Below are 52,813 nucleotides of genomic sequence, written 5' to 3' on the forward strand. Positions count from 1 at the left end.
CCCATGGTGTTGGTGGTGATGAACTGGCGCGGATCGGCATGCGGGCGGATCGCGTCGATCTGGTTGCGCGAGTAGTCGGTCCAGGTGTCGCTGACGAAGCGCTTCCACTCCAGCAGCAGCGCCGGATTCTCCTCGTCCTCGCGCACCGGGATCTGCGCGAAGTCGTTGTAGGTCTGGCTCCAGTACGCCGTGGCCCAGCGCTGGTTGAGCGCCTCGATGCTGCCGTACTTGCGCTGCAACCAGGCGTGGAACTGCGCCTTGGCCTCGGGATCGAACGAGGACTGCGCGTACTCGTTGTCCAGTTGCCAGCCGACCACGTGCGGGTTGTGCCCGTAGCGCTGCGCCATCTGTTCGGCGATGGCATGCGCGAAGTGCCGGTAGCGGGTACTGGCGAAGGAGAACTGCTGGCGGTTGCCATGCTCGTCGCGCACCCCGTCCTGGCTGACCCGCAAGGTGTCCGGATAGGCCTGGGTCAACCAGGCCGGCGGCGCCGCGGTCGGCGTGCCCAGCACCACCACCATGCCATGGCGCGCGGCGGCGGCGATGGCGCGGTCCATCCAGGCGAAGTCGTACTGCCCCTCGCGCGGCTCCATCCGGCTCCAGGCGAATTCGCCGATCCGCACCACGCGCACGTGCGCCGCCTGCATCAGCGCCAGATCGTGCTCCCACTGCGCCTCCGGCCATTGCTCCGGATACCAGGCCACGCCGAGCAACAGCGGCGCAGCGTCGCGATAACGGGTGGCCTGCGCCTGCGCCAACGGCGGCACGCAGAGCACGATCGACAACAGCACGGCGAACAGCGCAACGCCGCAGCGTTGCGGAAAGCGGAACAGTGGCATGCGCAACATCCTTCGCAACAGGAAACGCCGGCACACCCCCTGCGTGCTACCGGCGTGTGCATTGTGCGCAGCTTTGTCCTGCGCGCACTTGTGCATCTTGCGGCGTTTGCGCGCGCAACTGCGCACAATCCGCACCCCGCACCTCACCGCATAACGCAGGATGCGCCAACGCTGCAGCGCGTCATCCTGCAAGGCCCATGCATCCATGTGGACTGAGGACAGCGTTGCGCTCGCGTTGCGCCACCGGTCTCACTTGGACGCTTTGGACGATCGCGACATTGAAATGGTCACCTGTGCTGGATAGCGTCACGCCTCCCCCACCCCTGGAGCCACCATGAAGACCCCTCGCTTGCTCGGCACCTTGCTCGCCGCGGCCGCCACGCTGTTCTCGGCCGGCGGCGCCTCAGCGCAGACCGTCACCGTCAATCCGTCCGAAGTCCACCAGACCATCCAGGGCTTCGGCGGCATGAACGGCGCCGGCTGGATCGCCGACCTCACCCCGGCCCAGGTCGATCTGGCGTTCGGCAGCGACACGGGGCAGATCGGCCTGTCGATCATGCGCATGCGCATCGATCCGTCCAGCTCCGGCTGGAGCCAGCAGGTGCCCTCGGCGGTTCGGGCACGCGCGCACGGCGCGGTGCTGCTGGCCACGCCGTGGTCGGCACCGGCCTACATGAAGTCGAACAACAGCCTCAACAACGGCGGCAAGCTGTTGTCGCAGTACTACGATGCCTACGCCAAGCACCTGCTGGACTTCACCGCCTACATGGACAGCAAGGGCGCGCCGATCTACGCCCTGTCGCTGCAGAACGAGCCGGACTGGCATCCGGACTACGAGTCGGGCGACTGGAACGGCACCGACTTCCTCAACTTCATCAGCGCCCAGGGCGCGAAGTTCGGCAAGTTCAAGCTGCTCGCGGCCGAGTCGCTGGGCTTCAACCCGGCATTGACCGACCCGGTGCTCAACAGCAGCGCCGCCCAGTACCTGTCGATCATCGGCGGGCACCTGTATGGCGTGCAGCCCAAGGACTACCCACTGGCGCGCAGCAAGGGCAAGCAGCTGTGGATGACCGAGCACTACACCGACAACACCGATGGCAATGCCTGGCCGTCCGCGCTCGGCGTGGGCAGCGAACTGCACAACAGCATGCTCGCCAACTACAGCGGCTACATCTGGTGGTACATCCGCCGCAGCTACGGGCTGATCGCCGAGAACGGCACGGTGAGCAAGCGCGGCTACGTGATGTCGCAATACGCGCGCTTCGTGCGCCCGGGTTCGGTGCGCATCGGCGCCACTGCCGCGCCGTACAGCGATGTCGCCGTCAGCGCCTACAAGACCCCGAACGGCAAGCTGGCCCTGGTCGTGGTCAATACCGGCACCCAGCATCGGCAGATCACCGTGCGCGTTCCCGCCGGCAGCGCCACCGCGTTCACCAAGTACAGCACCTCGTCCAGCCTCAACGTCGGCTACGGCGGCAAGTACAGCGTCGCCTCGGGCCAGACCGTGGTCTACGTCGATCCGCAGAGCGTGGCCACGCTGGTCGGCGAGTGACCTGCGTGATGGCGTAAGTAGGCCAGATCGACCCGCGGCAGCCGAGTGGTGCCGCGGGTCTGTTTTTTTACAGGCGTACTTCTCGCGTCGGTGCGGTGCCGCGCCTTGCACGGCGGCACCGCGGTACGCCGCCGATACCGGGACTCGCGGTCAGCCCAGCTTGGCCAGGAATGCCAGCAAGGCCTGATTGAACTCCTCGGCATGGCTGGTGTTGCAGCCGTGCGGCGCATCCTTCAGCAACACGACGTCGCTGCCGGCGATCGCACGGTGGGTGCGCTGGCCGGAGCCTTCGTACGGCACGGTGGCATCGGAGTCGCCGTGCAGCACCAGGGTCGGCACGTCGACCTTCTTGAGATCCTCGCGGAAATCCGTGGTACCGAACGCCTGCATGCACCCAAGCGCCGCGGTCTGGTCGCTCTGCAGGCACAGCGCGATCGCTTCCTGGCGCTGCGCCTCGCTCACCTTCAGCGTGCCGTGGGCACTGAAGAAGCCGCGGGTGAAGTCGTCGAAGAAGGTCTCGCGCGAGGCCTTCAGGCCCTGCTCCATCTCCTGCGCCTGCTCCTTGCTCAGCGGCCCTTCCGGGTTGTCCTCGGTCTTGAGCATGTACGGCGGTACCGCGGAAGCGAACACCACGCCGGCCAGCTTGTCGGTGCCATGCCGTGCCACGTAGCGCGCCACTTCGCCACCGCCCATCGAGAACCCGACCAGCACCGCGTCGCGCAGTTGCTTGTCCTCGAGGATGCCGGCCAGATCGTCGGCCAGGGTGTCGTACTCGTACCCGTCGGCCGGCTTCTCGGAACGGCCGAAGCCGCGGCGGTCGTAGGCGATGACCCGGTAGCCGGCCTGCTGCAGCGGCCCGACCTGGTCCTTCCACGCCTCGGCCGACAGCGGCCACCCATGGATCAGGATCACCGGACGACCGGCACCGCCGGTATCTTCGACATGCAGACGGACGCGCGCGTTGGTTGCAGCCATGGGCAAGACCTCGTAGTGGGGAGTCGCGGCAGCTTCTCCCGCCCCATGTCCTGCCCGCGTGAGCGCCGTGTGTCGGGTCGTTTAACGCGATGCGAAAGCGCTCAACCGATCCGCGGCATGGCGCGCGTCAACTGCGCCAGCGCGTCCCGCGCCATGCTGTGGAAGGCTGCGGACATGTGCGCGTCCTCGATAACGCGCTCCCAGAACTGCGCCGCCATGCCCGCCGCTGCGCGCCAGTCGTCGCGCCGGGTCTGGCAACGGCAGCGCCCAGGCACTCGGCACCCACCAAGCTCAGCCAGCCATTGCGCGGCGCCGGCGGCGCGGACAGCCACCAGTCAATGCGCCAGACCACATCCGCACCGGAAGACGACATGGAGCCCCGCGAACACATAACGTCGGGCCTCGCGCGCGCCTGCGATCGAATAGATGCGTGAATAGATAATCGACTGGCGCAGGGCAAGGCCTTGCCTGTGTTTCTGGGCGTTCTTGCATCTATGCGTCAATCCAGAGCGCCAACCGTGAATAGATTGATGAATAGATACTTGCGCCGATCGGTCGCTTCGATGTCTCGAAGCAACCGACGCGAGCGCCGGCTGGCGCTCGCTCGATCAATCGATCCGCGCGGTAACGCGAGCGCGCCGGGCATCACGTCCAGTTGTCGTTGCCGAAGTCGCCGTCGTCCTGGAAGTCCTGGCCCATGTCCTGCTGCGGCGTGTCGTCGTAATAGTTGTTGTTGGTGATGTTCTCGACCACCGTCTCCTGCGGAGCGCCGCCCCCGAACAGGCCACCGCCGTGGTGGCCGCCCAGCAGACTCTCCACGCCCTCGAACAGGAACATGCCGCCGGCCACGCCGGCCGCGGTGGTGGCCGCGCTGCTGAGGAAGCTGGGGCCACGCGCGGCGGCCGGCGTCGGCTCCGCGGCCGCGGCACCGCCACCGAACCAGCGCTCGCGCCAACCGGGCGCGCCGGCACCCGCGACGCCTGCGGCGGCGGGCGCCGGCGGCAACGGTGGCGGCGCCGCATTGAAACCCTGGCCCAGGAAGCTGGCGGGCGGCGGCGGTGGCGTGGCGGCCTGCTGCAATTGCGCGATCTGCGCCTTGGCGGCCTCCAGCGCATGCTCCAGCAGCAAGGTGCGCTGCACCAGCAGATACACGGCATCGGGTTGATCGGCCAGGCGCGCATGGATCAGCGCGTCGGCCTGCGGATCTTTGGCCACCCCGCCGGCGCTGCGCAGGCGCGCCAGGAAGTCTTCGAGAAGCTGCTGTTCTTGCGGAGTCATACCCGTACCTGGATGCGATGACCGGCCCAGTGCCGGCACGGCACGGTATGGGCATCGCCCGGCGCAGGCCAAGGGTGCATCCGAGCTCCGGTGTATCGTCATTCATCAATCACGCGTGCAAGGACAACCAGACCGGCGGCCGCCATGGCGAACTCCGACATTCTTCCGACAACGCGCGCCAGGTACGCCCCGATCCAAGCGCAGACGCCCTGATTATTCCGCGTCGCTGTCCGAACGGGAGGAGGACGTCGCATGCGGCAGCCGCGCCGCCCACATGTTGTCGATCAGGTTCGGATACGGACGGCCGTTCTCATCGGCCCGCTGTCGCGCGGCCGCCTTCTGCGAAGGCGACAGCGGCTGGCTGCGCTGACCGCGCGGATTCGGCTTCTTCCACGGAGGTGTCTTGGACGAGGGCATGGGTGTCACGGCGAATGGAGAGGTGCCATCGTGATCCGGCCACGCGTACGTGGATGGTGAAGGTGCCCAGCGGTCGGTCGCGCCGGCACACGGCCTTTCAACGTCTTGCCGAGGGAGATGAGGACGCTCCAATCCGCGGCATTAAATCGAACTTGCCTGACCGAAACACTGAACTCGCCAGGCACCGCTTGATCGGCGATCCTCGCCTCCAGGACGCTGACGATTGCATCGCGCCGACTCGGGCCTACACTGCCTCGACGCCAATGTTGCCAGCCCACTGACTGGCGACGCCGCGATCGGCCTCGCCGAACGCTGGTTGGAATTGTTAGCAACCAAGCATTCATATGAGCAAGCAACACACAGAAATCAGCAAGTTCCTCAGTTTTGTGCTTCGCCACGAACCGCAAGCCGCTGGCATCACCCTCGACAGCGAAGGCTGGGCGGAGGTCGATGCGTTGATCGTGGGTGCGGCCAAAGCTGGCAAAGTATTTGATGCGGCACTCGTTCGCGCCGTAGTGGATGGCAGCGACAAGAAACGCTTCGCACTCTCGGACGATGGCCTGCGCATCCGGGCTGTCCAAGGCCATTCGACCGAGAGCGTCGCCATCCAGTACGAAGCCAAGGTGCCGCCGGAGTTCCTCTACCACGGCACCGCCACACGGTTTCTGGACGCGATCCTGGCCGAGGGCTTGCGCGCCGGCCAACGGCATCATGTGCACCTGTCGCAGGACATCGCCACCGCGACCACCGTCGGGCAACGTCATGGCACGCCGGTTGTCCTGAAAGTCGAAGCCCTGCGGATGCACCAGCAGGGCTTTGCCTTCTTTCAGGCGGACAATGGCGTCTGGCTCACCCAGGCAGTCCCGAGCAGCTTTCTCTCGGAAATCTAGTTCCTGTGGCTATCCCGCTTGGGCGCCCATACCGCGAGTGCGACTGGACAGGAACACCCAGGGATTCATAATCCTTTGCTCCGATTTGGCAGGCGTTACGAGACGATCCCTGCACTACTCCGCATCCACCCCCGCCAACGCGAACACCCAGCGCGGCACCACGGGTTCGCCGGCATAGAAGTCCTTGGGCTTGTCCTCGGCCATGGCCCAGCGGTGCAGCCAACTGATCCCGCCGGGGCCGGTGTAGCCCTCGGCGTGGGTGTAGGCCGGATCGCGCAGTGCCTCATCCAGGCCAATGAAGGCATAGCCGCGGCGGCGGGTGGCCGCGACCAGCTCGGGGAAGGCAGCGGCGTTGAGCGCGTTGGCGTGCATCAGCCACACCTGCGGGATGCGGCGGCCGAACAGGGCATGCGATTCGCGCTCGAAAAAATCCAGCTTGTTGAGCATGTACGGCACGTAGCCCTTGCGCAGCCGCAGCAGCATGGCATCGCGCGCCGGGCCGGGCGGCTCGTCCAGCACATGCGCGTAGGCAAACGCCCACACCCACTCGCCGCTGTCCACGGTCACCGGCGCAATGCGGTAGCCGTGCGCGGCCAGGAAGGCGTTGACTGCATCGCGGTCCGCGACGCTGCGACCGGTCGCCAGATACGGATGACGGAACCACTGCAGCGACTGGCCGCGTTCGGCCAGCAACGGCCGCAAGGTGCGCTCGCCACGCACGATCGCGTCCTCGTACGCCGGCACACCGACCTGGTGCAGGTTGACGTGACCGTAGGTGTGATTGCCCAGCGCATAGCCGGCATCCAGCCAGTCGCGCAGCATCGCCACGCGTTGCGGCTGCACCTGTCCATCCTGCTCCAGCTTGTCCTCGTTGACGAAGCCGACGATGGGCACCTGCGCCTGCCGCAGCGAGGCCATCAACTGCGCATGCAGCGCCGGCAGCTGCGCTGGCGGCGTCTGCTCGATGCGCTGCCACGGCAGGTCGTCGATGGTGACCGCAATGCGGCGGGTATCGTCCTGGGCCTGGGCGAATGCGGCCACGCACAGCAGGGCCGGCAACAGCAGGCAGCGAAGCAGTCTCATCGGATGCTCCCGAAGTGGAAGCGCCAGTCTATCCGGATGGTCGCCGCCGCCAACATGGCACCATGTGCCGGATGCGAACCCCGCAGTAGCACGACATTAGGAGACGAAGGGATGAGGAAGGCGCTGTGGCTGGTCTGGACGTCCCTGCTGCTGGTAGGGTGCACGAACGTGGCACAAGCACCCGCGGCGGTAGCGGCAGCGAAAGAAGCCGCCACACGGCCAGCGGTGCCTGCCCCACGCACGGTGGTGACGCAGCTCGGCGGACAGCGCGGCAGCGGTGCGCCTTACGAACTGGTCGGGACCGAAGTGTGGGATGTTCCCGATCCCGTGTCCGGTCGCACGTATCAGGTGTTCGTGGCGCTGCCTGCCGGCTATGCGGACCATCCCGAGCGGCGCTACCCGGTGCTGTACGCGACGGATGCCGACTATGCGTTTCCGGTGGCGCGGCAGATCGCGCGGCGCTTGAACGGCGAAGGGCCGGCCATCGACGACTTCATCCTGGTGGGCTTGTCGTATGCGCTCGGCGATGCGCCGATGCCGAGCCGGCGACGCGACTACACGCCCACTACCGAGGCCGGCGATGTTGCGGCCGCCGGTGCCACTCACGGGGGTTCCAGCACCTACATTGCGTACTTGCGCGAACAAGTGCTCCCCTTCGTCGGCCAGCGCTATCGCACCGACGAAGCGCGGCGCCTGTTCCTTGGCCACTCCTACGGCGGCCTGCTCGGCACGCAGATCCTGCTGAGCACGCCGGAGCTGTTTTCCGGCTACATCGTGGGCAGCCCGTCGTACTGGTTCGGCGAGCATGCCATGCGCGCCGAGGAAGCGCGCTTCGCCTCCAGCCACCGCGACCTCCCGGCGCAGGTCTACCTGTACGTCGGCGAGTACGAACAACGCCGCTACGGCAAGCACTACGACATGGTGACCGACGCGCAGCAGATGGTGCAGACCTTGCGCGGGCGGCACTATCCGTCACTGCGCCTGCAATTGGACGTGCTGGCCGATGAGGATCACCTGAGCGTGGCGCCGCGTGGGCTCACCCATGGCTTGAAGTTTCTGCTGGGTGTTCCGCCGCAGTGAGATGTGGCACTCACGCCGCTGGCCGGACGGATGCCGTATCTCCATGGATGGCGTTGTCGCGGCTGAAGCCGCTCCTACAGGTGCGCCGGCCGCTGTTACAGGTTTCCCGAAGGCACGCCTCCATCTAGCGACGCGTGGTCGTAGAGGTTTACTGAAGGCGCCGTGCAACGGCCGCTCAGTACTTCAGCGCGTCCGCCGTCGGCGCCAGTGGCGCGAAGCGCGCACCGCTGAAATCGTGCAGCAACTGGAAGGCCTGCTCACCCCGCTGCGCCACTTCGTGGAAGTCGCTCTTGCGCAGGCGATAAAGCCCGCCCTCGCGCGCAAACACCAGGTCGCCGCCATCCCAGTCGGCCCAGTCGCTGCCCGGCAGATCGACCAGCACGTTGTCATCACGATCCAGCACCCGGTGATCCAGGCCGTACCACGCATGATTACCCTGGCCGACCGCATGCAGCAACGACTGCAGGCGGCGACCATTGGCGCCGAGCTTCTCGCGTACGCGCGGACGGCTGAATCGGAACAGCGCATCGCCGCGCAGCCCGCCACGTTCGCCCTCACCAGCATCGCGTAGCTGCCAGCCATCGCGCTCGCGCAACATGCCGTCGATCGGCTCGTCCTCGCCGCCGCCCGAATGCGTGCCGAACGGGCGCACCTGCAGATCGTGCGGCGCCTGGAAGCCGGTCGGCATCGGAAAAGGATCCCGCCCGTCGCGTGGCCGGTGGTTCAACAACAAGGTCCGCTCGTCCTCGAACATCCCGCCGCCACCCCAGCTGTCGCCCTTCGGCCACAGCGCCAGTGCGGTGAAGAACGGCGGCCGCGACAGCGCGGTCCAGGTGCCGAAAGGGCCGCGTTGCGTGGAGGCGAAGTACACCAGCAGCCGCCCCGACGGCGACAGATCGCAGCGCCGCTCGTAGATGCGGCCCTTGAACCACTGCCCGTGCACGAAGCTGTCCTCGCGCAGATCCCAGTGGATCAGCTGCACCTGCTTGCTCGGCCCGCGGCGGAAGATCACGCCGGTGCGCGCGGCGCGCGCCAGCAGAGCGAACAGGCTGGTCGCCGGCGGGCGCTACGACACGGGGGACGGAGTGGATTCCATCTGCGGATCTCCTCGCAGGACTCAGCCGTCACAGTGGCAGACCCGCGGCATCGCGACAACCGCCACCGGCGCGCCGCATTCGCGACGCGCATGCCACCACCGATATCCGCAAACGGCGGACCACCCGGGCCCGCCTCTACCGCGTCGCGCTACTTGGCGATCACCGACGTTCCCGACGGCACCATGTAGCAGGCCTGCGCCTTGGCGCAGGCCTCAGCGTTGATTTCGGCGATCTGGCTGGCCAGGTACTGCTCCGGAGTCAGGCCCATGCGGTTGCGGTAGGCGTTGTCCGCATCGGCCTTGGCCACCTGCTCCTGTTCACGCTGACGCTCGGCGGTGGTGGCTTCCACCAGGGTCTTGACCCGCTGCTGCTGCGCCGCGGTCAGGTTCATCTGCTGCAACACATCAGGATTGGGACGGGCGCGGCCGAGGGTGATGTTCTGGATCTGGATCGGCAGGCCCTGCTCCTTGACCAGGGCACGCACGTTCTCGGTGACCGAATCGTCGATCTTCCGCGCCGTGTCCGGGTCGCTCATCATCCGCGTCATGTCGTAGCGTTTGACCTGGTCGCGCACGATCGCCGCGTACTGGCTGGCGACGTTGTTCTTGAACCAGTCCTGGCCGAAGCCGGACAGCAGCCGCGCCGGCGCGGTGATCCGGTATTGGATCTGCGTGGAGAAGTCCAACAGGATGTTGTCGCTGGACGAGAAGTCGTCGAAGGCCACCTGCACCGTCTGCGGCGTGGTGTCCACGTACACCGCCGACGTCGTCATCCAGGTGTAGGTGCGGCCGGGATCGCGCACATCGTCCAGGCGGATGCCGCCCTTGCCGAACAGCAGCGGCTTGTCCACCAGCACCGCCTGCTGCCCCGGATCGGGTGAGACCACGGTACAGCCGCACAGCAAGGCCGCCACGGCGGCGGCCAGCATGGAATGTTTCATCGATGTCCCCCTGAAGGACGGCGCCGCGCGCCGTCGTGTGCGGGGGATGCTAGCGCATCGTGGGAGCGAGGCATCTACTTGGGCATGGGCGGATAGACCGCCTATGGACCTACATGAGATCCGAATAGTCGCCGATCTGGTTGCAAACCTCTCTCGGCGGATCATCCAACTTCACTATGCGGCGCTTGCGGGCCTCCGCTTCTCCCTTGGGAGACACGATGCGGTACAGCAAGTAAAAGCCATCCATGGATTTCCATAGGCCGAAGCTGGAGAGGCCCGAGAACTGGTAGGCCTTGCCGTCCGACCGGCGAGCGGTGAAGGCGCACTCCGCGTAGCTCCCCCATCCGCAGCTAGCGTTCAGCGTTTGAAGTCCGGCGCTTCCGTCCAGATCGAAATGATAGGTACGGCCTGCATCACTTTCTACGACCATCGGGGTCATCTGTTTTACACCCACCGACGCTCCATCAGTCCAATCGCTGGCTTGGCTGCAAAGTAGGTCACCCTGATCTACTTCGACGGCGCGGGCAGCAGAAACATTCATCCCCCCACCCAGGAATGCCGCGATCAGCCACCATCGCACTTCTGTCATTCTTCCCGCCTTAGTCGATCTGTCATCTGTGAAATTGCCCTTCCAACTAGCCAACGCCTGACCTGCCACGGGTCATCGTCAGGCGCGCTCCTATTTCGCCTTCCTCGTGAAGGCGACCAACAGTTCCGATCCAGCTTCTTCCAAGGCACTGACATTACCTTCGAAGCGGACGGACACCCGGTATCGGCCGGGCGCCGTATCCCGTATAAAAGCCATGTCCAATTCGCGGTAGGTGACATTCGGAGCAACCAACCCCGCGGCTTCCATCGTTGTGACGTCCGCATCTGCCGCGAAGATACGTGGCACATGCCCATCGCGATCCAAGGCCACGACTCGATATTCGGTACGCCCTATTTCTTCGCTCCGCTGCAATACCACCGGCTGCTCGCCCGCCTCTGTCAATCGATAGAGGTGCAACTGAGCGGTCACGCCGGCATCGCGTAGGCGATCGACCTTAGCCGCTGCCGCCTCCCCATCTGCAGCAGCGACCCGCAATCCGATGAAAATCGGCGGTTCAGGGTCATCCTCCTGGGGAGGAACAGCGAAATCGAGCGTGATGGCGTCAGACAGGAGTTGCGGACTGAGCTTCCTGACCAGCGGCACGGTCGTCCTCGCTGCAGGTGGCTCCTTGCCATGTGGCGCTCGGCTAGCTGCCACTGATTGAGCCGATTCGGGCTGGCATCCTGTCAGTTGCAGCGTCGCGGCGATGAAGACCATGCAAAGCGCTTGCTTTGATTTCGCCATGAAATCACCTCAATGTTTATTCCATAGAAGCGCCGAATTTCATTCTCACGCCAGCGCGTAGGGACGCTGCTTGCTTCGGCCGCAAGGAATTGTCAGGGCTGGTCGAGCCCATCTTCTTGATCCATGCACTCTTGATCGAAAGGCACATCCTTCCCTGCGACACTAGGATGAAGCGCAACGTCGCGCCGATAACCGGAACCGTACTTCTGATAGCGAACAAGCAGTCCATTTTGTAGCCGGAACCGATCTTCTGGTCCTGAGAACGCGGGGCATGCGGCGTAGCCTTTTCCTCCATCTTTGCTGCAATAGCGGATATACAACATGCCCCCGCGTACTTCCCCCTGCAACTGCCCATCATGGCCGTGCGCGTTGGTTCCCTCGCTCCAATCTCCGGTGACGCGATCGCCATCCTGCTGCAGATGCAGGCCCACGTAATGGCCCAAGTCGCATCTCTTGGCGTAACCCCACTCGCCGGAGAATGTGGTGGACTTGCTTGCGTAAGCGGAGCCCGCACACGAGGTCATCAACCCAATCGCCATAACTCGCGCGACCAGCGACAAGCGCCGCCCGCGTCGGTGCTGCTTCATCATCGGTCACCCCTTGTACATGGCCTGCGGCTGGTAGGCAGGGAAGATAGCAATCGGTCTCCCGGCGCTCCACAGACCTCCCACCAGATAGCCACCCGCAGGCCAGCCCGCGCAGGGACACACCGACTTGACGCGTAGCCGCATCGCGCGTTAAAGAGCAGCAGGGAAGACAGGATCGGCGAAAGGATATGGCGAAAACACGTCCTCTGAAGATGACCTGGCTGGTCTGCGCTGCGGTCGCCACGCTGTCCACAGCCGCCTGTTCGGCACAACCACCGGCCGATGCCCCGAAGCCGGCAGCACGCAAGGAGCAGCCTGCCGCGGCAGCACCGCAAGCTGCGCCCGACAGTACTCCTCAGCCCGGCGAATACATCACCGACAAGGGATGGGGCCGCCTGCTGATCAAGCAGCAGAATGGAGCATTGACCTTCTCCCTGGAAAGCACCACGGGGGAAGACGTGTGCGAGCTGAATGGCGCGATAGAAGGACACACCGGCGTCGCCAAGGGGAACAAGGGCCAACCCAACTGCCAGGTGAAGTTCGCCAATACGCCGCAGGGCATTGATGTAGCGGCCGCCACGCCCGCCGAATGCAAGACCTTCTGCGGCTACAACGGGGATTTCGAGGCGCCCTACCTGCGGGTCAAGGATGGCTGCGGCCGGGACGAGTTGGACCGCACACGGACGACCTTCAAGCGTCTCTATGACGCGAAAGACTACAAGGCGGCGCTCGCCACCTTGGCGCCAGTCGTGCCGAATTGTCTGCCTACGCTGGAATGGGAAGACGAAGGCGCCATTCGTAACGATCTGGCCATCACCCAGTACAAGAATGGCCTGTATGCGCAGTGCCTGGCCACACTCGACAAGTATGCCGAGGACGCCGCCAAGGACGACGACGCGGCCGTGGAAGGATGGACACCAATGCTGGCAGACCGCTACCTGGCGATCGTGCACGCAGCGAGAACCAACATCGGCTTGTGCCGCAAAGGCGCAACGAAGAAGTAGTCCCCAACGCGAGGGAGTGTCATGGCAGAAGGGAATGAGGGCACCACGCCGCCGCCGGCGACCACACTGACGGATTCGGAGCTGCGGGCACTGGCCTACTTTGGCGTGGGCATTGGATCGGAAGGAGGCGATAGCGGGAAGAACGTCTCCTATCAACTCTCCTTCGCCGGCAATGTTCGCAATGGGGTGATGACCCCAGTGGGAAACAGTGGCTATTCCATCGGCACCTTGCAGACGGATTTGGGCCAGCATCCCGAGGTGGCCGCGTCTCTGGTGGAGGCGTATCAGACCTGGGCGGGCAGAGCCCATCCGGACTGGGTACTCACCGAAGCGCAGCAAACCCAAACAGCCAGCGACCTCGGCCGCAACGGGCGCACGATCACGGCCCAGCACGGTCGAGCCCTGGACGCGACCGTCAAATCGCACCTGGATACCTTCCTCGCCTCGGATGCAGGCCTCACCTACGTCCATGAGCGTGACACTGCCCAGGTCAATTTGTTGATGCAGCCCGGTAGCGGGGTCAACCAGCTCCGGGAGACAGCTCTCTATCAAGGCGCCACACTGGACGAGCAGGCCAAACTGGCCACCATCGTGCTGAAGCTGGAGAACCAAGGCGGGGAGCGCTATTACCCAAGGATCATCGACGGCATCAGTAAGGGAACGATTACGAGCGCTGAAGACGCACAAACCGTCGTCAACGGATTTCTGCCCAATCGTGGTGGGCGAAGCCGAACCGAGCCCGATTACATCGAGACCGGCGCTGCGCACGCCCTTGAAGCGACAGATGTCTTCAACGCCTTGCGCAATGCGGACGCGCGCAGCCCGCTATATCAACCATGGCAAAACGTATTGGCCAATCCACTGGTCAATCCCACGCAGACAGGGCAGGACGCAGCAAGGCCGAATCTCAGCGCGGAATACACGACGGTCAAGAATCTGTTCCTGCAGAAGAGCAATGCCCCTGCGCTGATCGAAGCGTTGGACCAGGGAGGAGCCTACGGCTACAACGTCCCTGATCGTCAGGGGCGTCCCCGGCCGCAGTCCACCAGCCTGTATGCCTCGGGCGACGACTTCGTCGTGATGGATGGGAACGGAGTGGGGAAGGCCTACATCGGCGGCGCTTGGAGCGACGTGAATCGTGCCGACCTCACTCGCGTCAATAACCACGACGGCACCGTCGATCTGAACATCAGCCGCGGCGGCACCACCGATCGGCTGCTCCACCTGGATCCGAATGCACCGGTCTTGCGTCCGCCGCAACCAGCAACGGGCCCGGTCGATCAGGCACCACCCACACCTGCGCAGCAGGCGCCGCTCCCGGGGACGGGAGAGCGCGGTGGTCAACGACAAGGGGCCATTGAATCCAGCCCAGCGCCACTATTGCCGACTGACCTGCGCGATCCCGCGCATCCCGGAAACGCGGCATTTCAGCGCACACTCGGCGAGGTCCACCGCATGGAAGATGGGCAAAGCATTCCGCATGGACCGCACAGCGAGAAGGTAGCCGCTGCACTGCTGGTAGAAGCGGAACGAAACAAGCAAGGCATCACCAACGTCGAGATGCGAGCCGATGGCCAAGTGCAGGGTGTCGCGCGCTACAACGCCTTCGAATCCGAGAAACGTGTGAATGTGGATCCGCAAAGTGCTCAGTCGGGAAGCATGGAAACCTATGCCGCGCAGTGGTCACAAGCGCGCTCGTCCCATTACGCCAGCAACGCACCAGCGGCCGAGCGAACGCCCGAGCAAAGCCAGGCATTGGCGCTGCTACCGCCCGAGGATCGGCAGATGTTTGACAAGATCCGAGGCGCGACACCCGCCCATCTTTCGGACGACGTGGTGGCAAAGGCGCTTTATGCAGCGAAGCAGGATGGCATAGCGGACGCTTCCAAGATTGATAGTGTGCACATGTTGGGAGACCGTCTTGTGGTGAACGGGACGACGCCCGGCTTCCGTGGCGTGGTGGAAGTTTCACAACCATCGCCGCCACTGCAGGAAACCGCGCAGCAAACATTGGCACTCAACCAACAACAGGCGATCGCGCAGCAACAGGATGAGACTCAACGGCAGCAGCGGGCGCAGGACACAGCTACCAGAACGGTGTGAGCGACATACGTTGAGCGCGGTCGCATCGTCGGTAAAGCTCAAATTGCACTGGCGTCCTCTTTAGGCGGCACAGCCGCGGGACCGCCTGGAAACTTGTTCTTCGTGTCCGCGCTCGAACCGGTTCGCATAGTGACGACCACTCGGTTCTGCATCGCCGAACGGCTGGATGACACCGCTGACCAACGCACAAACATTTGAATACGTCGCAGGAGCTACAAGCGACCACAGCATGGCGACTCCACTGCCGCCTCAGCGAAGGGCTTTCAGGCAGAACTGCTGCATCGCGTTGCCTTCTTGCGATGCTTTGGTCACCGCACCGTTGCGCAAGAACGGCATCAAGTCTCTCGTCACCGAAAGACCCGCGGCATTGGATGCCGCGACACTTTCCGAGACACCTTTGACGTGAGTAGCGAGGGCAATCGCAGGTAGATCCTTGCTCCTCACCCATCCCAGTGCCTGCAGTTGCGCGCATGCGCCCATCGTGTAAGCCAGGCGTTCTTCCTCTTGCATCTCGGACGTCGTGCCGCTGAGGCCACGCAGCAGGTGAAATGTTTCGTGTGCCGTTGTGGAGACGACGTTCGCGGCGGCCAAGTCCCCTTCCTTGTCTAGTGCGAATGCATAGCGCGTGCTAGCCCTGGCCGCTGTTGCAAGCGATGAGGTGCGGGCAATGAGTTGTTGACCGGGACTGATCAGATCCACAATCAGCTTCAACTCCACGTCAGGCAAGCCGGACGCGGCGATGGCGTACTGAAGTGCCGTCAGTACTGCGGCACAGGTTGGCGCAGCATAGGCTTCTGCATTCTCCTGTCTTCGCAAGGCGACGTGCAGCTTTCCGCTGCGACACTCGTCAATGACAGTGAACTTCTCGGCCGCGCGTGAGCTACCAGCTAACACGCTCACTGTTCTGACCACGAACACCGGTCCGAACTTCGACACCGCGGTCGCGTGCGCGCCCTCTTTGGCGAGCAAGTAGGCAGGTGGCACCTGAATGGAGGTGCAGGCTGTCAGCAAGGAAAGCGCCATCGCTAGAGCAGTGGCGCGCGTTGGATATAGTTTCATTCGCTGAAACATCGACCAGCTACTCCTAACTTGGAAGCATTGCAGACGCCATGTCGGATCAATGCAGCCGCCCGCCGCTTGCGGGTTGTGCGGTCGACTCCAGCGCATAGACCGCCCGATCTTCGCGTACGCGATTGGACGGTGGGTCGCGCAGCGGCTGGCGTGCGATGTGTAGCAGCAGTTCATGCACTTCGCTCGCTGCAGCGCAGAGCGTATCGCCCACTTCCGGCAATGGCTCGCCGGCACGCCCGGACGCATCGCCGGCCGCCACCATCCGGGCATTGGCCGAGACGATCTCGGCAAGCTCAGTGAGTCTGTCGATCTGCTGCTGCGTGACCCGGAATGGGCCGCTGCCGGCTTCCGTCGCTGCCTGGACAGTGGCATCGGGCCAGGCGCCGCGCGTTGTGTGCTTCCGCTGGGTGGGATAGGACAGCGCACCCAGTACCAAGTCCACTTGCTCGGCCAACAGCTCCAGGCAGAGTGCCAGTTCGCTCATGCGCACCTTGGGTTCGGCGGCGTGCTCCTCGGCCGGCGTGCGTGGCTGTGCCAGCCGGACCAGGAAGCGCACGTGATCGCGCAGCTTCGCCAGGCGGAACTGGCTGTCCTCCGGTAGGAAATAGCCGGGCATGTCGTCGTCGTCCAAACGGTCGTGCGCCATCGTTGCCTCCTCGTTCCATGAAGGGGTCCGGCCGCCACGCATGGCGGACGGGAAGTCGGGAGGTTCGAAACCGCTAACAGACGGCGGGCGTATTTCCCCGAAGGGTGTTGTATTAGCCGCCCTCCCGACGCAGGCATCGCGTCGGCTTGCGCCCGAGCTTCGGGCACAAAAAACCCACCGGTTTGTCGGAGGTGGGTACCGCTGTTAGAGGAGTTTCGACGCTCCTTGAAGAGGAGAGTGCTACTGCACGCCATGGCGTGTCAATAGCGATTTGTAGACCTTGTATTGGGCAATCGGATTGCTCTGGCGCGATATCAGTGGCTGCGGAATACTTGCTGTAGACAGCCTCAGCTGGACGCTCGAAGGTAGAGACATGGCGAACGCAATGGAAGAAGTGCCCGCAGCGCCTACCAAGCATTCCGAAGATCGTGTGGCAGCCCACGCACTCAGCTTTCCTTGGCTCGCAGAGGTGATGAGCCACTACTCGCAAGTGACCGAGCAGAACCGCGCTGGCCCAGTGGAGCGGTGGAGTTTCATCACTGGCTTGTTGGGCGCGGGGTTTGGCATGTTGTTCGGCACTTTGCTGGATGGCAAGGCCGGGTTCGTCTGTGCAGCAGCGGGAGTCACCATCGAGCTCATTGGCTTTGCAATCGCCGCCATTTTGCAGATCAAACGTGAGCTGCCTGGCATTAGACATCCACATGCCAAGCATGCAGAGCAGATGGAGCAGGAGCTTTTTCAGTACCAAGACATCGTCAAGGCACTACGCGCGTTTCCGCTTGAGCAGCGCCGTCAACGCGAGACCTTCATGCGTGACCGTCGGACGAACATGCATGAGCGCCTGGGCTTGTTCACCGGCGGAATGGAGAAGCTCGGGATCATGCCGGTGCTGCTCGCCCTCTATCTGCAGTTCAAGGACTGGCGCTGGGGTGACTGGAGCGTGCTGAGCAAGATCACGATCATGCAGAGCGTTCTCGCGTTCCTGCTGCTGTTCGCTTACGCGCTTTCCTGGCATCTGATCCGATTGCGCGTTCGCGTGCAGACATACGAGCAACTACTTGCTGAAGCGAACCGGCAAGACACTGCCGCTAGCGGTTGAGCACGCGTCACCGCGTAAAGAACCACTCCATGAATTCCTCGGCGACGTCGGGCGTGAGCTCAAGGACGGCCTCCGCGACCGCGTGCTGCCCCTTGGCAGCGGCGACGGCGGCTAGAGCGCAGGCAAGAAAGTCCGGGTCCCAAGCGCGAGAGGACGCAGCCGCGACCAAGGAGGGAAGTTGAGCCAGGGCATGCAGGTAAGCGGCCCGAAGATCCTCGGGGATCTCGGTCTGGCTTTTCGCGCGGCAAATCTCCACCCAGGCAGGGAACTGGAAGTACCCGTGATCCACCTTGTCGGGTGCGCGTACCAACGCATCGACGACATGCGGCACGGCCGCGAAGGAAGCCGAATAGACGTCGCCTTGATGCGTAAGGGCGCTCCACAAGGTGAACCACGGCTCCGATCCATCCGCGGATGAAGGCACTGTCTGTAGCTGCCCCAACAACGCGGGGATGTCGCCGGCTGCGCCATAGGCGTGCTGAAGCTCGGACCAGCGCGAACTTTCGAGACCAAGCACAGTGCTTTCTCCGGTACGCAATTGACTAAGCCGTGAAGGCCAATAGCAGTGGAGGAAAGTGCACTCTGATCCTTGCCCCCAAAGTTGTTAACCAATCATCCGCTGCGGAAAGGAAACAAGATTTCTTTTAATTTTAAAGACAGCCCTTCAAGGTTTCTAGTTTCACACTCCCATATCACCTTTACCGACCACCCTTTCGCCGTTAATTCAGCCTCTTTCCTTATGTCTCTCTCGATGTTTCGGTCGAACTTTTTTACCCAAAATTCAACATTACTGCTTGGCGTTGTAGTTAAGCGACAATCCAAATGACGATGCCAAAAACATCCATGCACAAAAATGACAAGACGACGAGAAGGAAAAACAAGGTCTGGTCGCCCAGGGAGCGTATCTACGTACAACCTGTATCGCGCGCCCAGGGCGTGAGCTATTTTTCTTACAAGCAGCTCTGGCTTGGTATCACGTCGACGCACCGAAGCCATTATCTTACTTCTTTGATATGGAGTTAACCGATCCATAAAAGCGGAACCCCTATATCAAAGTTAGAAAAATTATTTTCGCCATACCAGCCTATAAAAACCACAGCACGGCAACTACGGTAGGCTACTCTCTAGGGACCAGTAACAAAGCCCTCTTCCATTGTTAGCTAGCAAGCTTTGGCAAAGACGCCTTTTCGTTCGCCTCTATCCGCTCCAGGAACTTTTCGATGCGGCCCTTAGCCTCACCACGGGATTTAAAATAGGCTTCGTATGCTGCTCTTGCACTTACTATCAATGTTTCGTAGGTGACGACCCGCGCTCCGATTTCAGCGAGCGAATCGAGCTCTCTTTCATCCAAATGCGACCTATCAGAACAGACAAAATAGATAGCTACACTAGCTGGAGCACCGCCCCCGTCCATCCAGGCACCATGCTGCTTACAGTATTCCTCAACTGCTCTACGGTAGCGATTGCACTGATCCATAATTTTCAACCATGGAACGCGTACACCCGGTCGTTTTAATTCCACCACAACGTGACGACCAGACTGTGCGCGATAAGCAATGTCCAAACGCGCGCCATCATCAGTATCTGGGCAACTATCCCGTAGATACTGCGACAGCCGCAACTCCATTTGCTGAGTACCTTGGATGCGATCCCATGTCGGGTCAAGAAGCCAAAGATGATCCAGCAAATATCTCTGAACCACACCCTCAAGCTCTTCGCCCTGGACCTTGTCCTCGAACGCCTGGATTATCTCTAATCGCTGTCGACTGATGTCGTAAAAATGACTTTCTTCAACAGCGTCTAGTGTTGCAAATATGGCTTGAAATTCCGGCGACAAGACATCATCGATCCCATCAAGCTGATCAAGCGCCTGCTTAACTCGCAATTTCTCAAAAGCGACCATTGTGCTTTTGTACATCATTGAGCGCGCATTACGATTGCGCTTTGCATCGTTATAAAACTCGACCTTATCAATCGACCTAATTAACTTTTTCGCAAGCTTACGATCTTTTTCTCGCTCAAGAGTGGCAATCCATTCCTCGATAATTTGACCGGGCCCCTCAGGATCAGTATCGCCGATCTCTCCACGCCACAGATCCCATTGATCTCGAATTTCCGCCAACATTCGTGTTAAATGCGCCCGAATTTCCACGAAATATGGATCATATTGGATGACAGACTCACGAGCCGAAGTCGCGCGATCAATGTCATCAGAGTCAAGGAAATCCGCATGAACCTCCCCAACAATGTAACTGTTGAAATAACGGGTATCACCTATGTCCGCCAACAGGTCTTCTTGCCAAAGGCGCCCGTTGGCAAAAAGGGATATTTGATTAATACTTTCGCCATCTACGCCCAACTTACTTGGCGTATCAACGGTACCGATGAAACCTCGCAATTGAAGTGCATGTCCATCAACCTGCAGTAAGGCGGATATTTTTTTAGCAGCAACTTTGCCATTAAGCGACTCTGGCTTTGCAAGCATAGCCCCTTGCTTAATAGCCTCTTCTAAAGAGGGATCATCAAAATACCAAATGAATTGAAGATTCTTGTGAATTCCCGCATCAGCTCTTGTAATCTTATTGCCATTCACTTCAACTTCAAAGCCATGTTGCGGCCCGATAATCCCGAACCGACGAGCGAGTCGCGGCACGAGATATCCAACACTGCGCTCTACTGAACGGTTCAACCCCTCAAGCGTGATCCGCGTTCCATGTCCGTTGGGCATACACGGTGCGTCATCGAACAGCTTAGGCAGATAGTCGGCGTTTGCCTTAGCCTTGGCCTCTAGTTCAGAAACGTCTATTTCGAAGCCAATTGGATCCAAGCCGGACATCTGAGTGACAACAGATACCTTAGTTGAAATGGAGAACATCGCAAGCTTTCCGATTCCCTTGCGCCCCATTACTCTTCGCTTCCCGTTATCGGATGTAGCCGAACCTGTAAATTCGCGACGGCTATAACCTACACTAAGAAACCGCTTTTGCAACGCCTCCCTATCCATGCCATGGCCGTTGTCCTCTACAACCAGGGTATCTGCCTGAGCGTCAATAGTAACTGTCACCTTCTCCGCTTCAGCATCCCAACTATTTGCAACCAGCTCAGTCAACACGGAGGGCGCTGAAGCATATAGCTTCATGCCTAGGTGGTGTAGAACATTAAGATGAAGTTGAAAGCGGAGAGGCTCCTCCGATGGTGCAGGAGAAACTTCTATTACCTCCGAATTATCCATCTGAGTTCCCTCTCAATTTTCGATGTGATTTAAGAAATGTTTTCCAACTGCTTCGCCGAGAGGAGGAGGCACAGCATTTCCTATATGCTTCCCAATGCTAATAAATTCAACCGGCGCTCCCGGGCGCACAAACTGATAATTCTCCGGAAACCCTTGCAACATGGCAGCTTCACGCAGAGTAATAGCACGATCTTGCTCAGGGTGACCAAACCTACCGGTACCGAAGTTGTAAGCCTGCGTGGTGATTGTTGGAGATGGCTTATCCCAGCACATGCGGGCATAAACACTTTGAAAACTGGACCCACTTTCTCGTTTATGACAAGGCGCTCGAAGGCTTTCTGGCCAGTCCCGCCACGTACCGCCAGGCTTAGACGCACGAATACGCCTTAGATTGATCTCCGTCAAGGCACGAGCCCTGTGCAACGGATCTACTGAGCACTGTTCTCCTGACGAAATTTTAGGAAGCGCGCCAATCACATCCTTTACCGTCGGAAGAGGAGCATCTTTAGGAATAGCATCTGGGAGCGGCGTGAGATTTCCAAGTCTAGAGGCAATTACAACAAGCCTCCGCCGATGCTGTGCTAGCCCAAATCGGGGCGCATAGCACGAACGATATTGCACACTGTATTTAGCCTGCCTTAGGCCGTCAACAAAACGCTTAAATACATCTGTCGATTGAAGCGGCGCGACGTTCTCCATAGTCACCAGCTCTGGCTTCACTGAACGCACTATACGAAGAAACTCATCTAGCAAGCCCCATTTTTCGTCATTTGAGGTGTCTACACCCCGCATATGCCGCGAGAATGGCTGACAAGGTGCGCAACCCGCTAGCAATCGAATTGAGCCAGCAGGATAATGGGCGGCGATATCCTTTCCCTTTAATGCGCGTATATCAGCCGCAATGAACTTAGCTCCTACATTTGATTCATAAGTCGACTGACAGGTGGCATCTAAGTCATAGCCCGCCACCACCTGAATTCCTGATTTTTTCAGCCCATAAGAAAGGCCGCCGACTCCACAAAAAAGATCAACGGCATAAATATGCGATTTAGACATAGACGTACTCTCTAGATTACCCCTGCTTCAATGACGAGCCCCGGCAAAATTTTGACCATAGCGCTCATCGCAGACAAAGCTAAAAACAGCAGGCAATCTATAAGGCCAAGTGACTGACATCCAACTGGGAAGTGATAATGCACCCCACGTCTGCGCGCCCCGCCTTGAGGCGGAGCAATACCATTTCGCACAGCCTCATCCAATATCGGCGATGCGGAACCTCAGCAAAAATCAGCATATTAAATCCTCCGTGATATAGCTTCATCTTACACTTTCAAATCAACTACAAAAAGCGAGGGCGGCATAGAGCCGCCCTCTACATAATTCACACCCCAACCGGATTAGCCTTCTCCGGATCAATCTTGTACTGCTTGATCGCCCGAGCCACATCCTTGCCGGTCATCTTCCCATCCTTCGCCAACGCCGCAATGGCGGCATGCGCGATGTAGTACCGATCCACCTCGAAGAACCGACGCAGGTTGGCACGCGTATCCGAGCGGCCGAAGCCGTCGGTGCCCAGCACGGTGTAGTGCATCGGCACGAAGGCGCGGATCTGGTCGGCGAAGGCGCGCACGTAGTCGGTGGCGGCGATGGCCGGGCCCTGGCGGCCTTCCAGCAGCTGGGTGACGAACGGCTTGCGCTGTTCGCCCTCCGGGTGCAGGCGGTTCCAGCGCTCGGCGTCGAAGCCGTCGCGGCGCAGTTCGTTGAAGCTGGGGCAGGACCAGATGTCGGCGGTGACGCCGAAGTCCTTGTCCAGCAGCTCGGCGGCGGCGATGGCTTCGCGCAGGATGGTGCCCGAGCCCAGCAGCTGCACGCGCAGTTCGCCCTTCTTGGGCTTGCCGGCGTCCTTGAGCAGGTACATGCCCTTGATGATGCCGTCTTCCGCGCCCGCCGGCATTTCCGGGTGGGCGTAGTTCTCGTTCATCAGGGTGATGTAGTAGTACTCGTCCACCTGCTCCTGCATCATCCGCTGGATGCCGTACTGCATGACCACGGTGACTTCGTAGCCGAAGGTGGGGTCGTAGCTGCGCACGTTGGGGATGGAGCCGGCGATGACCTGGCTGAAGCCGTCTTCGTGCTGCAGGCCTTCACCATTGAGCGTGGTGCGGCCGGCGGTGCCGCCAAGCAGGAAGCCGCGGGTGCGCATGTCCGCCGCCTGCCAGGCGATGTCGCCGACGCGCTGGAAGCCGAACATGGAGTAATAGATGTAGAACGGCAGCATCGGCACGTTGCTGACCGAGTAGCTGGTGCCGGCGGCCATCCACGAGGAGATCGCGCCCGGCTCGCTGATGCCCTGCTGCAGCACCTGGCCGGACTGGTCTTCGCGGTAGAACATCAACTGGTCGGCGTCCACCGGCTTGTACTTCTGGCCGAACGGGGCGTAGATGCCGATCTGCCGGAACATGCCTTCCATGCCGAAGGTGCGGGCTTCGTCGGCCACGATCGGCACGATGCGCGGGCCCAGTTCCTTGTCGCGCAGGGCGATGTTGAGGCTCTGCACGAAGGCCATGGTGGTGGAGTAGGTGCGCTCGCCGCTGTCCTTGAGCAGGCGCTCGAACTTGTCCAGGCCCGGGGCCGGGATGGACAGGTCGGCCTTGCGGCGGCGCTGCGGCAGGTAGCCGCCCATCGCGGCACGGCGCTCCTGCAGGTACTGCACTTCCGGCGAGTCCGGGCCGGGGTGGTAGAACGGCACCTGCTCGGCGTCGGCCAGCTGCTTGTCGCTGAGCGGGATGTTGAAGCGGTCGCGGAACGCGCGCACGGCGTCGTCGTCCAGCTTCTTGGTCTGGTGGGTGGGGTTCAGCGCCTCGCCGGCCGAGCCCATGCCGTAGCCCTTGACGGTCTTGGCCAGGATCACGGTGGGCATGCCGGTGGTGTTCACCGCCTGGTGGTAGGCGGCGTAGACTTTGTGCGGATCGTGGCCGCCACGGTTCAGGCGCCAGATGTCGTCGTCGGACAGGCCGGCGACCATGGCCGCGGTCTCCGGGTACTTGCCGAAGAAGTTGGCGCGGGTATAGGCGCCGCCGAAGGCCTTGCAGTTCTGGTACTCGCCGTCGACGGTTTCCATCATCAGCTTCTTGAGGACGCCGTTGGTGTCCTTGGCCAGCAGGGCGTCCCAGTAGCCGCCCCACAGCAGCTTGATGACGTTCCAGCCGCCGCCACGGAACACGCCTTCCAGCTCCTGGATGATCTTGCCGTTGCCGCGCACCGGGCCGTCCAGGCGCTGCAGGTTGCAGTTGACCACGAAGATGAGGTTGTCCAGGCCTTCGCGGCCGGCCAGGGCGATGGCGCCCAGGGTCTCGGGCTCGTCGCTCTCGCCGTCGCCGATGAAGCACCACACCTTGCGGTCGGACTTCTCGATCAGGCCGCGGTGCTCCAGGTACTTCATGAACTGCGCCTGGTAGATGGCGCTGAGCGGGCCCAGGCCCATCGACACGGTGGGGGTCTGCCAGAAGTCCGGCATCAGCCACGGGTGCGGATAGGAGGAGATGCCCTGCCCGTCCACTTCCATGCGGAAGTTGTTGAGCTGGTCTTCGCTGATGCGGCCTTCCAGGAAGGCGCGGGCGTAGATGCCGGGGGAGCTGTGGCCCTGGATGTACAGCAGGTCGCCGGGGTGCTTGTCCGAGGGCGCGCGCCAGAAGTGGTTGAAGCCCACGTCGTACAGGGTGGCGCTGGAGGCGAAGGAGGCGATGTGGCCGCCCAGGTCGCCCGGCTTGCGGTTGGCGCGGACCACGGTGGCCATGGCGTTCCAGCGGATGATCGAGCGGATCTTCCACTCGATGGCCGCGTCGCCCGGGCTCTTGGCCTCGTTGGCGGGGGCGATGGTGTTGACGTACTCGGTGGTCGGCGAGAACGGCAGGTAGGCGCCGGAACGACGGGTCAGTTCGACCATGTCCTCCAGCAGCTGATGCGCGCGCTCGGGGCCTGCGACATCGATGACGGCCTTGAGCGATTCGATCCACTCCTGGGTCTCAGTGGGGTTCGGATCGTTCTGCAGCACCTCGTTCAACCAGTTCATAACGCTCCCGTAGGTCGCACGCACGCGCGCGATGGCATGTGTTTTCTCGAAGCCTGCAAGTGTAGCGCAACCGCCTCGCAGGACCTCGTACGCCAGCGTATGGAACGGACTGTCACATTGGCCCGGGACACCCCGCGGGACAGCCGCCGCGGCCGCTGTGCCGGGCGGCCGCGGCTGCGCTTATGATCGGGCTCCAGGCCCCCGTGGAGCGCCACCATCGCCCTTGCCTCGTCAGCGCAGGACGCCTCCGCGGTCGCCTGGCGGCACAGCCTGCGCACACGGCTGCTGCTGTGGGGCAGCCTGCTGCAGGTGGCGCTGCTGCTGGGCCTGGCCCTGCTGTTCTACCTGGGCGCGCGCGAGGTGATGGTGCGCAATGCGCGCGAGGAGGTGGCCGGGCTGACCCAGCAGACCGCGCGCAGCCTGGACGCCACCCTGGGCTCGGTGCAGGTGAGCGGGCGCACCCTGGCCGCCACCGCGGCGGGACTGGGCCGGCAGCCGTTCAACCTGCGCACCCTGCTGCAGGCCACGCTGCAGGGCGACCCGGACATCGCCGGCGCCTTGCTGGTGATCGAGCCCGGCGCGCTGAAGGACGACGGCCGCGGCTTCGCCTGGCACCTGCGGCGCACCGCCGGCGGCGTGCAGGAGCAATCGGCGGAGGCGATGGGCTTCGACCTGCACAGCATGCCGTGGTACCGGCGCACGCTGGCCGCGCCGGCGCCGTGGTGGTCCGAGCCGTACAGCGACGCCAGCAGCGGCGGCACCTACCTGACCACCTACAACCTGCCGCTGCGCCTGCCCGGCGACGGCCCGCAGGCGCCGGCGATCGGCATGGTGAGCGTGGACGTGCCGCTGCAGCGCCTGCAGGCCATCGTCGCCGAGCTGCCGGCCAACAGCGGGCTGCAGCCGATGCTGCTGTCGCCGGACGGGCTGTTCGTGCTGCATCCGGACCCGGCGCTGCGCTTCCGCCGCACCCTGGAGGCGCACGTGGCGCGGGCGCGGCCGGACCTGTCGCCGCTGGCGCAGGCGGCCGATACCCACAGGCCGGTGCGCTTCGAGCACACCGCGCCGGACGGCACCCGCTATCTCACGCAGAGCGCGGCGGTGGGCGACACCGGCTGGACCTTCGCGCTGAGCGTGTCGGAGGACTACATCCTGGCCGGGCTGGACCGCATCGTGCTGTGGGGCGCGCTGGCCGGTGCCGCCGCGCTGGCGGTTTGGTTGTGGCTGCTGCATCGCTACACCGTGCGGCTGGTGCGGCCGATCGAGGACCTGACCGACTCGGCGCTGCACTTCAGCCAGGGCGCGTTCGACTACCCGCTGCGGCACGTCGAGCGCGCGGACGAGGTGGGGGTGATGGCGCGTGCCTTCGATAGCGCACGCGGTTCTATCAAGCGCCAACTGGACGAGATCGCCACGCTGGCACAGGCGCGGCAGCGCATGCAGAGCGAATTGTCGATCGCGCGCGACATCCAGCAGGCGATGCTGCCGGGCGGGCGCACCTTCGACAGCGCCCACAAGCACCTGGAGACCTATGCGCTGCTGGAACCGGCGGAGATGGTCGGCGGCGATTTCTACCAGTTCTTCGAGACCGAGCCGGGGCTGCTGTGGTTCGTGGTCGGCGATGTGTCCGACAAGGGCGTGCCGGCGGCGCTGTTCATGGCGCGGGCGATGACGGTGCTGGAGATCGCCGCGCGCCGGCACACGCGCCCGGACGCGATCCTGATCGCGGCCTCGCAGCGGCTGGTGGAAGGCAACGAGCCGTGCATGTTCGCCACCGTGCTGTGCGGGCTGATCGACGTGCACAGCGGCGACTACTGGCTGTCCAGCGCCGGCCACGAGCCGCCGTTGCTGCTCGGCGCCGATGGCCACGCGGCACTGCTGCCGCTGGAATCGGGTCCACCGCTGGGGCTGGAGCCGCAGTCGCGCTATCCGGTGGTGCATGGGCGCCTGGCCGCCGGCGCCACCTTGCTGAGCTACACCGACGGCATCACCGAGGCGATGGATGCGCAGGAACAGGCCTACGGCGAGGCGCGGCTGCTGGCGGCGCTGCAGCCCGGCGCCGATGCGCAGGCGCAATGCGCCGCCGTGCTGGCCGACGTGCAGGCGTTCACCGCGCCGGCACCGCAGTCCGACGACATTACCCTGCTGGCGATCCGGCTGCGCCAGGATCCGGCACGGGAGGCGACACGATGATGCTGCGATGGCAGATGGAACCGGCACTGGACGCACTGGCGCAACTGAGCGACAGCGTGGAGACGGCGCTGCTGCGCCACGGCGTGAGCGGCGAGCAGGTCAGCCGCACCCGGCTGATCGTCGAGGAGCTGGCCTGCAACACCCTGGAGCACGGCCGCCTGCGCCGCGCCCCGCTGCCGGTGGACGTGATCGTGCACCTGCAGCCCGACGCGCTGGTGCTGGAGTTCCACGACAGCGGCCCGGCCTTCGACCCGCGCAGCGCGCCGGTGCCGGACCTGGACGCGGACATCGCCGAACGCCCGATCGGCGGCCTCGGCCTGCACCTGGTGCAGCAACTGGCCGATCGCCTGGAATACCGCCACGACGGCGGCCGCAACGTCGTGCGCATTGTCCTGCTGCAACCCGCCGATCCCTCCCTTCAGGAGTCGCCCGCATGACCACGTTGAGCCTGCAGATCGACCCGGCGCAGGACAAGCGCCAACGCCTCACCCTCAGCGGGCGGCTGGACACGCACACCTACCAGGCGCTGGACGAGGCACTGGCACCGCTGCTGGCCACGCCGATCACCACCCTGGTGCTGGACCTGTCGCACCTGGACTACATCAGCAGCGCCGGCATCCGCTCGATCTTCAAGGCGCGCAAGGTGCTGGCCGCGCGCGACGGGCGGGTGCTGGTGGTCAACCCGCAGCCGCAGATTCGCAAGGTGTTCGACGTGGTCAAGGCGGTGCCGTTGAACGAGATCTTTACCTCGGTGCAGGAGTTGGACAACTACCTGGACGAGATGCAGCGGCGGGTGCTGGAGCAGGAGCGCGGTAGGTGAGGTCAGGCGGCGTCTGTGCGGTACGCCCGCAACCTCTGCCTTGTTGCTCCTACGTGGATGCGCTGGGCATCGTTGTGGGAGGGACTTCAGTCCCGACGGCGGAGGGTGTCAGTCCGCGTACGGCTTCACGTGTCGTGCCCGCATGACAGGGACTCGCCACAAGCGCCACCGCTGGCCGGCAACCTGGCGCCCCCCCTGCATAGACCACACGCGCAGCGAACGCACGCGCACGCTGCCGTCTTGACTGAACCAATCCCCCAGCGCGCCAACGCCCGCCCTCCCAGGCGCTTGCCGGCCACCCCACTTCGATATATCGTTTTCGCACCTGATTCGACATATCGAAATGCCACGACCCCACGCCCCCGGCCCGCACTCCGCGCACCGCCTGTTCGAGGAAGACCGGGCCGGACGCGGCCGTGGCGCACGCGGTCCGCGCCCGCTGGGCCACGGCGACCTGCGGCTGTTGTTGCTGGCGATGATCGAGACCCAGCCGCGCCACGGTTACGAGCTGATCCGCGCGGTCGCCGAACTGTTCCATGGCCTGTACACGCCCAGCGCCGGCACGGTTTACCCGACCCTGGCGCAGTTGGAAGCGCAGGGCCTGGTGCAGGCCGATGCCGACGCCACCCGCAAGCGCTATGCGATCACCGCGGCCGGCCAAGCCTTCGTGCGGGCCGAACGCGCGCAGGTGGACGCGGCGCTGCAGCGCACCCAGCACAGCGCGCGCGCGCTGGTGCGCGCCAACGTGCCGGCGCCGGTGCGCGAGGCGATGCGCCGCATCAAGCATGGCCTGTTGGCGCGGCACGGGCGCTGGGACCCGGACGAGATCGAGCGCGTCGCCGCGTTGTTGCATGCCGCTGCCAACGGCATGGATGGCACGCCCCCCTGATTCCCCTTCCAGCCAGCACGCGGACGCCTGCGATTTCGGCAACCGCGTCGCCAGCCAACCCTCTCCCCACTTTTCGAGGATTCCCATGGCGACTCACGAACACCGCCTGCTGCGCCACCCGCTGCGCCTGCGTCATCTGCAGGTGCTGCGCACGCAACCGCTGACCCCGCACATGCGCCGCATCGTCGTCGGCGGCCCCGAGTTGGATGGCTTCGTCAGCGCTGGGCCGGACGACCACGTCAAGCTGTTCTTCCCCAATCCCGAAGGCGCGTTCGTGCTGCCGACGATGACCGAGCACGGCCCGGTGTATCCGGCCGACGTGCCGCCCTCGCCCGCCCGCGACTACACCCCGCGCCACTACGATGCCGACGCGCAGGAACTGACCCTGGACTTCGTGCTGCATGGCGACGGTCCGGCCTGCCGCTGGGCGGCGCAGGCCGACCCCGGCGATGCGCTGGTGGTCGGCGGGCCGCGCGGCTCGTTCGTGGCAGCCGACGATTTCGACGCCTACGTGCTGATCGGCGACGAGACCGCACTGCCGGCGATCGGCCGTTGGCTGGAGACCCTGCCGGCCGACGCGGAGGTGGACGCACTGATCGAGATCCCCGGCTACGCCGACCGGCAGACGCTGGACTGCGACGCCGAGCTGCGCGTCACCTGGCTGGAGCGCAATGGCGTGGATCCACGCGGCAGCCAGTTGCTGGAAGGCGCGCTGCGCGACTTCGACCCGCCCGATGGCGATGCGTTCTACTGGATCGCCTGCGAATCGGCCCGCGCGCGGATGATGCGCAAGTTCGTCGAAGGCCACCTGGGCGTACCCAAGGAGTGGATTCGCGCGACCGGGTATTGGAAGGCGGGCGGGGACCAGGACGAGTAGCACGCCGGCATGCCGCCAGCCGGCGAAGTGCAATTGCAGGTGGGGCGGGCAGCACTCATCCGCACTGTAGACACGCCAAGAAATTGCGAAATAAATCACAATATTTCAGAGACCTGCATTTTACAAAGCCGCCTACCCATCGACGGATCTCGAGAGGCGGCTTGCGCATGGACAAGGCATTTCACGCGATCGATCCCCGCGGCATCACGCTGAACCCGGACGGATCGATCAACTTCGCCAACCATCGATTGCGCGCCGCGGCGATCGCTTCAGCGACGGCAGGGGCGATTCGCCCCATGAGCGAAAATGCCGGAACGTGTACCAACTCCGGCACCTGCTCCTCCACGAATTACACCTGCAACAACACAGGTGACTGTTCCAAAGCGTCCAATGTGGGCTCTTGTCGAGCCGGCGGCCAGCCCTCGCCAAACGGTTGAGGCACGCCGATGCTGAGCGAAGCCGCCATCGCCGAGGCGCTTTCTCCGCGCATCCTGTCTCTCATCCTTTTGCCGACCGAAAAATGTAATTTCCGCTGCACCTATTGCCATGAAGACTTTGCGATAGGACGCATGCACCCGAGCGTGGTCAGCGGCATCAAGGCATTGATCGCCAATCGCGCGCCCCACCTGGATCGACTGAATATCTCCTGGTTCGGCGGGGAACCCCTCCTGGCGCGCGATGTCGTCCTGGAGATCGGCCAACACGCCAATGCGGTCTGCGCGCAACACGACGTCGCCTTCAGCGCCGGCTTTACCACCAACGGCTATCTGCTGGAGCCCGCCCTGCTCCAACGCTTTACGGAACTCCAGCACCGCGAGTTCCAGATCACGCTGGACGGCGACGCAGAATGGCACGACAGAACACGCATCACCACCAGCAAAGGCGCGACGTTCGAGAAAATCTGGTCCAATCTCATCGCCTATCGCTCACTCGCGGCGCGCTTTTCCATCTCGCTGCGGCTGCATCTGCACCAGGACAACATTGAATCGGTGCGGCGCCTCTACGCAAGCCTGCGTCGCCAGTTGCTCGACGATCCACGGTTCTCGGTGTACTTCCACAAAGTCTCGAACTTGAGCGCCGGCAGCACGATAGGGGAAAAGGTGCTGCCGCGAGACCGCTACCTGGACGCCATCGCCTATATCACCGCCTCCACCGATCTTCCGCCCAAGGACGCACGCCCGATTTCGGAAGAGCACCTGGATGGCTATATCTGCTATGCGGCAAAACCGAACTCGCTGATGATTCGCGCCAACGGGAAAATCGGCAAATGCACGGTCGCGCTCAACGATGATCGCAACGATCTCGGGCGCCTCCACGCTGACGGCACCATCGACATCGAAAACGAAAAGCTGCGTCGTTGGATGAGCGGATTCTCCGATCTCTCCGAGCAAACGCTTGGTTGCCCGCTTTCCACCTTGGCAAGCACCTGAGATGAATCCCGATGCCCATCCGCATAGACCCAGACAAGATATCGCTAGGCAAGAATGCCGAAGTGCTGTTCGACGGCTCGGAAGCGTCCACCGCTGCTGCAGTGGAAGCATTGGCAACGCGGCGCTTCGGCACACGCGCCACCAACGAAGTCTGCAATGGCACCAACCCCGCGTGCACGAATACGAAAGACTGCTCGTTAGGGAGCAACACCAACTGCACCAACAAAGGTTCCTGCATCACCCCCAACCCAGGCCCAGGCCAGGGCTGACGTGCAACCACCAGGTGGATCGCCATGACAACGCATACGAACGATAGCCGCCGCAACTTCCTCTTCGGTACCGCTGCGACTGCAATTGCCGCGATGATTCCTGCCGCCGCGGCATCTGCCGCGGCAACCGGTGCCAGCGCTCCACAGACCGCGCCCCCCGTCGGCCGCGCCCTCCCCGAGACGCAGACCTTCGCGGTGCAAGTCCTGGGCGACCTGCGCCAGCCATCGACCGACCTGCAACTGATCCCGGGTCAGCTCTCCGAACCACTGGCGCTCAAGGGCAACGGCACCTACCGGGTGAAGATCAGCCCCACCGACATCACCACGCGTTTCGGGCCGATCTACCGGCTGACCCTGGCCGATGCGCAGGGCACGCCCCTGGAGGAAATGAACATCGGCAGCGACACCACCGCCACCTTCAGCCGTTATGGCGTGCAGGTCTACGCGCTGTCGATCGAACAGGCGATGTAGGCGCATGTCAGATACGTGCTTTGCCGGGGCTCAGCGCGACCTGCCGTTGTGCTGTCGTAGGGGCGGCTTCAGCCGCGACAGGCACGTCGGCCCCACGCGTCGCGGCTGAAGCCGCTCCTACCGTGCGCGTTTCGTCGCGATTGAAGCTCGCGACACACCGCGCGACCCCGAAAACACAAACGCCCGCCGAATGGCGGGCGTTTGCATTGCAGCGGGCGGTAGCGCGCGAAGCGCCACCGCCGCACGCGCAGGCCGGCTTACTTGGCCGCGTTCAAGGTCGCTTCGGTGGTGATGCGGATCTTGACCTCGTCGCTGACGTTGGGCACGTAGGCGCCCAGGCCGAAGTCGCTGCGCTTGATCGTGGTGGTGGCGTCGAAGCCCAGCGCCGGCACCTTCTTCATCGGGTGCGGACCGGCACCGTTGAGGGTCACCGCCAGCACCACCGGCTTGGTCGTGCCCTTGATGGTGAGGTCGCCGGCGACGGTCAGCTTGTTGGCGCCGGCCGAGGTCACCTTGGTGCTCTTGAAGGTGGCGGTCGGGAACTTGGCGGCGTCGAAGAAGTCGGCGCTCTTCAGGTGCTCGTCGAACTTGGCGGTGAAGCTGTTGAGGCCGGACAGCGGCAGGGTCACGTTGACGCTGGACTTGCTCACGTCCTGGGCGTTGTAGACCAGGGTGCCGTCGACGTCGCCGAAGTGCGCGGACGGGTTGGAGAAGCCGAAGTGGCTCCACTGCACCAGCACGTCGGTGTGGGCCGGGTCGAGGGTGTAGGTGCCGGACACGCCCTTGGCGGGGGCAGCGGCGGCGGCCGGCGCGGCGAAGGCGCTGGTGGCGGGCTGGGCGACGACGACGGCCAGGGCCATGGCGAGCGGGAGCAGCAGTTTGCGGGTCTTGGTCATGGTGGAACTCCTTGGAGGGGTGATGGGACGAAACTGCGGCAGGCGCGGGCCTGCGGTGGGACAGGGAAGCGAAACGCGCGCGCTCACTCGATGCGCGCGGCCTCGTCGAAACTCAGCCGCGGCAGGCGCGGGAACAGGCCGCTGGGGTCGCCGTAGCCGAGGTTGACCAGGAAGTTGGATTTGATCGCAGTGCCTGCGAAGAACGCGGCATCGACCTTGGCGTTGTCGAAGCCGGACATGGGACCGGCATCCAGGCCCAGCGCACGCGCGGCCAGGATCAGGTAGGCGCCCTGCAGCGAGCCGTTGCGGAACGCGCCTTCGCTGCGGCCTTCGCGCGGGCCGTCGAACCAGCTCTTGGCATCGGTGTGCGGGAACAGGTACGGCAGCTTCTCGTGGAAGTCTTCGTCGTGGGCGACGATCACCGTGACCGGTGCGGCCAGGGTCTTGGCCAGGTTGCCCTCGGACAGCGCCGGCTTGAGCTTTTCCTTGGCCTCGGGCGAGGTCACGAAGACGAAGCGCGCCGGGCTGCCGTTGGCCGCGGTCGGGCCCCACTTCACCAGGTCGTACAGCGCGTGCAGGGTGTCTTCGCCGACCGGCTTGTCCAGGAACGCGTTCTGGGTGCGGGCGGTGCGGAACAATTGGTCGAGGGCGGCGTCGTGCAAGGCGTCGGACATGCGGGGAAGTTCCTTGATCGAGGGAAGCGCCAGGATGCCGGTGGGGCCGTCCCGATGCGAGGCGGCCAGTGTAGAGTGGCACGATTGCCGCAACACCCGGCCGCGATGCAACGGATTACTACCAAACGTGAAACGATCGGACGCGACCTGGGCGATTAGCGATGGCCGCGCCGGCAATGCCCGCCAGGCCGAGGCGCTGGCCGCCGCGTTGGCGCTTCCGACAACAACACCGATCCAGCCGCAGTTGCTGCAGCCGCACATGCCCTGGCGCTGGCTGGCGCCGCGCTGGCTGCCCGGCGCGCAGCATGCCTACGGCGCCGCCTTCGCCGATTCGCTGCGGCAGCCGCCACGACTCGCCGTGGGCTGCGGCCGCCAGGCGGCACTGGCGACGCGGTTGCTGCGCGCGCGCGGCAGCCAGGTGGTGCAGATCCTGGACCCGCGGCTGGATCCGCGGCACTGGGACATGGTGGTGGTGCCGGAACACGACCGCCTGCGCGGCGCCAACGTGCTGACCCTGCTCGGCAGCCTGCATCCGATCGACGATGCCTGGCTGGCCGCCGGGCGCGCGGCGTTTCCTGCACTGGGCGCGCTGCCGTCGCCGCGCGTCGGTCTGTTGGTGGGCGGCCCATCCGGACTCGCGCCGTGGAGTGAAGCACAGGCACACACGGCCTTCGCCGACATCGCCGCGCAGTTGCGCGCGCACGGCGGCAGCCTCCTCGCCAGCGCATCGCGGCGCACGCCGCCCGCGGTGGCCGCGGCCCTGCATCGCACGTTCGCCGAGGTGCCGGGCATCGTGTGGTGCGGCGCGGACGATGGCGCCAATCCCTATGCCGGCCTGCTCGGCTGGGCCGAGCGCCTGGTGTGTACGCCGGATTCGGTGAACCTGCTGTCGGAAGCCTGCGCTACGCGCGTGCCGGTGCAGGTGCTGCTGCCGGAGACGGCGCGTGGCCGCGCCCTGGATTTCCACCGCGCCCTGCAGGCACGCGGCCGGCTGCTCCCGGCGGAGGATGCCGGCGACGCGCACGCCGCCGACATCGCACCGCTGCGCGAAACCGCGCGGGTGGCCGCGCTGATCCGCGACCGCCTGGCACTGGCCTGATCGGCTGCCGCACCGGCGTCGCTGCCACGACACCGGCACGGCAACCGGGCCCAACGCGTTACATCACGCTGCGTCAGGGGTTGCTCGGCGAGCGCGGCACGCCCGCCGGCGCCGCATCCAGCGCACCGATCAGCAGCCGCACCACCGGCGTCCCCAGGCCGACGGTGTAGTTGTACTTGCCCTTGATCGGCTGGTTGTTGTCGACCACGCCGTTGTAGCCGGGGATGCCGCGATGCAGCGCCTCCGGGCCATTGGCGGCCAGGCGATACAGGTAGTCGTTGAGATTGCCCTGGCGGCCCTGCTTCTCCACCAGCAGCGCGACCGCGCTGGCGAACTCCGGCGCGGCGACGCTGGTGCCGATCACCGCCTCGATGCCGCCCTTGAAGTAGGTGGCCACCGAGCTATCGCCCTCCCGGCACGGCTGCGTGGCGGTCGTCGGGCAGCCGCCGACCAGCATGCCGATGTCCGGCAGCGTACGCATGGACGTGCGCGTCCCGCCGAGCGCACGCAACTGATAGGCCGGGCGCTGGAACAGGGTGCTGACGCCGCCGCCGGCGCCCCAGTAGCCGCCGGCCAGGTTGGCGCCGAAGCCGTAGTAGTCGGCGGTCTGCAGCGGATCGCCGTAGGCGCTTTCGCTCTTGTAGCCCGACTCCAGGCTGCCCTTCTTGTAGGCGGTGAGCAGGTTGCCGCCGCCGACCGCGGTCACGTGCGGGCTGGCCGCCGGATGCTCCACGCCGGCGACGAAGCGGCCGTCCTTGTGATCGACCGCGTACTGCGTGTCGGCGCAGTCCAGGCCGGCGTTGTCGCCGCTGGAGGCGACGAAGGTGATGCCTTGCGCGTTGCCCTGCTTGAACACCGCATCGTAGGGACGCAGCAGCGAAGTAAAATCCTTGCCGCCGTTGTAGGCCGCGGTGTAGTACAGCTCGCAGACGCCGAACGAGGAGCTGACCACGTCGGCCTGGTTGTCCTGCACGATCTGCCGGTAGCCGGCCAGCACGGAGGCGTCGCTCAGGTCCGGGATCACGTACAGCAGCACGTGCGCGCCGGGCGCGCCGCCGAGCGCCATCTCCACGTCGAGTGCGGCCTCGCCTGCCGCGGCGTCGTTGCCGTCCTGCAGGCCCGGCTTGGCGCCGGCCACGTAATGGCGCGCGTACAGGGCCGGAGTGGCGTGGTTGGCGGCGTAGCGGCTGAAGTTTTCGTGGTCGAACATCGCCTTGATGTCCGAATCCAGCACGTCGCTGCTGATCAGGATGGCGATGGTGCTGCCGGTGCCGTCGAGCCGGCGCTGCTGCCCCGCTGCGCCGGTGGTGGCCTGGTAGGACGGATAGCCGTAGGCCTGCTTGAGGTCGTTGTACCAGTAGGTGGTGCCGCCGGCGCCGTAGCGGTTGGCGGGATTCTTGACGGCCGAGCGCTGCCAGTTGACGTGCATCGCCGGCGCGCCGCGGGTCAGGCCGGTCACCGTCGCCCCGGTGTCGCGCAGCACGGCCGGCAACTGCAACGGCGCGGCCGCGGCGAGGCGGGCCTGGCTGCCCTGCTGCACCTCGGCGGTCAGCGGCACCGCGAACAGCCGCTCGACGTTGTCCGCGCTCGCGCTGACATGCAGGGTGGCGCCCTGCTCGATGACGTTCATGTGCGCGGCCTGCAGCGCGGCGCGCACCTGCGCGACCTGCGCCGGTGCCGGCGCGAAGCGGCGCTGGAATTCGGCCGGCGTCAGCCAGTGGTGGTACTGCGGCGAGAGCGGATCCTGGATGTCGGCCAGCAACGCGTCCAGCCCGGCCTGATCGCGCACCGGCAGGTGCACGTCGAAGGTGACCGGCGCGGCGCGCAGCGTGGCGGTCATCGCCGCGATGGAGGCGTCGGGCGCGGCACTGGCGGTGCCGAGCGCGCACAGCAGGGAAGCGGACAACACGGCAGCCAGCAAGGGCCGACGGCGGATGCGATCAAGCATGGGCGTCTCTCCGGGGGTAGAGCGGGTGGACGAGGCCGTGGTGGCCTCGCGGTGTGAAATCGGTTGGTCCTCCGCGGTTGGGAGAAGAGTTGGAGGTGAGGGTGTGGTGCGCGAAGTGCATGCGGTGATCCGTTGCTGCGGGGCTTCGCCCGGACCCTCATCCGCCCCTTCGGGGCACCTTCTCCCGGTGGGAGAAGGAAAAGCGCTGGCCCCTCTCCCACCGGGAGAGGGGTTGGGGTGAGGGTGCGGCGCGCGAAGCGTGCGCGGTGATCCGGCGCTGCGGGCTGCGCTCGTACCCTCATCCGCCCCTGCGGGGCACCTTCTCCCGAGGGGAGAAGGAAAGGGCAATTGCCCCTCTCCCTCCGGGAGAGGGGTTGGGGTGAGGGTACGGAGCAGGCAAATGCGCGTGCCGCGCTGCAGGGATCCAGCACCGCACTCGGACGACGATCCAATCGGCACGAATGCACCGCGCTTCCTGCTCATGTCTGCACGCATCGGCACGTCGTCGTGGCTTGGGCGAGCGGTGATGATTGAAGAGGAATGCACCACAAAACTTTGACGGCCGACTCCGTTTTCGACTTTGGAAACAGCGGTTTTCGCGGGGTTTTCGACACATCCGCCTACATGTGTCCAGCGCCCGTCATGCGTGGCAAATGACGACACTCTGTATCGTATTGATGTCGATGCACGCGGTGCCTCGCCACGTCTTTCTTCCTGGCATCCGATGGCCTGCGTGGCGCCACGCCGCAGGACCGCTGCATGACAACCGCAACGCGGGTGACGCCAACCTGCAACGTCGCTGTCGCATCGTGTGCGCACTTCCTTTACGAATCCCCCTTGCGCATGCCTCTCCATTCCCTGCTGAGCACGGCGATCCTCGCCGCCCTGTTGTCGCCCTTCGCCGCCACCGCCGCGGAGCCTGCCACCGCCGATGGCGCCGCGTCCGACGTGCAGCAACTCGACGCGGTGTCGGTGATCGGCCAGGGCGAGACCCGCCAGGTGCAGCGCATCACCGCCCAGGACGTGGCGGTGCTGCCGCCGGGCACCAGCATCCAGAAGCTGCTCAACCGCATCCCCGGCGTCAACGTGCAGTCCAACGACGCCTTCGGCGCCAACGAGGAATCGCAGACCATCAGCCTGCGCGGCTTCAACGGCACGCGCCTGGGCTACACCCTGGACGGCCTGCCGCTGGGCGACAACGCCTACGGCAACTACAACGGCCTGAACATCAGCCGCGCGCTGATCGCTGAGAACTTCGGCGGCGTGGAACTGGCCTCGGGCATCGGCAGCCTGGGCACCGCCTCCACCAGCAACCTCGGCGGCACGGTGCAGTACTACTCCGACGATCCGTCCACCGAGGTCGGCGTGCGCCTGGCGCAGACCGTGGGCTCGGACAACAACCGCCGCACCTACCTGCGCCTGGACACCGGCGAGCACAATGGCTTCTCCGCCTACCTGTCCGGCATCTACGCCGACGCCGACATGTGGGCCAAGCCGGAATCGCCGACCCATACCGCGCAGTTCAACGGCAAGGGCGTGTACCAATTCGAGGGCGGCAAGCTCACCGCCTTCGTCGACACCTCGCGCACCTCGCAGGCCGACTACGCCTACCTGTCCAAGAGCGGCCTGCACCGCGGCCTGGGCTGGGACTGGAACCTGTACGCGCCGGACTGGCAGCGCGCGCTGGCCGCAGCCTACTGCGCGCCGGCCACGTTCGATGCCAGCCGCTGCGGCTACAGCGGCGGCGTGGACAACATCAACGACGCCTACTACCAGAGCCGCGCGCTGCGCAACGACGACCTGTACTACTTGGCCGGCGACTTCCAGCCGTCCGACGCGGTCAGCGTGCACACCCAGGTCTACCACCACGAGAACGAAGGCCAGGGCCACTGGTGGTCGCCGGGCCAGCCCTCCTACCCGGGCACGCCGCAGGCGCTGCCGATCTCGATCCGCAGCACCAACTACACCATCAACCGCACCGGCGGCATCGCCTCGCTGGGCTGGGACATCGGCCCGCACCACCTGGAGGCGGGCATGTGGTACGAGCGCAACAAGCACCACGTGGAGCGCAACTTCTACTGGATCGACGGCCCGATCGACGACGACGTGTTCCTGAGCAACCCGAACCGCCGGCTGTTCTCGCAGGACTACGTCATCACCACCAAGCAGGCCTACGTGCAGGGCACCTTCAAGCTGCTCGACGAGCGCCTGACCCTGGACATCGGCGCCAAGAGCCCGCACACCACGATGACCGCGCGCGAGACGCCGGGGATCGCGGTGGAATCGCCGGTGGCCAACGGCGAACTCAAGGCCAGCAAGGTGCTGCTGCCGCAGGCCGGCCTGAGCTACCGCCTGGGCGAGGGCCAGGAAGTGTTCGGCTCCTACGCCGAGAACATCGCCGCGTTCCAGGGCGGCGGCGCCGGCGGCCCGCTGCTGGTGACCCAGGCCTCGTTCGACGCCAGCGTCGGCGCGCTGCAGCCGGAGAAGTCCAAGACCTTCGAAGCCGGCTACCGCCTGGTGCGCGACCAGTTCGAAGCCTCGCTGGTCGGCTACGACGTCACCTTCGACAACCGCCTGCTCTCGCTCAACCCCTGCGCGAGCATCCAGCAGGGCACCAGCCCGGCCTGCACCACGCGCTTCTTCAACGTCGGCTCGGTGAGCAGCCGCGGCGGCGAGCTGACCTTCATCTGGAAGCCGAACGCGCACCTGCAGTGGTACAACTCGGCCTCGATCAACCGCTCCACCTACGACGACAACTACGTGCAGAACGGCGCGGTGATCCCCACCGCCGGCAAGTACACCGTGGACACGCCCAAGCGCATGTTCGCCAGCGAGATCAGCTGGACCTGGAACGGCTGGAACGCCAACCTGCGCGGCAAGTACACCGGCCAGCGCTACTACACCTACACCAACGACCAGGGCTTCGGCGGCTACACCTCCTTCGACGCCGGCGCCGGCTACGACTTCGGGGCGGTGTCGTTCCTGCAGGACCTGAAGCTGTCGTTGAACGTCACCAACCTGACCGACAAGCGCTACGCCTCCAACCTCACGTCCTTCAGCAACACCGATCCGAGCGGCCGCGCGCAGGCCTTCCACGCCAGTGCGCCGCGGCAGGCGTTCCTGACCCTGGACGCGCGCTTCTGAGCGCGTCCATCCTGTCCGCCCGCCGCCGAACCGGAACGCATGCGATGATCCGATCCACCTCCTGGTTATTGGGATGCGCGATGGCCGTGTTGGCGACCACCGCGGCGGCCGCACCGGCCGCCGCACCGGGCGAGCACAAGCCGCTGGTGATCGGCCACCGCGGCGCCAGCGCGCTGCGCCCCGAGCACACCCTGGCCTCCTACGCCAAGGCCATCGCCGACGGCGCCGACTTCATCGAGCCGGACCTGGTCTCGACCAAGGACGGCGTGCTGGTGGCCCGCCACGAGAACGAGATCGGCGGCACCACCGACGTGGCCGCACATCCGGAGTTCGCCGCGCGCAAGACCGTCAAGCAGATCGACGGGCAGCGCGTGGAAGGCTGGTTCACCGAAGACTTCACCCTGGCCGAACTGAAGACCCTGCGCGCGCGCGAGCGCCTGCCGCAACTGCGCGGCACTGCCTTCGACGGGCAGTTCCAGGTGCCGACCCTGGACGAGATCATCGACTTCACCGCGGCCGAGTCGACCACGCGCGGGCGCCAGATCGGGCTGATTCCCGAGATCAAGCACGGCACCTATTTCCACGGGCTCGGCCTGGCGATGGAAGACAAACTGGTCGCCACGCTCGATGCACACGCCTATACGCGCAAGGCGCCGGTGGTGATCCAGTCGTTCGAGATCGGCAACCTGGAATATCTGCACGGCAAGCTTGGCAGCACCCATCCGAACTTGCGCCTGGTGCAGTTGCTGGGCGATCCCAAGGACCGCCCGGGCGATCAGTTGCGCGACGGCCCGACCTACGCGCAGATGGGCAGCGCGCAGGGCCTGCGCGCGATCGCCAAGTACGCGCAGCTGGTCAGCCCGAACCTGCGCGCGATCGTGCCGGTGACCGCCGACGGCGCGCTGGCCGCGCCCACCGCCTTCGTCGCCGACGCGCATGCGGCCGGCATGCAGGTGATTCCGTACACGTTCCGGCCCGAGAACTACTTCCTGCCCAAGCAGTTGCAGGACGCGCGCGGCCCGGCCGCGGTGAACGCCGCCGGCAGCATCACCGAGATGCGCGCGCTGCTCGATGCCGGCATCGATGGCTTCTTCACCGACGACCCGGCGGTGGGCCGTGCGGCGGTGGATGGGACGCCGCCGCCGGTGCGGTGAGGCCGGGGTTGGGAATGGGGAATCGCAAAAGCGGTCCCCAGCGCGGAGTTCCATTGTAGGAGCGGCTTCAGCCGCGACGCGTGGAGCTTGGGGACACGTCGTGCGAAACGGACGCATCGTCAGGTCGGGACTGAAGTCCCTCCCACAATGCAGCTTCCGACAGGGCCGGTGCCGCAAGAGTGGGAGCCGCCTCAGCCGCGATGAGGTCGGGATTGGGGATCAGGGCATGGAGAATCGCAATTGCGGTTCCCATCGCGGGATTCCTCTTGTAGGAGCGGCTTCAGCCGCGACGCGTGGAGCTTGGGGACACGCCGTGCGAAGCGGAGGCATCGTCGGGTCGGGACTGAAGTCCCTCCCACAGTGCAGCCCTCCGACAATGTCGGTACCGCAAGGGCGGGAGCGGCTTCAGCCGCGACAGGACGTTTCCGATTTCGCGTGGTCGCGGCTGAAGCCGCTCCTACGAAGAGCGTGTCCGCGCCCCGGCATTGGCCATGGCGCGACGGGGCCGCGATAATGCGCGCCCGCCGTCCCTGCCCCGATCGCCGTGCCTTCCGTCGTCGCCCCCTCGCCTACCTTTGCCGCGCTGACCCCGCGCGCGCTGCTGCTGTCCGTGCTGGCGATGGGCGCGGTGGTGCTGCTGTCGAACGTGCTGGTGCAGTTCCCGATCAACGACTGGCTGACTTGGGGCGCCTTCAGCTATCCGGTGGCGTTCCTGGTCAGCAACCTGATCAATCGCCGCTTCGGCCCGCGCGCGGCGCGGCGGGTGGCCTGGTGCGGCTTCGCGCTGGCGGTGCTGTTGTCCATCTGGATCGCCACCCCGCGCATCGCCGCGGCCTCGTGCCTGGCCTTCATCGCCGCGCAGCTGCTGGACATCACCGTGTTCGACCGGCTGCGCCGCGGGCGCTGGTGGCGCGCGCCGATCGTCGCCACCACCTGCAGCGCGACGTTGGACACCACGATCTTCTGGTCGATCGCCTTCGCCGGCTCGACGCTGCCCTGGCTGAGCTGGGCCGCCGGCGACCTGGCGGTGAAGCTGGGCATCGGCGTGTGCCTGCTGGCGCCGTTCCGCGCGCTGCTGTGGCGGATGGCGCCGACACGCTAGCTGGGTCGCCTCATCGCCACATGCAGCACTCTCCTGCTCCGCGCGTCGCGGCTGAAGCCGCTCCTACAACGGCAGCGTCGGCACTGCCGGGCACTGCATTGTGGGGGGGGACTTCAGTCCCGACCCGACGATGCATCCGCTTCGCACGGCGTGTCCGCGACCTCCGCGCGTCGCGGCTGAAGCCGCTCCTACAGTGGTAGCGTCGGCACTGCCGGGCACTGCAATGTGGGAGAGACTTCAGTCCCGACGCGCCGAATCGGGAAGCACTCTTCCGCCTCCGCGCGTCGCGGCTGAAGCCGCTCCTACAACGGCAGCATCAGCACTGCCGGGCACTGCATTGTGGGAGGAACTTCAGTCCCGACGCGCCGAATCGGGAAGCACTCTTCCGCCTTCGCGCGTCGCGGCTGAAGCCGCTCCTACAACGGCAGCATCAGCACTGTCAGGCACTGCAGTGTGGGAGGGACTTCAGTCCCGACGCGCGATGTCGAACGCGATCCCGTGCGTGGCGCCGATCGCAGCGCATGCCCCCATGCGGTGCAGAGCGGCGTCTCCACCTGCTGTCGCGATCCCGGCCATGGCTTCCCGCACATGCCATGCACCGCACAGCATCGACAGCACGCTCCCGACCCAGCGCTCCCGCCGCGCGTCAGTGCACCGCCTCATCGCCCGCACGCCCTTCCACGAACACCAGGTCCAGGGCCGCCGCGGCGGCACGAATCGCCGCACGCGCCGCGGCGATCTCGGCCGTCGGCGCGGTCAGGCGCGGACGCCGGTCCAGCGTGCAGGCCAGACCGGCCTCCACCAGCGTGGCGTGGGCGGCATGCAGACTCGCCGCGATGGAGGGCGGCAGCCAGCCGCTGTGCGCCAGCGCATCGAGCAGCGCCGGCGTGTCACGCGGCGCCAGCAGCGCCGGCTGCTGCGCGGCGCCGAGCAGGACGCCGGCCTGCACCAGGAATTCCAGGTCGACCAGGCCGCCGGCGCCCTGCTTGAGGTCGAAGCGCGCGGCATCGCTGCGGTCCAGTTCGGCACGCATGCGCGCGCGCATCTTGCGCACTTCCTCACGCAGGGACGCGGCCTCGCGCGGACGCGCCAGGGTCTGCGCGCGCACCCGCTCGAACTGCTGCAGCAGCGGCGCATCGCCGGCCACGCCGCGCGCGCGCACCAGGGCCTGGTGCTCCCAGGTCCAGGCGCGCTCGCGCTGGTACTCGCGGTAGCTGGCCAGCGACGACACCAGCGCGCCCTTGCCGCCGTCCGGGCGCAGACGCACGTCGATGTCGTACAGGCGGCCACCGCCGGTGACCGCACCGAGCAAGGCGATCACCTTCTGCGCCAGCCGCGCGAACCAGCGCCCGCTCTCCAGCGGCCGCGGCCCGGCCGAGGCCTCCACGCCGGGCGGATGGTCGTACAGGAACACCAGGTCCAGGTCCGACCCGATGCCCAGTTCCATGCCGCCGAGGCTGCCGTAGCCGATGATGGCGAAACTGCCGCCGGGCACCTCGCCATGCGCCGCGACCAGATCGGCACGCGCCAGGCGCAGCACGGTCCGCACCACCGCCTCGGCCAGTTGCGCCAGTTGGCGGGCGCTGTCGAGCGCGGGCTGGCGCCGGTCCAGCGTGGCCAGGGCGATGCGGAAACTCAGCGCCTGGCGCGCCTCGTTGAGGCCGCGCAAGGCCGCTTCCGGATCGTCGCCGGCAGCGGCGACCGCGGCATCGCACAGCCGCTGCATCGCCGCCTGGTCCGGCATCGGGCCGTCGACGCGGCTGTCGAGCAGTTCGTCCAGCAGTAGTGGGTGCGCGGCCAGCCGCTCGGACAGGAACGCGCTGCGCGCCAGCACGTCGACCAGCCGCGCCAGCGCGCTGGGCTGTTCGTCGAGCAGGGCCAGATAGCTGGCCCGGCGCAGGATCGCCTGCAGCAGGCCGAGCACGCGGTGCAACGCGGCATCGGCCTGCGCCGAGCGCGCCGCGGCATGCAGGAGCGCAGGCAGCACCCGGTCCAGGCGCGCGCGCGCGGCATCGGACAGGCTGCGCACGCCCAGCGACTGCACGAAGCCGCGCAAGGCCTGGTCGGCGCCCTCGGCGTCGGCGAAGCCGGCGGCGCGCAACACCTGCGCCTGGCCGGCATCGGGCAGGCCGCGCCAGTAGTCGGCCAGCGCATCGGGCGCCAGCGCGCGCTCGCGCGGCGCCAGCAGTTCGGCGAACTCGGCGGCGACGCGGTCGCGCTGCACCTGCAGCGCCGCGTGCAGTGCGGCCCAGTCGGCATAGCCGAGGCCGAAGGCGATGCGCGTCCGATCCAGCGGATCCTCCGGCAGCGCATGGGTCTGCGCATCGCGCAGCATCTGCAGGCGGTTCTCCACCTGGCGCAGGAAGCGATAGGCCTGCGCCAGCGCCGCGCCGTCCTCGACGGCGACCTGGCCGGCAGCGACCAGCGCGCGCAGCGCCGGCAACAGGCGGCGCTCGCGCAAGGCGGCTTCGCGGCCACCACGAATCAACTGTAGCGACTGCACCAGGAACTCGATCTCGCGGATGCCGCCGGCGCCACGCTTGATGTCGTCCAGGCGGTCGTGGCGCGCGACTTCGGCGGTGATCGCCGCCTTCATCTCGCGCAGGCCGTCCAGCGCGGTGTAGTCGAGATAGCGCCGGTACACGAACGGGCGCAGCGCCTGCAGCCACGCCTCGCCGGCGGCGATGTCGCCGGCCACCGCGCGCGCCTTGAGCCAGGCGTAGCGTTCCCAGTCGCGGCCTTCGCGCTGGAAGTACTGGTCCATGCCGGCGAACGACAGCGCCACCCGGCCCGCGGTGCCGAACGGGCGCAGGCGCAGATCCACGCGGTGCACGAAGCCATCGGCGGTGGTCTCGTCGAGCAGCCGCGCCAGGCGCTGGCCGAGCCGCGCGAAGTATTCCTCGGCGGCCAGCGCCCGCGCGCCGTCGGACTCGCCGCCCTGCGGATAGGCGTAGACCAGGTCCACGTCGGAGGAGAAATTCAGTTCGCCGCCGCCGAGCTTGCCCAGGCCGAACACCACCAGCCGCTGCACGCTGCCGTCGGCGGCACGCACCACGCCATGGCGCGCAGCGAACTCGACTTCCAGCGCCTGCAGCGCCAGGGCCAGGCAGTCCTCGGCCAACTGCGTGCTGCCGGCCAGGGTCGCATCGACCTCGTCCAGGCCCAGCACGTCGCGCCACACCAGGCGCGCCGAGGCGGCGGCGCGGTAGCGGCGCAACTGCGCCGGCCACGCTGCCGGTTGCGCCGGATCCAGTTGCGGCAGCGGCAGGGGCGGCGGGTCCGGCTGCGCCAGGTGCGCGAGCAAGGGCGGCTGCCGGCACAGCGTGTCGAGCAGGAAATCGCTGGCCAGCAACGCGCGCGTCAGCGCGGGCTCGAAACCGGGGGAAGGCGGCCATGGCTGCGTAGACACGGCCTGGCGCAGACGCGCCAGATGACGGTCGAGCGTGGGCTGCAGGGCATCGGGAACGGCGGTGGTAGCGCTGGACATCGGGCGATTCTGGCATCCCGGGCGTTCAGGCACATCCAACAGCGCATGCTTTTCGCGGCTCGTCAGAAGCGCCGTTGCGTTGTAGGAGCGGCTTCAGCCGCGACGGACATTCCCGGGACAGCCCGTCGCGGCTGAAGCCGCTCCTAGGGGGAGCTCCTGCCTTTCGCCATGCAAACGCTCGGCCTCGCTCCCCATTGCAACTGCGATCCGGCAAAAGCCACACATCGCCATCTGCGCGCACGCAGACCCACGCGCCAGGCGCGTCTGCGGGCAATGTCCGCCGCGTGCGGGCCGCGCGCTGTTGAGACGTCGCAAACACCACGCCGCATGCGCTACGCATCCCTGCACATCGCCGCAATACGCAGCGTTTCACATCACGTTCGCCGCGTTTCGCGGACCATGCCGGCCGGCCGAATCGGGCGATGGTGTATCATGTGCCCCTCGACGGAGCCCCCGCGCCATGACGCGCCGCCCGCTCCGTCTCTTCGATCCCGCGGCGTCGTGGTGTTGACGCGGCCATCCGGGATCGTGCCCCCGCAGACCAGTGCGGCGCCTGCGCGCCATTCCGTCTTGCTTTGCCCTGCGATGTGCGGGCCGGGGGTCATGACCTCACCGTTCCAGGACAGGAGAAAACATGTCGGAGTTCCACGCCCATTTCGGATGGTTCAAGCGCCGCCGCCAACTGCGGGTGGAAGAAGTCACCGTCGTCGACAAACCGATGCTCAAGCGGGCGGTCGGCGCGGCGGCGCTGGGCAACGCGATGGAATGGTTCGACTTCGGCGTGTACGGCTACCTCGCCGTGACCCTGGGCCACGTGTTCTTCCCGAGCACCAACCCGACCGCGCAGCTGATCGCCACGTTCGCGACCTTCACCGTGGCCTTCCTGGTGCGCCCACTGGGCGGGCTGGTGTTCGGCCCACTGGGCGATCGCTACGGCCGGCAGAAAGTGCTGGCTGCGACCATGATCCTGATGGCGCTGGGTACGTTCTCGATCGGCCTGATTCCCTCCTACGAGCGCATCGGCATCTGGGCGCCGATCCTGCTGCTGGTGGCGCGACTGGTGCAGGGCTTTTCCACCGGCGGCGAATACGGCGGCGCGGCCACCTTCATCGCCGAGTACTCCACCGACCGCAACCGCGGCTTCATGAGCAGCTGGCTGGAGTTCGGCACGCTGGGCGGCTACATCGCCGGCGCGGCCACGGTGACCGCGCTGCACTTCGCGTTGAGCGATGCGCAGATGCTCGACTGGGGCTGGCGCGTGCCGTTCCTGGTCGCCGGCCCGCTGGGCCTGCTCGGCCTGTACATGCGCATGAAGCTGGAGGAAACCCCGGCGTTCCAGGCCTATGCCCAAGAAGCGGAGAAGCGCGAGCACGACGCGCCGGGCCTGGGCGCGCTGTTCCGCATCCACTGGCCGCAGTTGCTCAAGTGCGTGGGCCTGGTGCTGGTGTTCAACGTCACCGACTACATGTTGCTGACCTACATGCCCAGCTACCTCAGCGTCACCATGGGCTACGCCGAGAGCAAGGGCCTGCTGCTGATCATCATCGTGATGCTTGTGATGATGCCGCTCAACGTGCTCGGCGGATTGTTCAGCGATCGCCTGGGCCGCCGGCCGATGGTGATCGGCGCGTGCATCGCGCTGCTGGTGCTGGCGGTACCGTGCCTGCTGCTGGTCGGCACCGGCAACGACTGGCTGATCTTCCTCGGCCTGATGCTGCTGGGCGTGGCCCTGGTGTGCTTCACCAGCTCGATGCCGTCGACCTTGCCGGCGCTGTTCTACACCCCGGTGCGCTACAGCGCGCTGTCGATCGCCTTCAACGTCTCGGTGTCGCTGTTCGGCGGCACCACGCCACTGGTCACCGCTTGGCTGGTGGAGCGCACCGGCGATCCGCTGGTGCCGGCGTACTACCTGATGGGTGCGGCGGTGGTGGGCATCGCGACCATGGTCTTTGTGCGCGAAACCGCGGGCCTGCCGCTGCGCGGCTCGCCGCCGGCGGTGGCCAGCGAAGCCGAGGCGCATGCGCTGCTGCGCAGCGACGAGCCATTGACCGTGGATCCGACCCGACCGGAACTGCCGCCGTCGCCGGAACCGCCGTCGCAGGCCATGCCGACCTGACGCGAGCGCGAGAGCTGCACGCTGGCCGTCCCCACGGTACGGCCAGCGTCGGTACCTCCTAAACGCGGCGCATCGGTGCCACTGCGCCCGATGATGGGATCGGCATCCCACACTCGCACTCGCACCGTGTCCCACGCTCACCCAGGACCAGGAAACAGGCAATAAAAAAGCCCGCTTGCAGCGAACTGCCAGCGGGCTTTGCTCCCTCCCCCACGTCGGGATGCAGGGCGATCTTGGGCGCTTTTTTGAGACATTGCACGCTGCAGTGCAAAACGATACTGGGCAGTACATTCTGCGGCATTGGGGGAATGGAGAAACGGGAATCGGGAAAAGCGGACGGATGTGCGCCTTACGCCTACGCACGAACACGGCGCATGCCGAGACGCGTTCGCTGGCGTCAGGGCGATGCCGCCGGCGCCGGTGCTTCCGGCAGCCACGCCGGTTGCCGGTCGTACCACTCGCGCGCGCCCAGCAGATGCCATTGCCGTTGCTCGCCGCGCAAGGCCACGCCCACGCCGAGCACGCCCCAGCGCGCGTACAGATCGCCCTGGGTGCCGGCGTCGCCGACGCGCAGGCGCGCGCGCAAGGCCACCCGTTCGTTCTCGGCGGCGACCCGGTCCAGCCATAGCGCATCCTTGCGCCAGCGCAGCTGTCCGCTGGCCTGCAGTTGCCCGGCGTCGGCCAGCTTCAGCAACCACGCCGGCGCATCGCTGTGCTGCGCGAACACCGCCAGCACCGGGCCGGCGTCGCGCATCTGCATTTGTACCTGCGCGTCGGCCTGCACCGGCGCCGCCGCGGCGATGCGGCCCTGTGGAATGCGCAGCGTCGCCCACCAGTCGCCCTGCTTGGGCTGGGTGCCGTAGCGCACGCCCTGCAGGCGCAGCGTGCTGCCGCTCAGGTCGAAGCGCTTGTCCTGCAGTTCGGCGCGGCGCAGCCGCGCGTCCAGGTCGAGATTGCCGGCCAGTTCCAGGCCTGCGGTCTGCAGCCGCGCCTGACGGCCGAGCACGCGCAATGTCCCCTGGCCGACCTGGCCGGACGCGTCCAGCTGCAGGTCGCCGCTGAGCCGGCCATCGCCGCCGAGCACGCGCACCTGCGCCGCCGGCAGGTAGCGGTTGTAGGCGCGCAGATCCGGCACGCGCGCGTCGGCGAAGCGCAACCGCGCCTGCAAGGAATCGCGCAGGGTGGCCAGCGCGCCATCGCCCTGCAAGTCCAGTTGCAGGTTCTCGCCTTCGACGAAGCTGGCCTTGGGATCGTCCAGCGGCGCCAGCGCGAAACGGCGCATGCGCACGTCCAGTTGCGTGCGTGGCTGTTCGGCAGTGCCGACGATGCGGCCGACCGCCTGCGCCTTGCCGCTCAGGCGCACGCGCATGATCTCCGCCACCGCCTGCACGTCGGGCACGTCGAGACGGCTGCCCGGCTGCAGCGCGCCCTGCCGCAGTTGCAGATCGGCGGCGACGTCGCCGCCGCCGTCGAGTTGGAACCAGGGCTTGCGCACCAGCAGGTCGCTGATCCAGTTCAACGATTCGAAATGCCAGCGCCCCTGCACGCGGCCGGAGGTACGCGGCAGCAGCGCCGCCAGGTCGGCGAACGGTATCTGGCGCCCGGCGATGCGCAGGTCGGCATCGAGCATGCTGCGCGGATCGACCTGGCCGGGCAGGCGCGCGCGGGCGCGGAGGGTGTCGCCCTCCACGTCCAGCAGCAGTGCCAGCACGCCGCGATCGGTGGCGCCGACGCCGGCATGCAGCGGCACCCGCCAGTTGAGCGTGCTGCCCGGCTGCAGCGCGCCACGCAGCAGGTGCAGGTCGGCCTGGATGTGACCGAGCCCGGGTTCGGTGCTCAGCTTGGTGGTGTCGCCGGCGGTGTCGATGCGCAGGGCCACGCTGCGCCCGTGCACGCGCAGCGCCAGGTCGGTGATGTCCAGCTTGCGCAACCCCGGCGCCTGCGCGCGGTAGTGGCGCGGGAACGAGAAGCGCGCATCCAGCGTGGCCTGGTCGGCGATCTGGCGCTTGCCGTAGCGCACACTGGCGTCCTCGAACACGATCTGCGAGCGGAACAGTTCCGACGGGCCGCCGCGCAACTGCTTGAGGAAGCCGACGGTGCCGTGGCCCTTGCCCTCGATCGCCAGCTCGCCGAAGCGTGCGCGGCGCAGCGTGCCGCTGTGGATCGCATCGAAGCGCAGCGTCCAGCCCTGGTCGCTGGGCGGCGGTGGTGGGATCATCTCGTCGACGCGGTCCATCTCGCCGATCACGTTCACCGCTTCCATCCACGGCAGGCGCACCTCGCGATGCAGCAGCGGCAGCAGCGCGATGCGTGCGCTGGCGCGGTCGGCACGCACCTGCCAGACGTTGCGCTGCACGTGGCCGCGCATGCGCACGTTCCAGGCGGTGATGAAGCCGGGCAGCACGGTGACTGCCGGCCCGGTGTGCATGCGGAACTTCTCCGGCTTGCGGTTGGTGGCCAGGTCGAACAGCGGCGTGTTGAGGAACACGTTGCCGGCCAGCAGGTACAGCAGGTAGGCGATCAGCAGGCCGCGCAGGAGCAGGCGCCAGCCGCGCGGCAGACGCCGGTAGCGTGCTTGGACAGCCGTCAGGGGGCGGGCGAGGAGCGGCACCGCCGCACTATCGCCGCGGCGTGGCGTGGAAGGCGTGAAAGCCACCGTGGCACATGCCCAGCGTTGTGTGGCACTGCACGCTGGCCGCCAGATCGCCGCCGTTGCGCCGGCTGCATGCGCGCTGCATCCCGCCGTCCTGACAGGAGAAGGGAGAAGCCAGAACCCCTCTCCCACCAGGAGACGGGTTGGGGTGAGGGGCCGGCGCGCGAAGCGCCGTAATCATTGCGCAGACCGTGGCATGCGTGCGTTGCGTGGCGCCCGCCTGCATGGCCGTGCGACAGGCGCAGAAAGTGGGGACGCGCCCCAGCGCGGGCATCGGCCCGATCCGCGATAATTGCGGTCCCCTTCCCACGCCATGGTCGCCGCATGTCCGCCGAACGCATCCTCCATCCCCGCCTGCGCGAACGCATCGTCAGCGCCGAGGCCGCGGCGGCGTTGATCCAGCCCGGCGAGACGGTGGCGATGAGCGGCTTCACCGGCTCGGGCTATCCCAAGGCGGTGCCGATGGCGCTGGCGCAGCGCATCGAGGCGGCGCACCTGCAGGGCCAATCCTTCAAGATCCAGCTGATGACCGGCGCCTCCACCGCGCCGGAGCTGGACGGCGCGCTGGCCAAGGCCGATGGCATCGCCCTGCGCATGCCGTTCCAGTCCGATCCGGACGCGCGCCAGCGCATCAACGCCGGCAGCCTGGACTACATCGACATCCACCTCAGCCACGTCGCCCAGCACGTGTGGTTCGGTTTCTACGGCGAGATCGACACCGCGGTGGTGGAAGTGGCTGGCATCCGCGAAGACGGCAGCCTGATCCCGTCGACCTCGGTCGGCAACAACAAGACCTGGCTGGACCTGGCGAAGAAGGTGATCGTCGAGGTCAACGACTGGCAGCCGGCCGGCATCGACGGCATGCACGACGTGTACTACGGCACCGCGCTGCCACCACAGCGCAAGCCGATCCCGCTGCTGCATGCCGACGACCGCATCGGCGAGCCATCGCTGCGCTGCGACCCGGACAAGATCGTGGCGGTGGTGCGCACCCACGGCCCCGACCGCAACAGCCCGTTCACCCCGGCCGACGCCACCAGCCAGCGTATCGCCGAACACCTGATCGCGTTCTTCCAGCACGAGGTCAGCAAGGGCCGGCTGCCGCCGAACCTGTTGCCGCTGCAGTCGGGCGTGGGCAACATCCCCAACGCGGTGCTGGCGGGGCTGGCCAAGAGCGGCTTCCGCGATCTCAGCGCGTTCACCGAAGTGATCCAGGACGGCATGCTCGACCTGCTGCGCAGCGGCGTGCTCAAGGTCGCCTCGTGCACCGGCTTCGCACTGAGTCCGGAGGCCAACGAGGAATTCAAGCGCAACATCGACTTCTATCGCGAGCGCATCATCCTGCGCACGCAGGAGATCTCCAACCATCCGGAGCTGGTGCGGCGGCTGGGCTGCATCGGCATGAACGGCATGATCGAGGCCGACCTGTACGGCAACGTCAACTCCACCCACGTGATGGGCAGCCGCATCATGAACGGCATCGGCGGCTCCGGCGACTTCGCGCGCAACGGCTTCCTGTCGATCTTCCTCAGCCCGAGCACCGCGAAGAACGGCAGCATCTCCTCGATCGTGCCGATGGTCAGCCACGTCGACCACACCGAGCACGACGTGTCCATCATCGTCACCGAGCACGGCCTGGCCGACCTGCGCGGCCTGCCGCCGCGGCAGCGCGCGCAGCAGCTGCTCGCGCACTGCGTGGACCCGAGCTACCGCGCGCAGCTGCAGGACTATTTCGACCGCGCCCTGCACGCCAGCTACGGCAAGCACACCCCGCACCTGCTGCCCGAGGCGCTGTCCTGGCACCAGCGCTGGCTGGACACCGGCACGATGCACGCCGGCGGCTGAGCGGCGCGCCGGTGAAAGCGCTCCTACAACCGTTGGAGGCTCACTGAGTAACTGCAGGACCGCGCGTCGGGACTGAAGTCCCTCCCACAGTGCGGCCCTCTTTCATCCGACATCTGCACCGATGTCGGCGCCGTTGTGGGAGCGGCTTCAGCCGCGACGCGTCTGTCCCGGGGTCGAGCTTGAAAGCGCTCCTACAACTGTTGGCGATGGTTCTGCCGGAGGCTCGGTGAGCAACTGCAGGACCGCGGGTCGGGACTGAAGTCCCTCCCACAATGCAGCCCTCTTTTCATCCGACATCTGCGCCGATGTCGGCGCCGTCGTAGGAGCGGCTTCAGCCGCGACACGTCTGTCCCGGGGTCGCGCTTGAAAGTGCTCCTACAACTGTTGGCGATGGTTCTGCCGGAGGCTCGGTGAGCAACTGCAGGACCGCGGGTCGGGACTGAAGTCC

The 52,813-nt window shown here is 65.8% G+C and carries 43 protein-coding genes (1 of these 43 cut by a window edge); 21 read left to right on the forward strand and 22 right to left on the reverse strand.

Annotated elements, in window-relative coordinates; translation table 11 throughout:
• A protein-coding gene (locus M3U25_RS12280; RefSeq protein ID WP_355501054.1) for a beta-galactosidase crosses the window boundary here: on the reverse strand, positions 1-839 show its 5' portion. 1,249 nt of this gene lie to the left of the window's left edge; the window shows 839 of its 2,088 coding nt (coding positions 1-839); its start codon is at positions 837-839; its stop codon lies beyond the left edge, outside the window.
• Between the two features lie 334 nt (positions 840-1,173).
• Between M3U25_RS12280 and M3U25_RS12285 the strand changes: the two genes are divergently transcribed.
• Positions 1,174-2,391: a glycoside hydrolase family 30 beta sandwich domain-containing protein gene (locus tag M3U25_RS12285; protein WP_355501050.1), complete on the forward strand. Its 1,218-nt coding sequence runs from the start codon at positions 1,174-1,176 to the stop codon at positions 2,389-2,391.
• A gap of 150 nt (positions 2,392-2,541) precedes the next feature.
• On the opposite strand, the gene M3U25_RS12290 is transcribed toward M3U25_RS12285, so the two are convergent.
• From M3U25_RS12290 to M3U25_RS12300, 3 genes are all read right to left on the reverse strand, one after another.
• Positions 2,542-3,366, reverse strand: coding sequence for an alpha/beta hydrolase (locus tag M3U25_RS12290; RefSeq protein WP_355501047.1), 825 nt, complete (start codon positions 3,364-3,366; stop codon positions 2,542-2,544).
• 645 nt (positions 3,367-4,011) lie between these two features.
• Positions 4,012-4,644 (reverse strand): DUF2076 family protein, encoded by a 633-nt coding sequence (locus tag M3U25_RS12295; protein ID WP_355501044.1) that lies wholly within the window; start codon positions 4,642-4,644, stop codon positions 4,012-4,014.
• 213 nt (positions 4,645-4,857) lie between these two features.
• A complete protein-coding gene (locus tag M3U25_RS12300; protein WP_355501041.1) occupies positions 4,858-5,061 on the reverse strand; it encodes a hypothetical protein in 204 nt (67 codons plus the stop codon).
• Positions 5,062-5,405: 344 nt separating this feature from the next.
• Here M3U25_RS12300 and M3U25_RS12305 point away from each other — a divergent pair, with 344 nt between their 5' ends.
• Positions 5,406-5,951 carry an RNA 2'-phosphotransferase gene (locus tag M3U25_RS12305; RefSeq protein ID WP_355501038.1) on the forward strand — a complete coding sequence of 182 codons (546 nt, stop codon included), beginning with the start codon at positions 5,406-5,408 and terminating at the stop codon, positions 5,949-5,951.
• Positions 5,952-6,065: 114 nt separating this feature from the next.
• Here M3U25_RS12305 and M3U25_RS12310 read toward each other — a convergent pair whose 3' ends face one another.
• Entirely contained in the window at positions 6,066-7,034 is a 969-nt protein-coding gene (locus M3U25_RS12310; RefSeq protein ID WP_355501035.1) for a polysaccharide deacetylase family protein, read from the reverse strand.
• Positions 7,035-7,145: 111 nt separating this feature from the next.
• On the opposite strand from M3U25_RS12310, the gene M3U25_RS12315 reads away from it, so the two are divergent.
• The gene (locus M3U25_RS12315; RefSeq protein ID WP_355501433.1) at positions 7,146-8,114 is read left to right on the forward strand and encodes an alpha/beta hydrolase-fold protein; all 969 of its coding nucleotides are present in this window, start codon (positions 7,146-7,148) and stop codon (positions 8,112-8,114) included.
• A 175-nt stretch (positions 8,115-8,289) separates the two neighbouring features.
• Here M3U25_RS12315 and M3U25_RS12320 read toward each other — a convergent pair whose 3' ends face one another.
• The 5 genes from M3U25_RS12320 to M3U25_RS12340 form a co-directional block, all read right to left on the reverse strand.
• Positions 8,290-9,126, reverse strand: a complete 837-nt coding sequence (locus M3U25_RS12320) for a hypothetical protein (RefSeq protein ID WP_355501032.1) — start codon at positions 9,124-9,126, stop codon at positions 8,290-8,292.
• A 233-nt stretch (positions 9,127-9,359) separates the two neighbouring features.
• The gene (locus M3U25_RS12325) at positions 9,360-10,139 is read right to left on the reverse strand and encodes an SPFH domain-containing protein (RefSeq protein ID WP_019797028.1); all 780 of its coding nucleotides are present in this window, start codon (positions 10,137-10,139) and stop codon (positions 9,360-9,362) included.
• A 121-nt stretch (positions 10,140-10,260) separates the two neighbouring features.
• Positions 10,261-10,740, reverse strand: coding sequence for a hypothetical protein (locus M3U25_RS12330; protein ID WP_355501029.1), 480 nt, complete (start codon positions 10,738-10,740; stop codon positions 10,261-10,263).
• A gap of 90 nt (positions 10,741-10,830) precedes the next feature.
• Positions 10,831-11,484 (reverse strand): hypothetical protein, encoded by a 654-nt coding sequence (locus M3U25_RS12335; RefSeq protein WP_355588609.1) that lies wholly within the window; start codon positions 11,482-11,484, stop codon positions 10,831-10,833.
• Positions 11,485-11,576: 92 nt separating this feature from the next.
• Positions 11,577-12,074, reverse strand: coding sequence for a hypothetical protein (locus tag M3U25_RS12340; RefSeq protein WP_355501023.1), 498 nt, complete (start codon positions 12,072-12,074; stop codon positions 11,577-11,579).
• Positions 12,075-12,283: 209 nt separating this feature from the next.
• On the opposite strand from M3U25_RS12340, the gene M3U25_RS12345 reads away from it, so the two are divergent.
• The gene (locus M3U25_RS12345) at positions 12,284-13,075 is read left to right on the forward strand and encodes a hypothetical protein (protein WP_355501020.1); all 792 of its coding nucleotides are present in this window, start codon (positions 12,284-12,286) and stop codon (positions 13,073-13,075) included.
• Positions 13,076-13,096: 21 nt separating this feature from the next.
• Complete coding sequence (locus M3U25_RS12350; RefSeq protein ID WP_355501016.1) at positions 13,097-15,178, forward strand: XVIPCD domain-containing protein; 2,082 nt, start codon at positions 13,097-13,099, stop codon at positions 15,176-15,178.
• Positions 15,179-15,427: 249 nt separating this feature from the next.
• Here M3U25_RS12350 and M3U25_RS12355 read toward each other — a convergent pair whose 3' ends face one another.
• Both M3U25_RS12355 and M3U25_RS12360 read right to left on the reverse strand, forming a co-directional pair.
• Positions 15,428-16,237, reverse strand: a complete 810-nt coding sequence (locus M3U25_RS12355) for a hypothetical protein (protein WP_355501013.1) — start codon at positions 16,235-16,237, stop codon at positions 15,428-15,430.
• Between the two features lie 58 nt (positions 16,238-16,295).
• Positions 16,296-16,895 carry a hypothetical protein gene (locus M3U25_RS12360; protein ID WP_355501010.1) on the reverse strand — a complete coding sequence of 200 codons (600 nt, stop codon included), beginning with the start codon at positions 16,893-16,895 and terminating at the stop codon, positions 16,296-16,298.
• A 373-nt stretch (positions 16,896-17,268) separates the two neighbouring features.
• On the opposite strand from M3U25_RS12360, the gene M3U25_RS12365 reads away from it, so the two are divergent.
• A complete protein-coding gene (locus M3U25_RS12365; RefSeq protein WP_355501007.1) occupies positions 17,269-17,994 on the forward strand; it encodes a hypothetical protein in 726 nt (241 codons plus the stop codon).
• Between the two features lie 7 nt (positions 17,995-18,001).
• Here M3U25_RS12365 and M3U25_RS12370 read toward each other — a convergent pair whose 3' ends face one another.
• The 5 genes from M3U25_RS12370 to aceE form a co-directional block, all read right to left on the reverse strand.
• A complete protein-coding gene (locus tag M3U25_RS12370) occupies positions 18,002-18,511 on the reverse strand; it encodes a hypothetical protein (RefSeq protein WP_355501004.1) in 510 nt (169 codons plus the stop codon).
• 95 nt (positions 18,512-18,606) lie between these two features.
• A complete protein-coding gene (gene vsr / locus M3U25_RS12375; protein WP_355501001.1) occupies positions 18,607-19,026 on the reverse strand; it encodes a DNA mismatch endonuclease Vsr in 420 nt (139 codons plus the stop codon).
• 124 nt (positions 19,027-19,150) lie between these two features.
• Entirely contained in the window at positions 19,151-21,133 is a 1,983-nt protein-coding gene (locus M3U25_RS12380) for an ATP-binding protein (RefSeq protein ID WP_355500998.1), read from the reverse strand.
• A 105-nt stretch (positions 21,134-21,238) separates the two neighbouring features.
• On the reverse strand, positions 21,239-22,282 hold the full coding sequence (locus M3U25_RS12385; protein WP_355500995.1) for a DNA cytosine methyltransferase: 1,044 nt from the start codon (positions 22,280-22,282) through the stop codon (positions 21,239-21,241).
• A gap of 325 nt (positions 22,283-22,607) precedes the next feature.
• Entirely contained in the window at positions 22,608-25,298 is a 2,691-nt protein-coding gene (gene aceE, locus M3U25_RS12390) for a pyruvate dehydrogenase (acetyl-transferring), homodimeric type (protein ID WP_355500992.1), read from the reverse strand.
• Positions 25,299-25,514: 216 nt separating this feature from the next.
• Between aceE and M3U25_RS12395 the strand changes: the two genes are divergently transcribed.
• The 9 genes from M3U25_RS12395 to M3U25_RS12435 all read left to right on the forward strand — a co-directional run bounded on the left by M3U25_RS12395 (position 25,515) and on the right by M3U25_RS12435 (position 32,247).
• On the forward strand, positions 25,515-27,491 hold the full coding sequence (locus tag M3U25_RS12395; RefSeq protein ID WP_355501429.1) for a SpoIIE family protein phosphatase: 1,977 nt from the start codon (positions 25,515-25,517) through the stop codon (positions 27,489-27,491).
• Positions 27,488-27,928 (forward strand): ATP-binding protein, encoded by a 441-nt coding sequence (locus M3U25_RS12400; protein ID WP_355500989.1) that lies wholly within the window; start codon positions 27,488-27,490, stop codon positions 27,926-27,928. The genes M3U25_RS12395 and M3U25_RS12400 overlap by 4 nt, the downstream gene beginning before the upstream one ends.
• Positions 27,925-28,311, forward strand: a complete 387-nt coding sequence (locus M3U25_RS12405) for an STAS domain-containing protein (protein WP_355500986.1) — start codon at positions 27,925-27,927, stop codon at positions 28,309-28,311. The genes M3U25_RS12400 and M3U25_RS12405 overlap by 4 nt, the downstream gene beginning before the upstream one ends.
• Positions 28,312-28,654: 343 nt before the next feature.
• Entirely contained in the window at positions 28,655-29,200 is a 546-nt protein-coding gene (locus tag M3U25_RS12410; RefSeq protein ID WP_355500984.1) for a PadR family transcriptional regulator, read from the forward strand.
• A gap of 85 nt (positions 29,201-29,285) precedes the next feature.
• A complete protein-coding gene (locus M3U25_RS12415; protein ID WP_355500981.1) occupies positions 29,286-30,077 on the forward strand; it encodes a siderophore-interacting protein in 792 nt (263 codons plus the stop codon).
• A gap of 167 nt (positions 30,078-30,244) precedes the next feature.
• Positions 30,245-30,514, forward strand: coding sequence for a hypothetical protein (locus M3U25_RS12420; RefSeq protein WP_160946186.1), 270 nt, complete (start codon positions 30,245-30,247; stop codon positions 30,512-30,514).
• Positions 30,515-30,523: 9 nt separating this feature from the next.
• Complete coding sequence (locus M3U25_RS12425; protein ID WP_355500977.1) at positions 30,524-31,507, forward strand: radical SAM protein; 984 nt, start codon at positions 30,524-30,526, stop codon at positions 31,505-31,507.
• Positions 31,508-31,518: 11 nt separating this feature from the next.
• The gene (locus M3U25_RS12430; protein WP_242084264.1) at positions 31,519-31,776 is read left to right on the forward strand and encodes a hypothetical protein; all 258 of its coding nucleotides are present in this window, start codon (positions 31,519-31,521) and stop codon (positions 31,774-31,776) included.
• Between the two features lie 93 nt (positions 31,777-31,869).
• Positions 31,870-32,247, forward strand: a complete 378-nt coding sequence (locus tag M3U25_RS12435) for a hypothetical protein (RefSeq protein WP_355500973.1) — start codon at positions 31,870-31,872, stop codon at positions 32,245-32,247.
• Between the two features lie 257 nt (positions 32,248-32,504).
• On the opposite strand, the gene M3U25_RS12440 is transcribed toward M3U25_RS12435, so the two are convergent.
• Positions 32,505-33,143, reverse strand: a complete 639-nt coding sequence (locus M3U25_RS12440; protein ID WP_160946182.1) for a YceI family protein — start codon at positions 33,141-33,143, stop codon at positions 32,505-32,507.
• 83 nt (positions 33,144-33,226) lie between these two features.
• The gene (locus M3U25_RS12445) at positions 33,227-33,817 is read right to left on the reverse strand and encodes a malonic semialdehyde reductase (protein ID WP_355500968.1); all 591 of its coding nucleotides are present in this window, start codon (positions 33,815-33,817) and stop codon (positions 33,227-33,229) included.
• A gap of 127 nt (positions 33,818-33,944) precedes the next feature.
• On the opposite strand from M3U25_RS12445, the gene M3U25_RS12450 reads away from it, so the two are divergent.
• Positions 33,945-34,916, forward strand: coding sequence for an ELM1/GtrOC1 family putative glycosyltransferase (locus tag M3U25_RS12450; RefSeq protein ID WP_355500965.1), 972 nt, complete (start codon positions 33,945-33,947; stop codon positions 34,914-34,916).
• 73 nt (positions 34,917-34,989) lie between these two features.
• Here M3U25_RS12450 and M3U25_RS12455 read toward each other — a convergent pair whose 3' ends face one another.
• Entirely contained in the window at positions 34,990-36,864 is a 1,875-nt protein-coding gene (locus M3U25_RS12455) for a S53 family peptidase (protein WP_355500962.1), read from the reverse strand.
• A gap of 843 nt (positions 36,865-37,707) precedes the next feature.
• Between M3U25_RS12455 and M3U25_RS12460 the strand changes: the two genes are divergently transcribed.
• The 3 genes from M3U25_RS12460 to M3U25_RS12470 all read left to right on the forward strand — a co-directional run bounded on the left by M3U25_RS12460 (position 37,708) and on the right by M3U25_RS12470 (position 42,264).
• The gene (locus tag M3U25_RS12460; protein WP_355500959.1) at positions 37,708-40,008 is read left to right on the forward strand and encodes a TonB-dependent receptor; all 2,301 of its coding nucleotides are present in this window, start codon (positions 37,708-37,710) and stop codon (positions 40,006-40,008) included.
• A gap of 80 nt (positions 40,009-40,088) precedes the next feature.
• On the forward strand, positions 40,089-41,162 hold the full coding sequence (locus tag M3U25_RS12465; RefSeq protein ID WP_355500956.1) for a glycerophosphodiester phosphodiesterase: 1,074 nt from the start codon (positions 40,089-40,091) through the stop codon (positions 41,160-41,162).
• Positions 41,163-41,706: 544 nt separating this feature from the next.
• Complete coding sequence (locus tag M3U25_RS12470) at positions 41,707-42,264, forward strand: queuosine precursor transporter (protein WP_160946178.1); 558 nt, start codon at positions 41,707-41,709, stop codon at positions 42,262-42,264.
• 646 nt (positions 42,265-42,910) lie between these two features.
• Here the strand turns inward: M3U25_RS12470 and glnE are convergent.
• On the reverse strand, positions 42,911-45,751 hold the full coding sequence (gene glnE, locus M3U25_RS12475; RefSeq protein ID WP_355500952.1) for a bifunctional [glutamate--ammonia ligase]-adenylyl-L-tyrosine phosphorylase/[glutamate--ammonia-ligase] adenylyltransferase: 2,841 nt from the start codon (positions 45,749-45,751) through the stop codon (positions 42,911-42,913).
• A 634-nt stretch (positions 45,752-46,385) separates the two neighbouring features.
• On the opposite strand from glnE, the gene proP reads away from it, so the two are divergent.
• Positions 46,386-47,867, forward strand: a complete 1,482-nt coding sequence (gene proP / locus M3U25_RS12480) for a glycine betaine/L-proline transporter ProP (RefSeq protein ID WP_355500949.1) — start codon at positions 46,386-46,388, stop codon at positions 47,865-47,867.
• Between the two features lie 397 nt (positions 47,868-48,264).
• Here proP and M3U25_RS12485 read toward each other — a convergent pair whose 3' ends face one another.
• The gene (locus tag M3U25_RS12485) at positions 48,265-50,457 is read right to left on the reverse strand and encodes a hypothetical protein (protein WP_355501426.1); all 2,193 of its coding nucleotides are present in this window, start codon (positions 50,455-50,457) and stop codon (positions 48,265-48,267) included.
• A gap of 387 nt (positions 50,458-50,844) precedes the next feature.
• Here M3U25_RS12485 and M3U25_RS12490 point away from each other — a divergent pair, with 387 nt between their 5' ends.
• Entirely contained in the window at positions 50,845-52,365 is a 1,521-nt protein-coding gene (locus tag M3U25_RS12490; protein ID WP_355500946.1) for an acetyl-CoA hydrolase/transferase family protein, read from the forward strand.
• Positions 52,366-52,813 lie beyond the last annotated feature (448 nt).

It is taken from the genome of Xanthomonas sp. PPL134 (assembly GCF_040595915.1).
Taxonomy (GTDB): domain Bacteria; phylum Pseudomonadota; class Gammaproteobacteria; order Xanthomonadales; family Xanthomonadaceae; genus Xanthomonas_A; species Xanthomonas_A indica.

What these genes read in the sequence shown, in the direction of transcription:
- M3U25_RS12285 (WP_355501050.1), top strand. Translation starts at nt 1,174, where the DNA reads ATGAAGACCCCTCGCTTGCTCGGCACCTTGCTCGCCGCGGCCGCCACG.
- M3U25_RS12290 (WP_355501047.1), bottom strand. Translation starts at nt 3,366, where the DNA reads ATGGCTGCAACCAACGCGCGCGTCCGTCTGCATGTCGAAGATACCGGC.
- M3U25_RS12295 (WP_355501044.1), bottom strand. Translation starts at nt 4,644, where the DNA reads ATGACTCCGCAAGAACAGCAGCTTCTCGAAGACTTCCTGGCGCGCCTG.
- M3U25_RS12300 (WP_355501041.1), bottom strand. Translation starts at nt 5,061, where the DNA reads ATGCCCTCGTCCAAGACACCTCCGTGGAAGAAGCCGAATCCGCGCGGT.
- M3U25_RS12305 (WP_355501038.1), top strand. Translation starts at nt 5,406, where the DNA reads ATGAGCAAGCAACACACAGAAATCAGCAAGTTCCTCAGTTTTGTGCTT.
- M3U25_RS12310 (WP_355501035.1), bottom strand. Translation starts at nt 7,034, where the DNA reads ATGAGACTGCTTCGCTGCCTGCTGTTGCCGGCCCTGCTGTGCGTGGCC.
- M3U25_RS12315 (WP_355501433.1), top strand. Translation starts at nt 7,146, where the DNA reads ATGAGGAAGGCGCTGTGGCTGGTCTGGACGTCCCTGCTGCTGGTAGGG.
- M3U25_RS12325 (WP_019797028.1), bottom strand. Translation starts at nt 10,139, where the DNA reads ATGCTGGCCGCCGCCGTGGCGGCCTTGCTGTGCGGCTGTACCGTGGTC.
- M3U25_RS12330 (WP_355501029.1), bottom strand. Translation starts at nt 10,740, where the DNA reads ATGACAGAAGTGCGATGGTGGCTGATCGCGGCATTCCTGGGTGGGGGG.
- M3U25_RS12335 (WP_355588609.1), bottom strand. Translation starts at nt 11,484, where the DNA reads ATGGCGAAATCAAAGCAAGCGCTTTGCATGGTCTTCATCGCCGCGACG.
- M3U25_RS12340 (WP_355501023.1), bottom strand. Translation starts at nt 12,074, where the DNA reads ATGATGAAGCAGCACCGACGCGGGCGGCGCTTGTCGCTGGTCGCGCGA.
- M3U25_RS12345 (WP_355501020.1), top strand. Translation starts at nt 12,284, where the DNA reads ATGACCTGGCTGGTCTGCGCTGCGGTCGCCACGCTGTCCACAGCCGCC.
- M3U25_RS12350 (WP_355501016.1), top strand. Translation starts at nt 13,097, where the DNA reads ATGGCAGAAGGGAATGAGGGCACCACGCCGCCGCCGGCGACCACACTG.
- M3U25_RS12355 (WP_355501013.1), bottom strand. Translation starts at nt 16,237, where the DNA reads ATGAAACTATATCCAACGCGCGCCACTGCTCTAGCGATGGCGCTTTCC.
- M3U25_RS12360 (WP_355501010.1), bottom strand. Translation starts at nt 16,895, where the DNA reads ATGGCGCACGACCGTTTGGACGACGACGACATGCCCGGCTATTTCCTA.
- M3U25_RS12365 (WP_355501007.1), top strand. Translation starts at nt 17,269, where the DNA reads ATGGCGAACGCAATGGAAGAAGTGCCCGCAGCGCCTACCAAGCATTCC.
- vsr (WP_355501001.1), bottom strand. Translation starts at nt 19,026, where the DNA reads ATGGATCGGTTAACTCCATATCAAAGAAGTAAGATAATGGCTTCGGTG.
- M3U25_RS12380 (WP_355500998.1), bottom strand. Translation starts at nt 21,133, where the DNA reads ATGAAGCTATATGCTTCAGCGCCCTCCGTGTTGACTGAGCTGGTTGCA.
- M3U25_RS12385 (WP_355500995.1), bottom strand. Translation starts at nt 22,282, where the DNA reads ATGTCTAAATCGCATATTTATGCCGTTGATCTTTTTTGTGGAGTCGGC.
- aceE (WP_355500992.1), bottom strand. Translation starts at nt 25,298, where the DNA reads ATGAACTGGTTGAACGAGGTGCTGCAGAACGATCCGAACCCCACTGAG.
- M3U25_RS12400 (WP_355500989.1), top strand. Translation starts at nt 27,488, where the DNA reads ATGATGCTGCGATGGCAGATGGAACCGGCACTGGACGCACTGGCGCAA.
- M3U25_RS12405 (WP_355500986.1), top strand. Translation starts at nt 27,925, where the DNA reads ATGACCACGTTGAGCCTGCAGATCGACCCGGCGCAGGACAAGCGCCAA.
- M3U25_RS12410 (WP_355500984.1), top strand. Translation starts at nt 28,655, where the DNA reads ATGCCACGACCCCACGCCCCCGGCCCGCACTCCGCGCACCGCCTGTTC.
- M3U25_RS12415 (WP_355500981.1), top strand. Translation starts at nt 29,286, where the DNA reads ATGGCGACTCACGAACACCGCCTGCTGCGCCACCCGCTGCGCCTGCGT.
- M3U25_RS12420 (WP_160946186.1), top strand. Translation starts at nt 30,245, where the DNA reads ATGGACAAGGCATTTCACGCGATCGATCCCCGCGGCATCACGCTGAAC.
- M3U25_RS12425 (WP_355500977.1), top strand. Translation starts at nt 30,524, where the DNA reads ATGCTGAGCGAAGCCGCCATCGCCGAGGCGCTTTCTCCGCGCATCCTG.
- M3U25_RS12430 (WP_242084264.1), top strand. Translation starts at nt 31,519, where the DNA reads ATGCCCATCCGCATAGACCCAGACAAGATATCGCTAGGCAAGAATGCC.
- M3U25_RS12435 (WP_355500973.1), top strand. Translation starts at nt 31,870, where the DNA reads ATGATTCCTGCCGCCGCGGCATCTGCCGCGGCAACCGGTGCCAGCGCT.
- M3U25_RS12440 (WP_160946182.1), bottom strand. Translation starts at nt 33,143, where the DNA reads ATGACCAAGACCCGCAAACTGCTGCTCCCGCTCGCCATGGCCCTGGCC.
- M3U25_RS12445 (WP_355500968.1), bottom strand. Translation starts at nt 33,817, where the DNA reads ATGTCCGACGCCTTGCACGACGCCGCCCTCGACCAATTGTTCCGCACC.
- M3U25_RS12455 (WP_355500962.1), bottom strand. Translation starts at nt 36,864, where the DNA reads ATGCTTGATCGCATCCGCCGTCGGCCCTTGCTGGCTGCCGTGTTGTCC.
- M3U25_RS12460 (WP_355500959.1), top strand. Translation starts at nt 37,708, where the DNA reads ATGCCTCTCCATTCCCTGCTGAGCACGGCGATCCTCGCCGCCCTGTTG.
- M3U25_RS12465 (WP_355500956.1), top strand. Translation starts at nt 40,089, where the DNA reads ATGGCCGTGTTGGCGACCACCGCGGCGGCCGCACCGGCCGCCGCACCG.
- glnE (WP_355500952.1), bottom strand. Translation starts at nt 45,751, where the DNA reads ATGTCCAGCGCTACCACCGCCGTTCCCGATGCCCTGCAGCCCACGCTC.
- proP (WP_355500949.1), top strand. Translation starts at nt 46,386, where the DNA reads ATGTCGGAGTTCCACGCCCATTTCGGATGGTTCAAGCGCCGCCGCCAA.
- M3U25_RS12490 (WP_355500946.1), top strand. Translation starts at nt 50,845, where the DNA reads ATGTCCGCCGAACGCATCCTCCATCCCCGCCTGCGCGAACGCATCGTC.